This window comes from Okeania sp. SIO2C2 (assembly GCF_010692625.1).
Lineage (GTDB): Bacteria > Cyanobacteriota > Cyanobacteriia > Cyanobacteriales > Microcoleaceae > Okeania > Okeania hirsuta.
On the sequence record NZ_JAAHGM010000056.1, the window covers coordinates 1 to 48,561 of the forward strand.

At 34.6% G+C, this 48,561-nt stretch carries 38 protein-coding genes and 4 pseudogenes; 21 read left to right on the top strand and 21 right to left on the bottom strand.

Annotated elements, in window-relative coordinates:
* From F6K18_RS28565 to F6K18_RS28605, 9 genes are all read left to right on the top strand, one after another.
* Nucleotides 1-3,182, top strand: a 3,182-nt coding sequence (locus F6K18_RS28565; protein WP_287525845.1) for an OmpA family protein, incomplete at its 5' end; no start/stop codon positions are given.
* Between the two features lie 8 nt (nt 3,183-3,190).
* Nucleotides 3,191-3,721, top strand: coding sequence for a Rab family GTPase (locus F6K18_RS28570; protein WP_287525847.1), 531 nt, complete (start codon nt 3,191-3,193; stop codon nt 3,719-3,721).
* A 526-nt stretch (nt 3,722-4,247) separates the two neighbouring features.
* Nucleotides 4,248-5,795 carry a PAS domain-containing sensor histidine kinase gene (locus tag F6K18_RS28575; protein WP_287525850.1) on the top strand — a complete coding sequence of 516 codons (1,548 nt, stop codon included), beginning with the start codon at nt 4,248-4,250 and terminating at the stop codon, nt 5,793-5,795.
* Nucleotides 5,767-5,910, top strand: coding sequence for a hypothetical protein (locus F6K18_RS28580; protein WP_287525852.1), 144 nt, complete (start codon nt 5,767-5,769; stop codon nt 5,908-5,910). The genes F6K18_RS28575 and F6K18_RS28580 overlap by 29 nt, the downstream gene beginning before the upstream one ends.
* A 369-nt stretch (nt 5,911-6,279) precedes the next feature.
* Nucleotides 6,280-6,861 (top strand): thioredoxin family protein, encoded by a 582-nt coding sequence (locus F6K18_RS28585; protein ID WP_287525855.1) that lies wholly within the window; start codon nt 6,280-6,282, stop codon nt 6,859-6,861.
* 684 nt (nt 6,862-7,545) lie between these two features.
* Nucleotides 7,546-7,698: a hypothetical protein gene (locus F6K18_RS28590; protein WP_287525858.1), complete on the top strand. Its 153-nt coding sequence runs from the start codon at nt 7,546-7,548 to the stop codon at nt 7,696-7,698.
* 434 nt (nt 7,699-8,132) lie between these two features.
* Nucleotides 8,133-9,599 carry a DUF697 domain-containing protein gene (locus tag F6K18_RS28595; protein WP_287525860.1) on the top strand — a complete coding sequence of 489 codons (1,467 nt, stop codon included), beginning with the start codon at nt 8,133-8,135 and terminating at the stop codon, nt 9,597-9,599.
* Between the two features lie 634 nt (nt 9,600-10,233).
* The gene (locus F6K18_RS28600) at nt 10,234-11,634 is read left to right on the top strand and encodes a GTP-binding protein (protein WP_287525917.1); all 1,401 of its coding nucleotides are present in this window, start codon (nt 10,234-10,236) and stop codon (nt 11,632-11,634) included.
* Nucleotides 11,594-11,719, top strand: coding sequence for a hypothetical protein (locus F6K18_RS28605; protein ID WP_287525862.1), 126 nt, complete (start codon nt 11,594-11,596; stop codon nt 11,717-11,719). The genes F6K18_RS28600 and F6K18_RS28605 overlap by 41 nt, the downstream gene beginning before the upstream one ends.
* 225 nt (nt 11,720-11,944) lie before the next feature.
* On the opposite strand, the gene F6K18_RS28610 is transcribed toward F6K18_RS28605, so the two are convergent.
* The 3 genes from F6K18_RS28610 to F6K18_RS28620 are packed head-to-tail and all read right to left on the bottom strand — an operon-like array spanning nt 11,945 to nt 13,698.
* Nucleotides 11,945-12,826 (bottom strand): ATP-binding protein, encoded by an 882-nt coding sequence (locus F6K18_RS28610; RefSeq protein ID WP_287525865.1) that lies wholly within the window; start codon nt 12,824-12,826, stop codon nt 11,945-11,947.
* Nucleotides 12,745-13,143, bottom strand: a complete 399-nt coding sequence (locus F6K18_RS28615) for a hypothetical protein (RefSeq protein ID WP_287525868.1) — start codon at nt 13,141-13,143, stop codon at nt 12,745-12,747. Before F6K18_RS28615 ends, F6K18_RS28610 begins: the two co-directional genes overlap by 82 nt.
* A gap of 6 nt (nt 13,144-13,149) precedes the next feature.
* The gene (locus F6K18_RS28620; protein WP_287525870.1) at nt 13,150-13,698 is read right to left on the bottom strand and encodes a hypothetical protein; all 549 of its coding nucleotides are present in this window, start codon (nt 13,696-13,698) and stop codon (nt 13,150-13,152) included.
* A 199-nt stretch (nt 13,699-13,897) separates the two neighbouring features.
* On the opposite strand from F6K18_RS28620, the gene F6K18_RS28625 reads away from it, so the two are divergent.
* Nucleotides 13,898-15,262 (top strand): NB-ARC domain-containing protein, encoded by a 1,365-nt coding sequence (locus F6K18_RS28625; protein WP_287525872.1) that lies wholly within the window; start codon nt 13,898-13,900, stop codon nt 15,260-15,262.
* A 995-nt stretch (nt 15,263-16,257) separates the two neighbouring features.
* On the opposite strand, the gene F6K18_RS28630 is transcribed toward F6K18_RS28625, so the two are convergent.
* From F6K18_RS28630 to apcB, 6 genes and pseudogenes are all read right to left on the bottom strand, one after another.
* Complete coding sequence (locus tag F6K18_RS28630; RefSeq protein ID WP_287525875.1) at nt 16,258-16,944, bottom strand: hypothetical protein; 687 nt, start codon at nt 16,942-16,944, stop codon at nt 16,258-16,260.
* A 45-nt stretch (nt 16,945-16,989) separates the two neighbouring features.
* Complete coding sequence (locus F6K18_RS28635; RefSeq protein ID WP_287525877.1) at nt 16,990-17,136, bottom strand: hypothetical protein; 147 nt, start codon at nt 17,134-17,136, stop codon at nt 16,990-16,992.
* A gap of 972 nt (nt 17,137-18,108) precedes the next feature.
* Complete coding sequence (locus tag F6K18_RS28640) at nt 18,109-19,005, bottom strand: TauD/TfdA family dioxygenase (protein WP_287525880.1); 897 nt, start codon at nt 19,003-19,005, stop codon at nt 18,109-18,111.
* Nucleotides 19,006-19,182: 177 nt separating this feature from the next.
* Complete coding sequence (locus tag F6K18_RS28645) at nt 19,183-20,034, bottom strand: TlyA family RNA methyltransferase (RefSeq protein WP_287525881.1); 852 nt, start codon at nt 20,032-20,034, stop codon at nt 19,183-19,185.
* A 363-nt stretch (nt 20,035-20,397) separates the two neighbouring features.
* A pseudogene (locus tag F6K18_RS36940) lies at nt 20,398-20,538 on the bottom strand (helix-turn-helix domain-containing protein); the annotation flags it as partial.
* A gap of 717 nt (nt 20,539-21,255) precedes the next feature.
* Entirely contained in the window at nt 21,256-21,765 is a 510-nt protein-coding gene (gene apcB / locus F6K18_RS28650; protein WP_287525883.1) for an allophycocyanin subunit beta, read from the bottom strand.
* Nucleotides 21,766-22,256: 491 nt separating this feature from the next.
* On the opposite strand from apcB, the gene glnA reads away from it, so the two are divergent.
* Together glnA and F6K18_RS28660 are read left to right on the top strand one after the other, a co-directional pair.
* Nucleotides 22,257-23,678 carry a type I glutamate--ammonia ligase gene (gene glnA / locus F6K18_RS28655; protein ID WP_287525885.1) on the top strand — a complete coding sequence of 474 codons (1,422 nt, stop codon included), beginning with the start codon at nt 22,257-22,259 and terminating at the stop codon, nt 23,676-23,678.
* 1,278 nt (nt 23,679-24,956) lie between these two features.
* On the top strand, nt 24,957-26,054 hold the full coding sequence (locus tag F6K18_RS28660) for a class I SAM-dependent methyltransferase (protein WP_287525888.1): 1,098 nt from the start codon (nt 24,957-24,959) through the stop codon (nt 26,052-26,054).
* Between the two features lie 1,057 nt (nt 26,055-27,111).
* On the opposite strand, the gene F6K18_RS28665 is transcribed toward F6K18_RS28660, so the two are convergent.
* Complete coding sequence (locus F6K18_RS28665; protein ID WP_124143677.1) at nt 27,112-27,942, bottom strand: class I SAM-dependent methyltransferase; 831 nt, start codon at nt 27,940-27,942, stop codon at nt 27,112-27,114.
* A 103-nt stretch (nt 27,943-28,045) separates the two neighbouring features.
* On the opposite strand from F6K18_RS28665, the gene F6K18_RS28670 reads away from it, so the two are divergent.
* Complete coding sequence (locus tag F6K18_RS28670; RefSeq protein ID WP_124143676.1) at nt 28,046-28,537, top strand: YbjN domain-containing protein; 492 nt, start codon at nt 28,046-28,048, stop codon at nt 28,535-28,537.
* A 464-nt stretch (nt 28,538-29,001) separates the two neighbouring features.
* Here the strand turns inward: F6K18_RS28670 and F6K18_RS28675 are convergent, their stop codons facing one another.
* Nucleotides 29,002-29,937 (bottom strand): hypothetical protein, encoded by a 936-nt coding sequence (locus tag F6K18_RS28675; protein WP_287525893.1) that lies wholly within the window; start codon nt 29,935-29,937, stop codon nt 29,002-29,004.
* A gap of 579 nt (nt 29,938-30,516) precedes the next feature.
* Between F6K18_RS28675 and F6K18_RS28680 the strand changes: the two genes are divergently transcribed.
* The 3 genes and pseudogenes from F6K18_RS28680 to F6K18_RS28690 form a co-directional block, all read left to right on the top strand.
* Complete coding sequence (locus F6K18_RS28680) at nt 30,517-30,783, top strand: hypothetical protein (RefSeq protein WP_287525895.1); 267 nt, start codon at nt 30,517-30,519, stop codon at nt 30,781-30,783.
* A gap of 69 nt (nt 30,784-30,852) precedes the next feature.
* On the top strand, nt 30,853-31,602 hold the full coding sequence (locus tag F6K18_RS28685; protein WP_287525897.1) for an FkbM family methyltransferase: 750 nt from the start codon (nt 30,853-30,855) through the stop codon (nt 31,600-31,602).
* Between the two features lie 383 nt (nt 31,603-31,985).
* Nucleotides 31,986-32,443: pseudogene (locus F6K18_RS28690) on the top strand (IS1 family transposase); the annotation flags it as partial.
* Here the strand turns inward: F6K18_RS28690 and F6K18_RS28695 are convergent.
* On the bottom strand, nt 32,425-32,562 hold the full coding sequence (locus F6K18_RS28695) for a hypothetical protein (protein ID WP_192901054.1): 138 nt from the start codon (nt 32,560-32,562) through the stop codon (nt 32,425-32,427). The pseudogene F6K18_RS28690 and the gene F6K18_RS28695 sit on opposite strands and share 19 nt — an antisense overlap.
* Nucleotides 32,563-32,647: 85 nt before the next feature.
* Nucleotides 32,648-32,998 (bottom strand): ATP-dependent Clp protease adapter ClpS, encoded by a 351-nt coding sequence (gene clpS, locus F6K18_RS28700; RefSeq protein ID WP_287525919.1) that lies wholly within the window; start codon nt 32,996-32,998, stop codon nt 32,648-32,650.
* Nucleotides 32,999-33,120: 122 nt separating this feature from the next.
* Between clpS and F6K18_RS28705 the strand changes: the two genes are divergently transcribed.
* Entirely contained in the window at nt 33,121-33,438 is a 318-nt protein-coding gene (locus tag F6K18_RS28705; protein WP_287525899.1) for a hypothetical protein, read from the top strand.
* A 77-nt stretch (nt 33,439-33,515) separates the two neighbouring features.
* Here the strand turns inward: F6K18_RS28705 and glpK are convergent, their stop codons facing one another.
* The 4 genes from glpK to F6K18_RS28725 form a co-directional block, all read right to left on the bottom strand.
* Nucleotides 33,516-35,030 carry a glycerol kinase GlpK gene (gene glpK, locus F6K18_RS28710; protein ID WP_287525901.1) on the bottom strand — a complete coding sequence of 505 codons (1,515 nt, stop codon included), beginning with the start codon at nt 35,028-35,030 and terminating at the stop codon, nt 33,516-33,518.
* Nucleotides 35,031-35,314: 284 nt separating this feature from the next.
* Entirely contained in the window at nt 35,315-36,769 is a 1,455-nt protein-coding gene (locus F6K18_RS28715) for a transposase (RefSeq protein WP_287525903.1), read from the bottom strand.
* A 158-nt stretch (nt 36,770-36,927) separates the two neighbouring features.
* Complete coding sequence (locus F6K18_RS28720; protein WP_287525905.1) at nt 36,928-38,592, bottom strand: glycosyltransferase family 39 protein; 1,665 nt, start codon at nt 38,590-38,592, stop codon at nt 36,928-36,930.
* Between the two features lie 1,269 nt (nt 38,593-39,861).
* On the bottom strand, nt 39,862-40,077 hold the full coding sequence (locus tag F6K18_RS28725) for a hypothetical protein (RefSeq protein ID WP_287525907.1): 216 nt from the start codon (nt 40,075-40,077) through the stop codon (nt 39,862-39,864).
* 213 nt (nt 40,078-40,290) lie between these two features.
* Here F6K18_RS28725 and ureA point away from each other — a divergent pair, with 213 nt between their 5' ends.
* The gene (gene ureA / locus F6K18_RS28730) at nt 40,291-40,593 is read left to right on the top strand and encodes an urease subunit gamma (protein WP_124142719.1); all 303 of its coding nucleotides are present in this window, start codon (nt 40,291-40,293) and stop codon (nt 40,591-40,593) included.
* A 48-nt stretch (nt 40,594-40,641) separates the two neighbouring features.
* A complete protein-coding gene (locus F6K18_RS28735; RefSeq protein WP_287525910.1) occupies nt 40,642-40,953 on the top strand; it encodes an urease subunit beta in 312 nt (103 codons plus the stop codon).
* A gap of 33 nt (nt 40,954-40,986) precedes the next feature.
* On the opposite strand, the gene F6K18_RS28740 is transcribed toward F6K18_RS28735, so the two are convergent.
* The 4 genes and pseudogenes from F6K18_RS28740 to F6K18_RS28755 form a co-directional block, all read right to left on the bottom strand.
* Nucleotides 40,987-41,577: a pseudouridine synthase gene (locus F6K18_RS28740; protein ID WP_287525912.1), complete on the bottom strand. Its 591-nt coding sequence runs from the start codon at nt 41,575-41,577 to the stop codon at nt 40,987-40,989.
* 172 nt (nt 41,578-41,749) lie between these two features.
* Nucleotides 41,750-42,577 (bottom strand): annotated as a pseudogene (locus F6K18_RS28745) (GAF domain-containing protein).
* Nucleotides 42,578-42,640: 63 nt separating this feature from the next.
* On the bottom strand, nt 42,641-42,895 hold the full coding sequence (locus tag F6K18_RS28750) for a PleD family two-component system response regulator (RefSeq protein WP_287525913.1): 255 nt from the start codon (nt 42,893-42,895) through the stop codon (nt 42,641-42,643).
* A 159-nt stretch (nt 42,896-43,054) separates the two neighbouring features.
* Complete coding sequence (locus tag F6K18_RS28755; RefSeq protein WP_287525915.1) at nt 43,055-46,288, bottom strand: ATP-binding protein; 3,234 nt, start codon at nt 46,286-46,288, stop codon at nt 43,055-43,057.
* Nucleotides 46,289-46,533: 245 nt separating this feature from the next.
* Here F6K18_RS28755 and wecB point away from each other — a divergent pair, with 245 nt between their 5' ends.
* Both wecB and F6K18_RS28765 read left to right on the top strand, forming a co-directional pair.
* Nucleotides 46,534-47,646, top strand: coding sequence for a non-hydrolyzing UDP-N-acetylglucosamine 2-epimerase (gene wecB, locus F6K18_RS28760; protein WP_124142713.1), 1,113 nt, complete (start codon nt 46,534-46,536; stop codon nt 47,644-47,646).
* A gap of 654 nt (nt 47,647-48,300) precedes the next feature.
* A pseudogene (locus tag F6K18_RS28765) lies at nt 48,301-48,561 on the top strand (helix-turn-helix domain-containing protein); the annotation flags it as partial.

Sequence of the window (48,561 nt, forward strand, 5' to 3'; positions counted from 1 at the left end):
TCCATCAGAGTATCACTGGTTTTTCGGAAGATTTAACAGGAGAATCAATTAACTCTCAAGAAGATATAGATTTTCAAGAAACAGCAGTAAATCAAACAGAAAATCATCAAAATTCAATCCATCAGAGCATCACAAAACACCCGGAACAAAATCAGCAGAACATTAATGATTTTTCGGAAGATTTAACAGCAGAATCAATTAACTATCAAGAAGATATAGATTTTCAAGAAACAGCAGTAAATCAAACAGAAAATCATCAAAATTCAATCCATCAGAACATCACAAAACACCAGGAACAAAATCAGCAGAGCATCACTGGTTTTTCGGAAGATTTAACAGCAGAATCAACGGACTCTCAAGAAGATATAGATTTTCAAGAAACAGCAGTAAATCAAACAGAAAATCATCAAAATTCAATCCATCAGAGTATCACTGGTTTTTCGGAAGATTTAACAGGAGAATCAATTAACTCTCAAGAAGATATAGATTTTCAAGAAACAGCAGTAAATCAAACAGAAAATCATCAAAATTCAATCCATCAGAGTATCACTGGTTTTTCGGAAGATTTAACAGCAGAATCAACGGACTATCAAGAAGATATAGATTTTCAAGAAACAGCAGTAAATCAAACAGAAAATCATCAAAATTCAATCCATCATAACATCACAAAACAGCCAGAAGAAGACCGGGATAATATTACCGATTTTCCAGAAGATTTAACAGTAGAATCAATTAACTCTCAAGAAGATATAGATTTTCAAGAAACTACAGTAAATCAAACAGAAAATCATCAAAATTCAATCCATCAGAGCATCACAAAACAGCCAGAACAAGACCGGGATAATATTATTAATTTTATTAATGTTGAGGGTAAATCTACTAATAATCAAGCAGAAGAACCAGGTATAGAAAAACCATTACTTGTCCCACAAAAATCACCAGAATTATCAGAATATCGGCAACAATATGATGCAGAATTAGAAGCATTTGAAGACTTACAAAATATTTTATTTGGCTCTCAATTAGCTAGGTTAATTCGGAAACTAAATACTAGCCAGGGAGTAAAAAAATTTAATTATAATCAAGATGAATTAAATAATGTACTAACTCCTTTATTCTCAGAAAACTTAAAATTAGGCCAAACAGAAGCAGAAGTCATAGAGACAATTTCCCCAGTTATTGAGCAAGCTATACAAAAAAGATTTAGACAAGACCGACAGGCAATAACTTCATCATTAGCACCATTATTAGCACCTTCAATAGAAGCACAAATCAAACAAGAACCTCAAGCAATGGCAGAAGCAATAGCACCAATCATAGACATCATTATTACTAAAAAAACAGAGCAAGACCAACAGGCGATAACTTCATCATTAGCACCATTATTAGCACCTTCAATAGAAGCACAAATCAAACAAGAACCTCAAGCAATGGCAGAAGCAATAGCACCAATCATAGACATCATTATTACTAAAAAAACAGAGCAAGACCAACAGTCAGTTAGTGAAGTATTAGCACCATTATTGCCAGTAGCAATTTCTTCTGCCATACAGAATTATCCCCAAGAAATTGCCAAAGCATTAGCACCAGAAATGGGAGCAGCAATTAGAGAACAAATTAGAATAGATCCGCGACAAATTTCTCAAGCATTAGCACCAGAAATGGGTAGAGCAATTAAAGATCAAATTACTTTAGAGCCAAATTCTATAGTAGATGCTTTATATCCTGTCATGGGCAGCACCATTTCTAAATATATGACACAAGAAATTCGAGAAATTAACGATAAGATTTCAGAAACGTTTAGCTTCAAAGGAATAAGACGCAAAATTCAAGCAATTTTCCAAGGAGTTTCAGAAGCAGAATTAATCATATCAGAAGTAATGATTTTTACTGTCCAAGCTGTGTTTCTCATCCACAAAGAATCTGGCTTAGTAATTTCTGAAGTTCAACATTCCCGACAATATAGATTGGAGTCAGAAATGCTAGCAGGAATGTTAACAGCTATTCGGAGTTTTGTGAATGATTGTATTGCTCAGTCTGGAGATTTTTCTGAACTAAATGAAATTGAATATGGGAATTCAAAAATTATCTTAGAAGTTGCGGGATATTGTTATTTGGCTGTAGTAATAAGAGGGCAAACAAACAAATCGTTTATCAAAGAATTACGAAAAATACTGAGCAAAATTGTTATTGATTATGGTAAATATATTAAAAGTTTTGCAGGAGACCCTGATACTATTCCTGCCTCAATTCAGTTGTTATTAAAATCATTAATGGATATAGAAAATGTACAAGAAAATCAGAAATTACAAATTTCTAAACCTCCCACTGCCTTGTTAATAGTTTGTGGATTAATTTTGAGTTTAATATTCATACCTTGGGGTATCTATCAGTATTACAGTAGACTTTATCGTGGTATTGAAGCAAGAACTAGGGAAGCTTGGTCTAATATTCCAGAGTTAGCTATTTATAGAATAGGTGCAAAAGTAAAGCGAGGTTCCTTAATTCTAACTGGACAACTGCCAAATCAAAATCTACGAAATAGAGCAGCAAAAATAGCTAAAAAACAAGCTAGTCCCTACAATTTAGAAGTACATAATCAAATAACAGCTGTTAGAAGACCACAGGACGCTTCAGAAATAAGCGATGAGGTAGATAGACTTACAAGAGTATTAAATCAAATGGAAGGTGTGTCCATCAGCACTGAATATGGAGAAGGTAGAGTTACAGTCAAAGGAACAGTGATGGATATGGCAGATTCTCAGATAATTATTCGTAAAATTGAGCAAGTTCCTGGAGTAAAATCAGTAATCAGCACAACTAAACTCAGCCCACTTAAACTGAAAACTCGCATCTACTTCGATCTGGGTTCAGCCAAACTTCACCCTGTCTATATAGACACAATGGCCCAGATTCAAGAATTTCTTACCCAATATCCTCAAAAACATCTTAGGATAATAGGTCATACAGATCGTACTGGCAATCCCAATATCAACGAGCAGTTGGCCCTTGAACGGTCATATACAGTCAGGGATGCTTTGGTAAAACAGGGAGTGGATGCCAGACGATTAGAAGTAACTGGACAAATAAACTCGCCTCAAGGTGTGGAGTACAATCAACCACTATTATTGAGTAGGTGTGTAACATTTGATTTGTTTGAACCAAGTGAAAAAGACAACTAGCTAGAAATATGATATCGAAAAAAATTTGTCTTGTTGGTGATTTTGGTGTGGGAAAAACTAGCCTTATTCGTAAGTTTGTTGATCGACAATTTAGTGACCAATATCTTTCTACGGTAGGGGTAAAAATTTCTCGTAAAAAAGTTGATTTACCCAAAACAGATGTAGAAAAAAATAATGTTTTGCAGTTATTAATTTGGGATTTAGAAGGTCATACTAAATTTAAGGCGATCGCTCCTAGTTATTTACAAGGAGCTAGTGGGGGGATAGTTGTTGCAGATGTCACTCGTCAAGAAACTATCGAAAATCTTCCGGAAAGATTAGATTTATTTTTATCAGTAAATCCTAAAAGTGTAGCTATATTGGCTTTAAATAAATCTGATTTAGTTGATGCAGAAATAATCAATCAACTATTATCAAAATTCGAGCATCAGGAAGATGAAAGAGTGATAGCGACATATTCTACATCGGCTAAAACTGGGGAGAATGTAGATGAAATATTCGAGAAATTATCATATAGAATGCTAGAAAAAATAGGATGATTAATGAAGTCATAATTTATAATTCTGAAGTTATTTTTGTAACAGAGATTTGAGCAAACCTCAAAAAAAATTGGCCTTAAAAGGCGAGGTTGCGCGACCCAATTATTTTGATAAAATTATCTATCTCTATGCAGAAATAAATGATAAAAATTACCGATAAATTGTGGTCTAAAGCCTCCCTTTTCAACTATGCTTTATCAACATTTTTTTTAAGATAAAACTTGACAAAATAGACAAGTTATGTGCATGTCTTGGAGCGACTTTTTTAGAAGAGAAGTATATTGAAAAATACATTTTTTTGAGAACTTTAGACAAGATTTTTGCCCCCCATACTCCCCACACTCCCCACAAGGTTTTCAGGAGTTCCTTATCAGGGATAGCTTTTTAAGGGGATCAAAAAATAAATAGAATATTCCTGATTTCAAGCCTCCTTATTGCATAAGCTTCCTTATTGCATAGGTACTATTAGTGTGGTTCCTCCTGAGGAGGCTAACTGATAACTGATCACTGATAACTGAAATAACCCATGATTAACCTATTAAAAAAACTTTTAGCATATCGTCAAACTGAGTATTTGATAATTAATTCCGAGTTAAAAATTTTAGAGGTATCTTATGGGTTAAACAAATTTGCCACTCCTCCAAAATTAGCAGTTTTAGGTGAAGATATTCGTCATAGTTTTCCAGAATTAGCAGGACTTGAAGAACTTCTGGAGGAAGTGATTAATGGGCAAAAAGAAAGTTTTGAATATGAAGGAGTAGCTAGGTCTTTGGACAAGAATTCTCCTCTGTATATAAATATATCTATAATTGCAAATTCTCATGAAAATTTTCAAGAAAAAAACTTAATAGTATTAGTCGAAGATGTAACGGAAAAAATGGTAATGCAGCAGCAGTTAATTCAAAATTCAAATGAATCTAATCTTTTATTAAGTTCTTTAGCTGCTTCTGAGGATTATATCAATAAAATTATTACTTCTATGGCAGATGCTTTATTAGTAACAACAAGTGCGGGGATAATTAAAACTGTTAACCGTGCAGCGGAAATTTTGTTTGATTATACAAAGGAAGAATTGGTAGGTCAAAAGATTTCTATGGTTATTCCCAAAGAAGAATTACTACATAGGGCACGCCAAAAATATATATTTTTAAAAGAACAAATTTCTCAAGATATAGAATTAATTTGTCAGAATAAAATAGGAGATAAAATTATTGTTCAACTTTCTTGTTCAGTAATTCAAACCAATGTAGAAGGAATATATAATTTTGTTTATATAGGCAGAGATATTACAGAGCGCAAAAAAGAGGAAGAAGAAATACGTCAAGCTTTAGAACAAGAACGAGATTTAAGAGAACTAAGGGGTCGTTTTTTTTCAATGGTGACTCACGAATTTGGTAATCCTCTAAATACAGTATTATTATCTACTCAATTACTCAGATCCTATGACTCGGAAATTACTGAAACTGAAAAAGACCAATATTTAGTATATATTGAAGAGTCTACACAAGAAATGCTTGAATTGTTAAATGATGTCCGATTTATTGGTAAAGCAGATGCTGGAAAATTGAAATATAAACCAGCACCTGTTGATTTGATTAAAGTTTGTTCTCATATTACTGAATCTATCAAAATTACTGCTAGCGATAAACATATAATAAATTTCAAAATTAACAAAAAATTTCAACATAAATCTCAAGCTAAGTCGAAAAAGAATGATGTGATGTTCTTCTTAATAGATGAGAAATTAATTAGGCATATCTTAAATAATTTATTATCAAATGCTATTAAGTATTCACCTACAGGAGGGAAGGTGAATTTTCAGTTAACTTTAAATGATCGAGAAGCTATTTTTCTGATTAAGGACGAAGGAATAGGTATTCCAGTTGAAAATCAAAAAAAATTGTTTGACTCTTTTTACAGAGCAAGTAATGTAGGTAAAATAGCAGGAACAGGATTAGGATTATCAATTGTGAAACAGTGTGTAGACCTTCATAATGGAACAATAGATTTTGCAAGTGAAGTAGGCAAAGGAACTACTTTCAGAGTTGAAATTCCATTGCAAAGAGTATCTTGAAGAAGGAGTCAGGAGACAGGAGACAGGAGTCAGGAGGAAGAGGGAAGGAGGAAGGATGAAGAGGGAAGAGGGAAGGAGGAAGGAGGAAGGAGGAAGGAATAGCTTAGTACCTTAATTATCTCAAATATTTTTCGAGTAATAAGCAGTAAGAAATAAAGTGAGGAAATCTATAAATAAATTACAGATAGAAAATATGATGGATACTGGTTTTTATCAAAATAAATCTCTCGTAGATTTTTTGTGGAATTTATGGGGCAATAATTGGTATTAGAGATTTGTTGTAGTGAAAAAAATTTCAGTAGTTCTCAAGATAAAAATTGTCTAGTTTTGATTAAGTTGGTAAAAATATGGTATGGCAAGGAACCAGTTGGTGTTTGACTTATATTGATGATGAACTTTAGACAAAGAAATGCTTTTCCCACTGTTGCCTGTTGCCTGTTGCCTGCTATAGTTTTTTTAGAAAGAAAAATATACAGGAATAACTATGGTTTTAACCGCTTCTACAATGCTGACATTAGCAACTCCAGCTCCAAATTTTCAGTTACAAGATGTAGTTTCCGAGCAAATCATTTCCCTATCAACATTTGAGGGAAAAAAAGCACTCTTAATTATGTTTATTTGCCGTCATTGTCCTTTTGTGAAACACGTTCAATCAGAACTTGCTAAAATTGGAGAAGATTACGTTCCAAAAAATTTAGGAATTGTAGCTATTAGTTCCAATGATACTGAAACTAATCCTGATGATTCTCCAGATAAACTAAAGGAAATGGCATTAGAACTAGGGTTTAATTTTCCCTATTGTTTTGATGCAACTCAGGAAGTTGCAAAATCTTACACTGCTGCTTGTACTCCAGATTTTTTCCTATTTGATGCTGATTTTAAATTAGTATATAGAGGACAATTAGATGATAGTCGTCCTAGTAATAATCAACCAGTTACAGGAAGTGATTTAAGAGCAGCTTTAGATGCAGTTTTAGCAGAAAAATCTGTAGGTGAAGAACAAAAGCCAAGTATTGGTTGTAATATTAAGTGGAAACCAGGTAATGAGCCATCTTATTTTGGTTAGAATTAAAAGGGATATTTGCAGATAGTTGAGTAGGTTGTTCTGTAGATGTTATTGACGTAAGCATTTCCTGCGGACTGCTGCGCAAACAACTATTAGCGCTTCAGCGGTCAGCAATAAAAATAAAATAAGCTATTATTGTAAGTATTCAGCTCTTAGCTTTTTAATCAATGAAGCAAGCATTTGTTTAACTTTTATTACATTTTAATCAAAGAATGAACCACAATAACGATGAGTTTGAGTTAAATTCATACAATTCTATGGCGGGAAATGTAGATGTTTCTCAAGAGCTGATAGCTGACTGCTGAATGCAGAATGCTTACTTATTTACTAATAAGTATCGTGCCAAATAAATTTCCTAGTTAAGAGAGGGAACAGGGAACAATAAGTAAATAGGATGTGTAATTAATTTTGCTTATGAACTTACTAAATATTAACATTCTTGCTACATCTTATTGAGAGTAGGGTTATTAGGAATAATACCAAATTGAAATGAAGCTACATAGAATAATATTTCAAGCATAATTTACCGCAGGTAAGTGTAGATAGATATAGATCGATTGAATGAATTTCAAATTCTATGCAACCTCATATAAAACTGGTATAAGATGTCTTCGCTCTTGACAAACTAATCCTTAAAAACATTGCTACTCCTGACTTATTTCTTAATAACTGAAGTCTTGAAGAATGTCTTGCATTATTTTGGAAATTGGTATATTGAAGAAGGAGACAGGAGACAGGAGACAGGAGACAGGAGGAAAATTACATGGGGATTCGCTCCCCCAAGTAATTTTGAACACGACCGTTGACGGTGGGGTATTAAACCCACAAAGAAAATGATAACAACCCTAAAAATACTTGATATATATCCCATTCACTATTAGACCAAGTTTGGTAAATGTTTGCTACAAATAGTTAGGGTATTTCTTAGGAGTCAGGAGTCAGAATTCCCTTCTACCTTCTGCCTCCTGCCCTCTGCCTTTCCTGATATAGAACTGCTGTTCAAGATTGATGTGGGCCTAGTTTCTAGGTATTGTGACACAAACATTGCACACACATTGAAAAAATAGTAGTTATTTCCATCCAACTTCATCTCACATTTCCCGCATTTATTATATATGAATTTAAGGCTCAATCAATCTAGGAAAATTACAATACAGCTAAATAACTTAATCATAGATTGATTATAAAAATAACTTAGAAGAAGAGTTAAGATAGTAATAAGCTGAACATGATAAAATGAATAACTAAAGAAGTTTCTGAGGATAATAAAAATGGCTATAAAATTACAAAGACCAATATTAGTAGGAGGCATCGGATTATCTCTACTATTATGGTTATTAGATAGTGTCCAACATTCCGTGGCAGAATTTGGCGGAGTTACTATGTTAGGAATTATGGCAGCAGGTCTAGGAGTTTTGTTGTTAAAAAAACCACGGTCTAAAGCACTCCAGAAAGCTACTATAATTGCACCACCAACAAAAGAAATAGCAGAGGAAGCGATCGCTTTATCAACTATTACTATAGATAAGGTTTCCCAGGAAATAAATAGCACTAACAAATCTGAAGAAATTAGCCAACTACGTCAACAAGTAACGACATTAACTAAGGAACTAGAAAGAAAAGAATTAAGTATAGTAGTGAGCGGTTATCGAGGAGTAGGTAAAACTTGTTTAACGGAAATATTGAATTCTCAATGGCTATCCACTAATTCTCAAAAGTTAGAAATTAGCGATTTAATATGGCAGGAAGAATGGATAACAACAGATGAAAATACTCAACTTAATCCTCTTTCACCTTACGACCTAATATTATTTGTTACTACAGGTGACTTAACAAATTCAGAATATCAAGCATTATCAAAATTAACATCTCTCGGTCAAAGTTTTATCCTAGTTTGGAATAAACAAGACCAATGTTTGCCAGACGAAAAATCCCAGATATTACAGAAACTCAAAGAGACTTTATCTACCATTAACTCAGAAGAAAATTTAGTAGGAATTTCTGCTAAACCTAATTCTGTTAAAGTACGAAAACATCAGCAAGATGGGAGTATTAAAGAATCTACAGAACAACCATTACCAGAAATATCTGGATTGATAGAAAAATTGAATCAAACATTAGAAAAAGAAACAGAAAAATTAGTCTGGGCAACTACTAAAAGAAAAGCACAAATAATTACACTTGAAGCTAAAAGTATCTTAAATCAAGTCAGACGAGAACGTGCTATTCCGATAATTGAAAAGTATCAATGGATAGCTGCAGCAACAGCATTTGCTAATCCAGTTCCAGCTTTAGATTTATTAGCAACAGCAGCTATAAATGCTCAATTAATAGTAGATTTAAGTGCTATATATGAGCAAAAATTTTCCCTCGAACAAGGCAAGCAAGTAGCAGGAACTATAGCAGAGCTAATGCTAAAATTAGGCTTAGTAGAAATTTCGACAAAAACATTAACTACTATCCTGAAAAGTAATACTGTAACTTTTGTAGCAGGTGGTGCAGTTCAAGCTGTAAGTGCTGCTTATCTAACAAGAGTCGCAGGTATTAGTTTAGTAGAATATTTTCAAACTCAGACAAATAGTAATTCTCTGAATATAGAGAAATTAAGCAAAATTCTACAAAGTGTATTTAGCCAAACTCAACAAAATAATTTCTTAAAATCTTTTGTTCCTCAAGTAATAAATCATATTTTGCCACAGCGGAAAAAAGTGGAACTTCTGCAAACTCAGGCAGAATAAAAAGAAGAAGGAAGAAGGAAGAAGGAAGAAGGAAGAAGAAAGGAAGAAAAAGGAAAAAATTGATGGAGAGTCAAACCACAACTAATTGAAAACACCATGTAGACGGTGGGGTATTAAACCGGGGTATTAAACCCAAAAGAAAAAGATAATCTAGCTTTCATAAATTTAGTAGTTTTCTTGACTGTAAAATTATCTCTTGTAAATTAAAAAAGCATAAAAAAAGTTAAGTATAGTAATTCTAAATGCTTTGTCAAAAAAATGAAACTCTCTGCCCTCGTTCCCTTTTAGATAATTCCAAAATATTTTTTTCACAACTCAAATGGAATTGCTATACATAGCAGTCGCCATTAATGTATTTGACATATCAAAAGCTCAAAACTTAGACAAAGCTAGATTTTTCCTTCTCTCCTAGAGAACTAAAGCCTTCTTATTTCTTGCCTTTTGTTTCTTCCTTCTTCCTTCTGCTATATAATAAAAATAAAAATTACTCAAAAACCTGATTCCTTCCTGCCTTCTTCCCTCTTCCTTCTGCTATATAAGTTACTCAAAAACCTGATTCCTTTCTTACTTATTCCTTCTTCCTTCTTCCCTATTAAATATAGCCTTGACTAACTCAGATATTTACTCAGAAATAGTGACAGAATATTATCAATCCCCAGAAAATCACCAGAAACAAGGTCAACAACACTGGAAACGTGCTAGGGCAAGTTTACGAAAAGCTCTAAATAGATATTCTGCTTTGCAAAATACGGCACAAAAAACAATAACTTCTGAATTTTTATCCTCCTTAAAAACTCAATTAGATTTATTAAAATCCAACATCGATAAGCTAGACCAAGGAGTAATCCAAATAGCAGTTTTTGGTCTTGTAAGTCGTGGAAAATCAGCAGTTTTAAATGCTTTATTAAGTGAAAAAATATTAGAAACAGGTCCTCTAAATGGTGTGACTCAATGGCCTCGTGCGATTAGATGGACACCTAATATTTTTATTAATTCTCATCAACAAGAGACAGCAAAAATAGATTTAATAGATACTCCTGGATTAGATGAAGTAGCAGGTCAAGTTCGTGGAGAAATGGCTAAGGAAGTTACTCGCAAAGCAGATTTAATTCTATTTGTTGTTTCTGGTGATCTTACCCGCACTGAATATGATGCTTTGTGTGAATTAAGGAAGGCTAAAAAACCGCTAATTTTAGTGTTTAATAAAATTGATTTATATACAGAAGCTGAACGAGAAGATATTTATAAAAATTTGCAAAATATTGTTGCCGATAAATCAGAAGAATTAGAAAATATTTATTCTCCGACAGAAGTAGTAATGGTCTCAGCAGAACCAGCTCCTATACCTGTAAAAATTGAATGGCCTGATGGTAATGTAACTCATGAGTGGGAAACTCCATCGCCTCAAATAGATCCTTTGAAACAAAAAATAATTACTATTTTAGAGCGGGAAGGGCGATCGCTTTTAGCATTAAATGCGTTAGTACAAGCAAGAGAAGCTGAGGTAACTATTGCTCATAAAACTGTTAAGATTAAACAAGATGAAGCTGATGATTTAATCTGGGATTTTGCTAAGTATAAAGCTTTAGCTGTTGCTATTAATCCTGTTGCTATTATTGATGTGATGGGAACTACTGTAATAGATTTAGCTTTAATTCGCTCTTTGTCTCGTCTCTATAATTTGCCCATGACTAGCTATGAAGCAGGTAAACTTTGGAAAATAATTATATTTAGTGAAGGTGGTATGTTATTAGGGGAGTTGGGAAGTAGTTTATTATTAGGTTTAGGAAAGGTTGGTGTTACTTCTTATGCAGGAGTTGCTATTACTCAAGCTTCTATTGCAGCTTATGGAATTTATGCTATTGGTAGAGCTACTAAGGTTTATTTGGAAAAGGGTTGTACTTGGGGACCTTTGGGACAAGATATAGTTATTCAGGATATTTTAAATCAGGTTGAACCAGATACAATTATTTATCGTTTACAACAGGAATTATTTGAAGGAAGAAGCAAGAAGCAAGAAGGAAGAAGTTATTGAAGAAGGAAGAAGCAAGAAGTTATTGAAGAAGGAAGAAGCAAGAAGCAAGAAGCAAGAAGTTAATAAATTTTATGGAATTATTTAATCAAGAAGGGATAAGGAAGAAGGAAAAATCTTATGTTGTTTTAGTTTTAAGCTTTTGATTTGTCCTAACCTTTCCTTCGACTGCTATACTTTTCCCGAACTTCTCCACTCCCCTACTCCTTTTACCGAAAAATTCAGGTATAAAACCTCTCCATTAATTGAGAAAAAAGAAAAAAAATCCTTTGATCCAATCCTCTTAATTTATAAGAAAAGGTAATTCTAAATTCTAAATTCTTGAATCAGATTTATCTATTTCTGAAATAGCTTTATCGTAGCGATCGCGAAGTTCTGGAGATAAATCATTTCGTTCCATTTCTGTCTCTTTAATTTTGGCTTTTTGTGGATTAGTTTGATAGTGAGGAGAGCCAATTTTTGTCTTTGCTTCTCGAACAAATTTGATTTCTTCAGCTAAGTCAAAAGGGGAAACTTTTTGAGCTTCTCCTTCTCTCATCACTGCTCGACTTGCTGCTGCAATTACAACATTTAAAATATCACCTCCAGCAAGTTCTTCTGATTCATTTGCTAACCATTCTGGATTAACATCTTCTGTAGTTGGTACTTCTTTTGGCAGTAAATATTGCCATAGTTTAATGCGAAATTCTTTGTCTGGTAATTCAAATTCAATATGTGCCAAAATTCGGCGCACAAATGCACCGTCATAATTTTTTGCGAGGTTCGTGGCAAAAATTACAACTCCATCAAATTTATCTAGTTGAAGTAACATTACAGAACGACTAACATTAACTCCATGGTCGGAACTTTGAGTGACATTAGTTAATCTTTTTCCCAGGATAGAGTCAGCTTCATCAAAGAATAAAACTGAGTCTGTTTCTTTCGCTTTGTTAAAAGCTGCCGTAATATTTTTTGGCGTTTCACCTACATATTTAGACTCAATTTCTGCATAGTTAACTTTGATAATTTTCTTGCCTAAAAAGTGAGCGATCGCTTCTGCACAAAAGGTTTTACCTGTACCTGGTAGTCCAAATAAGTTAATTGCGGTACGCTTACCACGGGGGTCAATACTTTTTAAGTTCCATTGGTCATATAAAATATCGTGATATTTAATTCTATTATTTTGATTGCCGAATATGTGATTTGCTTTATCCATCCACCTGATGATTTTCTTTCTAGTTCTATTACTTGCTTTAGCAAATATTGACGCAACTTTTTATCCTTTAGCAAATATTGACGCAACTTTTTCCACGCTTGACGAATAAGATTACGCATAGGAGAAACAACGTTATCTGCAGCAGTAAATGCTTCTCTTACTTCACTTTCAATTGATGGAATATTTTTTTGAATCCAGGGAAAAATACTATCATATGCCCACATTATAATTTGTCCCCAAAATATTACTAATACTGCTGCTGCAACTACTCCTAATCCTAATGCTACTGCTATACCTATTAAAAATGGTTCTGGCATAATTTTCTACTCTATTGGATAAAGTTTAAAAGTTGATATTTTTTTCTCTTCATTTAGATACCCTGAACGCACATCACTAGGTGCTCTATCCCAATCTAATTTCTCTTCTACTTTGGTTAGTGCTGGTTGATTTTTTTTCTTATAAAAAATTTCAGTTCTCCGATTATATTTGAGACCTTTTGACCTTTTTAATAGCTCGTAATGCACTTTAATAGTCAAAATTAATTCTTTGGCATCCTCAGCAATTTTTTCTGCATCTTCAGTTCTTTCTTTTAATAACCTTGGGTCATCTTCCCCGCAAATAATATGGGTAGCATCCAGACATAAAGGTAGTTCTTCATTTAAGTTTTTGTGGAGAAATTCGGCAATTATTTGATAAACTTCCCGTTTGTTAATAAGTTGACTATCTGTTTCAATATCACTTAAAAAATCGGGTATACTTTCAACGACCTTTTTCAGTTCGGGAGGTAACTCATCATATTGTTGCTGTAAATATCTCAGAATCTCATGAAAATTATCTCTGATTAATTGAACTAGGTCTGGTTCTTCAGTCATAAATCAATCTAGTGACTTAATGTTTGCTATTCTTCAATTCCATCACAAATTTTTTTTATTGTCAGTAGGGAATAATCTGTAAAAGTAGGGAGTTTAATGATTGAAAAATCTCTCTTTCGTCATTAAATTTGATTAAAAAATTTATGGTGTAGGGTAATGTCGGACTATAATATATAAAATTCCTCTACTTACCTCATCTATGGATATCCAAGAAATCTTAAATCTAGCAGACCATCTCATCTTTAATCAAACAGGAAAACATTTAGATGACCTCCAACAAGTAATATTACGAGGTACTTTTCAAGGTAAAAAATATTCGGAAATTGCTCAAGAATTTCAATGCACTAACGGTCATGTTAGAGATGTCGCTTCAGAATTATGGAAAACTTTTTCAGAGACTTTCGGAGAACAAGTAAATAAATCTAATCTACGCACTGCATTTGATAGATGGCAGTTATCCATAGTTTCATCACCAAATGATTTTATAGGAATTAACAATATAAATTTTTGCCCTGAAACTTTCTCCTCCTCAGAAACTATAAACCCTGAAAATTTGACTCAACCAAATATCAACAAACACCAGACTATTCCTAAACCAAAAATAGAACTCTCAGATGCACCAGACTATAAAAAATTCTACGGTAGAACTCAGGAAATAAAAACCCTCAAAAAATGGATTCTCCAAGAACAAAAAAAAATAGTAGTGCTTCACGGAATGAATGGCATTGGCAAAACAACATTAGCTCTTCAACTCATCAAAAATATTCAAAATAAATTCGACTATATAATTTGGCAAAGTCTCCGAGACTCCCCACCACTCAAAACAATTAAAAACCGACTCATTCAATTTATCTCCAACCAAAATTCCATTCTCGAAACCTCAGAAAATTCTCATCTTTTAGAAAATTTGAGAAAGCATCGCTGCCTCATAATATTAGATGATATCCAAACAATATTTAGTAGTGGCAAACTAGCAAGTCATTACACTCCAGAACATAAAAACTACAGCCAATTTTTCCAACTTATCGCCCAACTCTCCCATCAAAGTTGTTGCCTAATAATTAGTAGAGAAAAACTCAGAGAAATTATTAAAGGTAAAAATACATCCATTCGTTCATTACACCTCAAAGGTTTAGATGAGCAAGCAGCTACAAAAATTCTCAAAGACCAAGACTTACAAATAGACGAACAATGGCAAAAATTGATTTACTTTTATCAAGGCAACCCGACTTGGTTAAATATAATTGCCACAACCATTAATGACTTATTCAGTGGAAATATCTCAGAATTATTTCAATACGACCCTCTATTTTTAGACGCAGACATCAAAGAATTATTACATCAGCAACTTTCCCGTTTATCAGAAGTAGAAAAACAAGTAATCTCTCACCTAGCAACCACAACCGAACCAGTAACAATTTCAACCTTATTAGATAATTTACAAATACCACCTTCAGAATTATTGAATATCATTAAATCTTTGCAGCGACGCTCCCTAATAGAAAAACAAGAAAACAACTTTACCCTTTTATATGTGCTGAAACAGTATGTTACATCAATTTGATAAATATTTGCTACAAATAACTAGGTTATTTATTAGGAGTAAGGAGTCAGAATGAATGGCTTTGATACTATTTATTAGCTAGGAATTAATCTTTTTAGTCCAATTAACATTTCCTATAAAGTATTTTAATTTATCTTATTATTCGTAAAATTCTTTTTCCAAATTGGTATTATATCCAATCAATTAAATTAGAGTTTTGACAGAAACAGGTAGTAAACAATAGAGAAGAGATAGAGCAAAAAAAAGTATGAAAAAAAGATTTAAAGTATATTCTATAGCGCTACGCAAATACCTTAGAAAATTTCTCTATTCCCTGTTCCCTTACAACCCAAATTTCTTGTCTTAACCAAAAGACATAGCGCTATAGATAAAAAAATAATATTCCGTATTTATTGCCTCCCTATTGCAGGATGTACTAATAACTAATAACTGGCAACTGACAACTGATAACTGAAATGGCACTCGCTGTTGTTAAAAATTCAATAATTAGCTAAATTCTCTGCTGTATAATACAATTTCTCAAAAAGAATGCGATACTTATGCAAGACTTCAATGAATTAAGTAATTAGTAGGATTCAATAACGTGAAAAGGGATTATTAGCCACCTAATGTGTTATATCATGTTCCCCCTCCGGGGGAGCTACGCTAACGGATAATCAGTTATAAATAAAATTTAAGGACTGACAGTACCGACGGTACCAAAGAAATAATGAAATTATCTTTACTTTTCTCCAATATTTCCTCTTTTTGCCCTTTTTTTTTCCTCCTGACTCCTGACTCCTGACTCCTGAAAACTCACAACATTTATTTATAAGTATTCAACTGAACATGATATTAACTATTCTTATGTTTACTACTCCCCATCTCCCCATCTCCCCATCTCCCCATCTCCCCATCTCCCCATCTCCCCATCTCCCCATCTCCCTCACTCAAGAAAACATAGAAAAGTTTTTGAGATTTGCTATAACTCCCAGAGCAAAATTTAATCTACAAGATTAACATTTTACGATCCTTAAACCTTCTCTGAAGTGAGCAACAGTCGTGACTACTGCTACTACAAAATAAAAAATTCTAATCGCCCAAAAACACAAACTAATTGCCCAAGAAATAACCCCTGGTGGAACTCCTATCAGACTCACAAATTTTGAATTAACATTCTTTTCCAATCTATCTAAATTATTCATCTGTACTTTTTTATCAGGGAGAATAGGAAACTGAGCAGTATATAAATAGAAGCCATAAATACCATCATTACCTACCCTTTGATTTAAAAATGAATTAGTTAGTAATTCCGCTCCATCAAGAGATAAATTTTCGTTATTTGCTACCTGTTCTACCCAAATATCATATCTCACCATTTGAGTCGTGAGAAAAATTATTGGCACTAAAATTATTAATAGAATTGCACTCACATAACGACCTAAATACTTAGGTAAAAAAATACTTGCTAAACCAAAACCCATTCCCACAACAGCAAAAGCAACAATATTAAAAAGTTCAACTATTTCTATTCCTCTTAAAAAATCGCCAAAGAGAATTAAACTATATAAAAATCGATCCGCTAATTTGACAGATATAATTTTGGCAGAAATTATTGTGCTAAAAATAAATGAAGTACAAAATATATAAATAGATAATTTAATCAGGAAAAGAAAAAATATACTAATTTTTCGGATGAACATGGCAATTTAATAGTTACAGCAAAAAAAATTATCTATATCCTCAGATTATTGTGGAAGAATACTTTCAGGAGTAAGTAACTGTGGAAGTTCAATATTTGAAGATTTAAGGTTAGGCGATCGCCACCGATAACCTATATATTTGAAAATTTCTATGAAAATGCTCTTGTTTTCCTGTGAATTTTCCCAAACCATTCTGCTCCCCTCCCTCTAATTTTATGTATACCAGATATTTAGCTTACCGCCTACCAAAACCCTAAAATATTATACCAAATATCAAAAATTTTTCTATATTTTCTTGAGGGGTTTTAGGAAAATTGTATGTAACGTCCGTAGGTCGAAGAGAGTAGTAAAAATATGAATAATATATAGTAAGTGTTTGATAATCGTATTTAATTTTACTTAACTGTACTAATTACTTAATCATTGAAGTGTTGCATATGTAGAGGATTATTCTTGGGAATTGGTATTACTTTTAAATATAAGAATAAACTCATATTAACCAACCACTATTTAGCAGTTTATTGAGAAAATTAATAGTAAAAATAACTTATATTATTTATATAATAATCTAAAAATATTACAGCATTTTTTAGGATGGTGAAGTACAGTTTAATAGTAAGCATTTCCTACGGAATGCTGCGCAAACAGCTATTAGCTGTCAGCTCTCAGCAAAAGAAGGGAAAGAAGGGGGTTTTAATTAATATAGACTGTTTCAGCCAGCTAGAGAGCGTAAGCATAAATTATGACTCAATTAGTAAAGCTTTTATCTAAAATTAAAAGCAATAGCTGATGGCTGATAGCTGACGGCTGAATGCTGACGTTTAATACTAATTTCTATTCCCTATTCACTAAACTCCAAAACTGCTTTTATTAATTGATAATTGATCATGGATAATTGATAATTACCTCTGGTTAAAACCCTTACGGAATTGAATATAAGGAAATATTATTTCTTTTCTTAGTCGATTGAATATGGCGAGGTCTCCTCGCCATCTCTCGACCTCTTTTTCCCCCTTAAAAGGGTCGGCTTCAAGGCGCGAATTATTTAATTATTAATTATTAATTATTCGGTAATACTTTAACTCTTTAAGATAAAAATAGAGCAAATATATGAGGATAAATTAATGAGTTATCAAAATGAAAGATATGTAATTTTTTGTCAATTTAGCAGTTATAATCATCACGGTTATTCACTACTCCAATACGCAAAGCAATGCGTTTATATTTAGTAGAATCGTAAGCTTTTCCAGTGTGCATAACTTGGGAGTTATCCCAAAATACAATATCTCCAGCTTGCCAAACATGATGATAAATAGGCGTAGAATTAAGAGCTTTCTCAAATAACTCTATCCAATATCGCTTTGCCAAATCAGGTTTATCCTCAAGTCCCTGTAGAATAGAACTGTCTGAACCCAAATATAAACCTTTACGTCCAGTTATTGGGTGAGTTGATACTAAAGGATGCAGTTTCCTGGGGACCTCCTCCCCTGGTTGTGGAGGTATAGGAGAAAGATGATACATCCAAAGCTGTTCTAATTGCTGCTGATATTCAGACTCAAAGTTATTATAGGCTTGTATCATATCTAGAAAATCAGTAGTATGGGGCTGTCCATCAATGCCTTCTGAGGGGATAGTCACACCATATAGCATGACCACATAAGGAGCATTCATCTCTAACCCAGCAGTTGTTGGGAGAAGGTCTTTGTCGTGATGCCATTGCCAGGCAATCTTACCTCGTACACTATCAGATAATCCTTTAGGATTCCCCAAAGTAGAAGACCCTGGACTTTGTAAGTATGCAGGAATTTCAGGGTCTAGGGATTGTGGGCGACGATGGCCAAGGGTTGAATCTCTAAAGGTCTGTCTGGCAAATGCTGTTAACTGAGATGCCGTCAGATTTTGGTTGCGGATGAAAATAACACCATTTTCCCAGAGATTTTGCTTTAATTCTTCTGCCTGTTTTGGACTTAAATTCACAAGATTACAGCCTGGAAAAATTTCTTTACCAAGCCGATAATTTTGATATTTTTCAATACTTATATTTTGCCTAATAGCATTCATAATTCATACAAATCACTTTTTTTCTTTCACTGTAGCACTTATTTGAATTAAATACTATCTCTAGGATATTTAACTCTAGATATGAATTTTGTCTGAACCAGACTAAACAATAATTAACTGTTTATTTTTAATATTAGATAGTTAAGAAGTGTGGTGATTTTCAAAGTCAAATTTTAATTATGAACTATGATGAAATTCTTCTTGAGCTAATTTTGTTATCTGAGCGATCGCTCTCAAATCTAATGAAAGTTTACTTTCTATATTTAACCATAATAAATATTCTATATTACCAGCCGGACCTTGTATAGGAGACCAGGTCAAACCAGAATATCCCCATCCTAAATTCTGAGCACTACTCCATACTTGAAAAATTGCTTCAGCTTGGTCAGTAGAAGAACGTACCACACCTTTTTTACCTACTCGTTTTTTCCCTACTTCAAACTGAGGTTTTACCAACAATATTGTTTCACGAGGTAGAATAAGTAATTGCCATAAAGCAGGTAAAACTTTAGTCAAAGAAATAAAAGAAACATCAACTACCGCTAAATTAGGATATATTTCTGAATTTTCCTGTGCTGGAGAATTTAATATTAGCTCCTCGCCATATAATTCTATAGGAGTTAAATAACGTAGGTTAGTTCTCTCCTTCAAAACAACTCTTTGGTCATTACGCAAACCCCAGTCAACTTGCCCATATCCCACATCAATACCGTAAACTAATTTAGCCCCTGCTTGTAACAAACAGTCAGTAAACCCACCTGTTGAAATGCCTCCATCAAGACATATTCTGCCAGAAATAGGAATAGAAAAATATTCTAATGCTTTGGCAAGTTTATAACCTCCCCTAGAAACATACAAAGATTTTTGCTTAACTTTGATATTTGCCTCAGACTCTACTTCAGTTCCTGGTTTATCAATTATTTGCTGATTTACCATTACTTCTCCTGCTCTAATCAAAACTTGAGCTTTTTGTCGAGAAGTACATAAATTTTGTTCTACTAATAAAATATCTAATCTTTGTTTAACCACAAATATTTACTTATCGTAGGGAATAGGAAACAGAAATTTAATTTAATTAGAACTTACCCATTAAAACATAGTTTTCGTCCTAGTTGAGGTAACTTGATTCTACTGCAACCTAAACAATTTCTAAGGATGACAGGAAAAACAAAGCTTCTCATCCTTTTCTTAAATCTAGGGAAGCCTTTACTTAAACTTTTCATCTCAGAAAATGCTCTGTCTAATTGTTTTCAAGTTTGTTGTAAAACTTGAGCATTAACTTACTTGAACTTAGGATTAGTTTTCTTAGCTATTGTTAGGTTTTTTGCTTGACAATTGTAATTATGACCAGTGGTATCGGCAGGGATAATATATTCAGAAATAATTGTACAACTATTGATTAGTGACTTTACTTGTTTCATGTAGGCGATCGCCGAAACTTAACCAGTCTTTACCCTCCTTTAAAGGGTAGTTGTACACTGTTTTACAAACATCAATAATTTGATTTATTTCTGCCTCTTGATGTTGAGTTGGCTTGAGCTTGTACTAGTAAGTTAAAGTCATCACTATTACTGTTGAATTCTTTGGGTGCATCTCATATTTGCAAAAATACTTTTTTCCTGTATATTCCCTATTCTCTATTCCCTGTTGCCTGTTGCCTGTTGCCTGTTGCCTAAAAGCGATAAATTTTTGGCTTTATTCAAAATTGAGATGCACCCAATTATTTCAGGGTTTGATACGATTAAAACACCAAAAAATGCCCCTGCGTATTGCTCAATTATTTTACTGGTTGAAATTTATTTCACCCTTAAATAAGAGCGATTATAACGGAAGTCCTCTTTCAAGATTTCTGACTGACAGATAGGGCACAGACATAGACTGATAATAATCTTTAGACAGGGAAATGTTTTTCCTGCTGTTTCTTGTTCTCTGCTATATATAATTTTAAAATTAATAAAATTCCCACCTCAACACTACTATATTAACCTGGAAAAAATCATCAAAAATATAAAATCCGCCGAGCAAAACTAATCAAAACTAACTTAACCAAAAATTTTACCAAAACTAATTTTTTTTATAGACTAGCTACTACAGGTTAAGCAAATATTTTAACCATTAACTATTCAGAAAAATTAATTTTATAGCTATAGAAAAATTATTGACATCCACAGAGAGAGGCGGGTTTTATTCATCTTTTTGTTCAACCCCCCTCTACGGCCATGAACTTAGTCAAGCCAAGAAATACTGTTACTAAATATCCTTTTCAGCTAATTCACTAATTAAATGGTCGAAGGGTGCTTCTAAAAAAGCACCAGTTTCAATACCCGCCGCTGCCGCCTCAGATTTAACAAGTTCTTTAAGAATACCAATTCCAACCAAAGTAGGTCCAATAGGTACTTCTAGAGAATTATAGGTTTCTCGAAGACCTTGTAAGACCCTTTCATCTAAAACATCCGTGTTACCTGCGACCAAAGCATAAGTAGCATAACGTAAATAATAATCCATATCCCGTAGACAAGCAGCATAACGGCGAGTCGTATAAGCATTACCACCAGGACGAATTAATTCCGGCTGTTGTGCGAACAACGTAATCCCAGCTTGCTTAACCAAACTAGCAGCCATAGAATTGATTAATGTAGCAGCTTGTACTCGCGCAGTACCAGTTTCAAAATAAGATTTTAATTGATCGACAGCATCCCGATCCAAATAACGACCTTTAGCATCGTAATTATCTATTAAGCTAGTTATAGTGTCCCGCATATAATTATTCTCCCAACAATTTCTTAAACTTTCTATCTTACCCTACTATAAATTGACACCTAGCAGAATTATTTGAGTAAGGCCAGGAAATATTGTAATATTAGATACAAAAACTCAACGATTTTCATTCTTATGATTGGCTGGATGTATTCTTATTAGCTGATACGAACTTATTGTTGCCCACATTGCGGTGTTTTCATAGACCGCGACTTGTTTGCGTTTGCGCAGCATCTTGTAGGGAAGCATGAACTAGGAAATGCAGCGATAAATATAAAAAATAGGGCGGTAGGGCATTCCGTCCTTAAAGCTCGTGGAGCCCGACGGGATACCGGGGCTGCGAAACGAGAAGCCGACACTATAGCGCCAGCTTAGTGTGGGAGTATGTCACAGCTATTCTTCTTGTTAAGAAAGCCAAAATTTTAAACGGATGTATTCTTATTAGGGCTATTCTTCTTGATAAGAAAGCCCAAATTTAAAACTTAGGAGCTAATATGGCACAAACAGCCCAAGATGTATTGAACTGGATTAATAATGATGATATTCAAGTTATTGATTTGAAATTCATTGACCTACCTGGTATTTGGCAACATTTAACTGTTCACAGAAGTCAAATTGATGAAAGTTCCTTTACAGATGGAGTTGCCTTCGACGGTTCCAGTATTCGTGGTTGGAAAAATATTAACGAGTCAGACATGATGATGGTACTAGATCCAACTACTGCTTGGATTGACCCTTTTATGGCTGAACCAACATTAAGTATAACTTGTAGTATCAAAGAGCCTCGAACTGGAGAATGGTATAGCCGTTGCCCCAGAGTAATATCTCAGAAAGCAGTTGACTATTTAAGATCTACAGGTATTGGGGATACTGCCTTCTTTGGTCCTGAAGCAGAATTCTTTGTATTTGAAGATGCTCGGTTTGACCAAACAGAAAATAAAGCCTATTACTATGTAGATAGTATAGAAGGTCGCTGGAATTCTGGTAGTGAAGAACCAGGTGGTAACAAAGCTTATAAACCTCGCTACAAAGAAGGTTACTTCCCTGTATCTCCCACAGATACAATGCAAGACTTGCGGACAGAAATGCTGTTAACAATGGCCAAGTGTGGAGTTCCCATTGAAAAGCATCACCACGAAGTTGCTACAGGTGGTCAGAATGAATTAGGCTTTAAGTTTGGCACATTGGTAGAAGCTGCAGACAACTTGATGATTTATAAGTATGTCATCAAGAATGTGGGCAAAAAGCATGGTAAAACAATTACTTTCATGCCTAAGCCTATATTTAACGATAATGGTTCGGGGATGCACTGTCACCAGTCAATCTGGAAAGATGGACAACCTCTATTCTGGGGTGATGGTTATGCCAATTTGAGTAAGACAGCACTTAATTACATTGGTGGTATCCTCAAGCACGCTCCGGCAATCTTGGCGTTCTCTAATCCTTCTACTAATTCTTATAAGCGATTAGTTCCTGGATTTGAAGCTCCAGTAAACTTAGCTTATTCTCAAGGTAACCGCTCTGCTTCTGTTCGGATTCCTTTAAGTGGTACAAATCCCAAGGCCAAGCGACTAGAGTTCCGTTGTCCTGATGCTAGTTGTAATCCTTATCTGGCTTTTGCTGCGATGCTTTGTGCTGGTATTGATGGGATTAAGAATGAAATTGACCCTGGTGCATCTTTGGATGTGGATATTTATGACCTCAGTCCTGAAGAGTTAAGCAAGATTCCTTCTACTCCTGGGTCTTTAGAAGGTGCTTTGGAAGCTTTGGAAAAAGACCATGAGTTTTTGACTACTGGTGGGGTATTTACAGAGGATTTAATTCAAACTTGGATTGAGTACAAGTTGGATAATGAGGTTAACCCTCTGCGTTTACGGCCTCATCCTTATGAATTTTCTCTCTACTACGATTGCTAAATCAATAAATTAAGTAGGGTTTACTGAATAAGTCTTTTGGTAGAAATCAGGAGTCAGTCCTCAGGAGTCAGTCCTCAGGAGGAATGGGGAATTTAGAAGAGGTAGTCAGATATTTTATCCCTTGATTTTTCTACAATTATTCTGCCTTTTATCCTAACTTTTTAGTTACTCAAGCTTAAAAAGTTGTATTTTTTTTTGCTGTAAAAAAGCTAAAATCTTTACCTGTTAATGCTTTTAGATTTGATTGGTAAGCCCTAAGTATAACTAAGAAGTTAGTAGGAAAGAAGTTTTTTTCAAAGCTTGAGGAATGAGTATTTTATTACTTAAATAATTTAGACAGAGTAATGTTGTATCTATTTAAGCTTTGCTACTTCATAAAACAATAGCGACTTAGTTCTTATAGCCTCCTTTACTGGGGGCTATTTTTGTTTGAAGCAACAATATATATATGGGGTAGGAGACAGGAGACAGGAGACAGGAGACAGGAGACAGGAGACAGGAGGAACGGGCAATGAGTGAGGAGGTAGCAGTAACAATTGTCAGAATGATTTTTCTGCCCAACTATAAGCCTAAAATGCTAATTTTTTGAGCGTTTTAGACGTGATACCAGGCACTTTTTTCGACCCCAAAAAGGCACTTGTCTTTATATGTCAATGCTTTTAGATTTAATCAGCAAGCCCTATACTATATAGGTATAGCACTACGCATTAAGGTGTTTGACATTCCTCTTTTGCCTGTTGCCTTTTCCTACCAGAATGCTGCGCAAATAACTCATAAAACGCCAAAAGACTATAGCGTTTTTATCTGGGATGTGGAAACCAAGTACTATTAAAAAGCCAATAGAGAATAGAGAATAGTCAAGGAGAAAAAACAGCACTAAATAGTAGCAAAGACCAGGAGATCAGGTACTCTATCGGCGCGCTTTTTTTATAAGAAAAAACCTCAATCTAGATTTACATCTCAAATCAAAACACTATCCTAAATTATTTGTGATAATTTTATTGCTTCGGTGTTTCTCCCATACCTGTTTCCAGCTCCAGCATTCCCTATTCCCTAAAATCTACAATATCTCACAACTCAAATAAGATTGCTATATAGTCTTTTATTCAAAGTTATAGCAACTGCCATTACTACTCTTTACTTATGGAATATCTAAAACAACAGAATATCAACTTTCTTCCTTCTTCCTTCCTCCTTCTTCTTTCTGCTATATGATAATTGCGTTACAATCCTGAAATAAAACTACAAAACTCGCAAAATCTATTTAGACTTATCATCGTGTCAAATACTATTACAAAATTAACTCATCAAACATTTCAACAAGGTAAAATTTACTTTGCTTTAGCTCACAAACAAATTTCTACTAAACTGAGAAATTTTGTTTATCCAACTCTTGAGTTTAAAACTCAACCTTTGTCTCCTGCAATTATCCAAAAAATGCAGAAACGCATTGATGACATTATGGAAAGAGATGTGGCAGATGGAGAAAATGGTATTTATCCAGTTAATATTATATTTGATAATCCGTGGTCTGATTTTTTCAGTTATTATCCTCATCTTTGGCTGGATATGCCTACAATTTGGAATAGAATTAAACAAAAGAAATATCAAGAATTTTCTCAACAAATAGATACTCAAAATTATCCTAGTTATTATTTACAAAATTTTCATTATCAAACAGATGGCTACTTAAGCGATACATCAGCTAATCTCTACGATTTACAGGTAGAACTTTTATTTAATGGTACTGCTGATGCCATGCGAAGACGAATTTTAGCTCCGTTAAAAATAGGATTAGAAAAGTTATTTTCTGGGCAAAAATTAGAGGCGGTCGCTCCCCAAAAGTTACGAGTTTTAGATATTGCTTGTGGTACTGGTAGAACTTTAAAATTTATTCGCGCTACTTTACCAAAGGCTACTCTTTATGGTGTTGATTTATCGTCGGCTTATTTAAAAAAAGCTCATCAATTATTATCTGAAGATTTGGGAGAGTTGCCTCAACTTTTACAAGGAAATGCAGAAGATTTACCTTTGAGAGATAATTTTTTTCAGGCAACAACTTGTGTTTTTATGTTCCATGAATTACCTCCGATAGTACGTCAAAAAGTAATAGAAGAAGCTTTTCGAGTGACTCAACCTGGGGGTGTTTTTGTGATTTGTGATTCGATTCAAGTTTCTGATGAACCTGATTTTGCGCCAATGTTAAAAAATTTTCCAGCAATGTTCCATGAACCTTATTATCAAAGTTACATTACAGATAGTTTAGAGGAACGTTTGGAGAAAGTAGGTTTTATTAATATCGCGACTGAAGTTCATTTCGTTAGTAAGTATTGGGTGGGTTATAAACCTGTTGAAGAAGTAGTCAGTAATCGGTAGAACTGAGAATGCGCTATGGGTTTAATATACCCTATCACTCGCGGATTTTATGGGGTTGGTAGGGTACCCCATAAGGGAAAAGATCATCAATTTTTACAATCAATTTTGTTGCATAATTAAGGTTTAAAGCCTCTCTTTATAAAGGAGAAAGAAGAATTTTTTTTCTTTTTAGTCAATCCTCTTCTTTTTCAGGATAGGTAATTATTAATTATTAATTGTTGAAAATAAATTAAGGATAAAGTCAAGATTACTTGATCGCAAGGCTTTTGAATTCTCGGTTGAGATTTTGAGTTTTTAGTCTATTCTCCGGAATATTTATTTTTTTAAGCACCTTATCTATGTGTGTGATAGGAAAAATATCTACTTCCCCTCTCTGTTGCGAATGTCGCAATAGTCATTTCATTTCCTTAAGCATCTGTGTGGTGGAGAAAATATCTACTTACCCTCTCTATTACGGATGTCGCAACAGTCATTTCATTTTGTGAAGCACTAAAATTTGAGGTGTGTGGAGGAAAAATATCTACTTCCCCTCTCTGTTGCGAATGTCGCAATAGCTAATTCATTTTCTCAAGCACCAAAATTTGAGGTGTATGGAGGAAAAAATATTTACTTCTCCTCTCTGTTGCGAATGTCGCAATAGCTAATTCATTTTCTCAAGCACCAAAATTTGAGGTGTATGGAGGAAAAAGTATCAAATTATTAGACCATCTCAATTAGGCGATCGCTATCTATCTATCTATCTATGTTTGTCCTTTATATCCTAAGCGCCTTGGCAACTGTTATAACTACTTCCCCTCTTTGTTGCGAATGTCGCAATAGCTAATTCATTTTCTCAAGCACCAAAATTTGAGGTTGTGATGGGAAAAATATTTACTTCTCCTCTCTGTTGCGAATGTCGCAATAGTCAATTCATTTTCTTAAGCACATATATGTGGAGTGCAAAGAATGAGTTGGTTAAGACTTATGCTGATAATAAACCTGTAGACCGGGAAATATTTTTCCCACTGTTGCCTGTTGCCTGTTGCCTCCTATAAGACCTCAATTGAAAATGGGAAAATTATTCTATACTCGCTGACAAAATTAAATAACGTAGTAGTCCCAACCGTGTCACCCATTCAAAAATATTATTTGTTTTCTGATTAGCTGGAGAATCTGAAAAAACAGGAAACTCCTTTAGGATTTTATAAGTAGGTAAAGTATTAAAAGTAATATCTTCTATTAGAAAACTGTTCAAACCTATTTTTATTGCTAAATCTTGATAGTTAGCAATAGTAAAAAAATTAACATTGCCATAAGTTTCAGCACCCAAATCTTTGATAAATAATCTAACTACAGGTTCAAAAAAATTGATTGTTGCAGTAGGAACAAAATCAGACAAAGCAATTTTACCACCAGGTTTTAAAACCCTTTTTGCTTCTTGGAAAAAAGCAGAGCGACTAGGAAAATGAAAAATGCACTCTACCGCCAAAACCACATCAAAAAAATTATCAGGAAAAGGCATTTTAGTAGCATCTCCCTGCACAAATTCAATAGAATTATCACCACAAGCTTGAACTTGTTTTCTAGCTACATTTAATTGCCGTTCATCTATATTTAATCCCGTGATTTTTACCTCCGAATAATTATTATTAATACTGGCAGCTGTACCGCCAAAACCGCAACCCACATCTAAAATAGAAATACCATCCTTAATATCAGCAGCTTGATAAACCTTTTGTGATAGCTTTTCCGTCGCGATCGCAAAATCTTCAGCAGTATTTTTTGCCCAATTAGGATTTTCCCAATAACCCCAGTGAACGTGGTTTCCAAAGATAGTTTTAGTTGCTTCATCTTCTAAATTGGCCAAGATTTTGTCAAAATAAGGAAAATTAATTTCTGCTTTGGACATAGCTATAGATTACTAATTGTGGATAGCATTATAGCTTTGTTTGTAATTAGGATAGGTTCAGGACTTAAACTGGTAATAGATAATTTTTCTATAGGTATAAATTATGACTACTAACAACCCTGACAGTACTTCTGTGGATAATCCTTCTACCGAAGAAGATAATATAGAAATAACTGAAAATGATACCAGTCTCAGCTACATAGAAGAGATTGAAACAATTATTGCCAATATGGCAGAAGATCAAAAAGTGATGGTGGCCAATAATGAAGCAGGCCATTTATGGAAATTTCAATATGGTAGTGTGGAAGTATATGTCAGACTGACTGGAGAAACAGATGATGATACTTTTGATGTCTGGTCTTATGTTCTGAAGTTACCAGCAAAAAATGAACCCGAGTTAATGCGTAGATTATTGGAAATGAATTGGTTATCGACCATGGAATCTCATTTTGCTATTGTGGATAATCAAATTGTAATTCTGGCAACTCGTACTGTAGCAGAATTATCTCCAGGAGAAATTTCTCGGGCAATTACTATTGTTGCGACTCTCGCTGATGATAATGATGATGTTTTGGCTGCGGAATTTGGGCAATAAATGATATTAAATCCGCCTAATTGCACATAGATACAATAAGGTAATAATCAGGGTTTTAAGCTATTGATTGTGAGGGTATTTAACCTGATTTGATATGAAGGGGAAAATTAGGGGGTATCTTAAGGTATGGCAGTCGAAGGAAAGGTTAGGACAGATCAAAAGCTTAAAACTCAAACAAAGCCAGATTTTTCGGTTCTTCGATCTTTCTTTCCTAGATAACAAAACCCTTCTTATATAGAATCCAAGTCGTATAGCGTGGAAAGAAGCAATCTCAGGAGTTGCGCGAGATTGCTTCCTATTGTCGTAATGACCACTTTTCAACCGGGTTTTATATTACCGTTGGTTGGTATAGCTTGTGTCAACCTAAGCGTGAATATCTAGAAGAAATTTAAGTTTTTTTTCAGACTTTTAAGCCTTTCTCCCTTTTCCCTCTTGAAAAACAAAGAAAGGGGGTAATTAAAACCTTATTTATTACTTATTGTCGATTGAATTATAGGTTGGAGTTGTTCAACTAATTCTTTTGAACGTATAACTTTTGCTTCTGGTTTAAGATGGTAGTGAGTATCAGCAAACAAGTTAACGTCAGTCCATAAATTTAACTTTTCGTCAGTAATTAGAGGAGCAATTTTACCTAACTCTTCAGCAGTTTTCTCCACATTTTTCACAGTTCTTTCATCTGTACTGGCATAAATAATAGGTAATGATATGACTAAACTTGCTTCTTTAGCTTCTAACTCTTCTCTAAATTGCTTAATTCGTGCAATTGAATGAGGAGTAACGGGTTTGTTAACTGTCAATTTCCACCATTTACTTTTGCGTTCCCATGTTTTAGTCGGGTCTCCCCAGTCTGTAATAGGATCGGCATAATAACCTGGAACTTCTACTTGCTTAACTATATCTATAGTAGATTTTGTCAATTGTCTAAGACTAGGTACGCCCAAACCAAAAGTATCTTGAGCAAACTGCTTAGGTGGTACCCCTCCTAACCCTGGTTTTCCAATAGCTACTCCAAAGTAAGTAGAGCGATCGCCTAATCCATCTTCATCTAATAGCATTAAGTATTCAGGAATTATCAGCACAACATCTCCTGGACGAACTTGCTCCAAAATAGTAGGAAAAATTACATTCAGACCCAAATTTCCATCCAAGCCAAAATTAAATACAGGAATACCAAGTTCTTCTCCCATTAACTGAGAATTGACAGTATAGTGTACTCCCGAACCACCAACAATTATCAGTCTTTTTGACCCTTCCACCTCCGCTGCTAATGCCACCTTATTGTAGTACATTCCTCGTAACCGACCAATTAAACCACCATAATAAACATTGTAAAAGAAACCAAGAGACCAAGCGAAGCCAGCCATAACTAACCAAGGGATAATTTTTATTAGGTTCTTCATAAAAATAAAAAATCAATCAATTTATCAAGTATATTCTAAAGCCATTTCCCTAATTATTTATCCAGTATAGCTAAATATATTACTTCTGTGGTAAGCATTTCCTGCGGAATGCTGCGCAAACAGCCGTCAGCTATTAGCTAGCCTCCTGCGGAGGAACTACGTTAACAGCCATTAATTTTGTGGAAGGTCAAAGCAATTGAAAAATTGAGAAAGAATAAAAAGTTACTGCTAAAGTCCCCTTCTCAAAACTGATAAGTAATTATTCATTACTAATTGCTGTTTGTGTAGCATCTCGCAGGGCAGCGCTGACTGCTAATAGCTGAATGCTTACCCTCTGTGCCATCCCTAATATTTCATAAAGTTAAGAATTTTCACCAATTATAAAATCTTTGAGAAAATTATCAGTAGTTTTAGATAAATGAAGAGAATTATTATGCTATGATGGCTATAATTATACTGTTTTTTTTCTTCATCTAGGTGTTATATCAATGGCTAGGTACGGAGAGAAAGTAGTAACAACAATGTGATCTTTCCTTCAAATAAATTATTCAGTTTGTTTACTTAAGAGGAATACGAATAATGTTAAAAGAACCATTGTTAAAGACTAAGAATTTTTTGAGAAATGTGAGGAATTACCAGAAGATACCTAATTGGTATTGGGTAGATAAAATTCCTAAGTTAAATATGAGTTTTAATGATGTAGAAGTTGAGCGTGGTTCAGATAAATTATTTCTCAAACCACTGGATATATATGTTGAAAAGGAAAAACATGATTTTCTACTCCTTGAAGAAGGAGACAGGAGACAGGAGACAGGAGACAGGAGGAAAATTACATGGGGATTCTAACCCCAAGTAATTTTGAACACCGTGTAGACGGTGGGGTATTAAACCCACAAAGAAAATGATAAAAAAGCATTGAATCAAGCAAAATTTCTCAAGAAAAAGTTAAATGCCAAGTTTACTATAGAGAAAAATGATGAATTGATTGTAGAAATAGAAGGCATAAAAGTAAATGTTCAAACAGCAGGAGAACTTTCTATTCTTTGGGAAATTTTTTGGTTAGGAATTTATACTTTTATTTATGACCGCCCCGTAGTTATGCTAGATATTGGCATGAATGTAGGGTTAGCTAGTCTATATTTTGCTAGTCAGGAAAATGTGAAGTCAATCTGGAGTTACGAACTATTCAACGTTACCTATAAACAAGCACTACATAATTTTGATTTAAACCCAGATATTTCTCTCAAAATTAAGCCATTTAGTTATGGAATTGCTGATGCAGAAAAAAAAGTAACAGTCGAATTTGATTATGAATTAAGAGCAAGTATTGGAGTTTCAGAAGACCGAACAAATAATAAGCAAAATAAATCTCTCCCGACAGAAGAGTTGACTTTAAAACCTATTAGCGAAGAGTTAAATTCAATAATTTCTCAACACCCAGATATGGATATTGTTGCCAAGATTGACTGTGAAGGATCTGAGTATGAAATCTTTGATTCTTTGGCGGCAAAAGGGCAATTAAATCAGATAAAAATAATTATGATGGAATGGCATAGTAAAGGGCCAGAGCAATTAGCTGAATATTTGCGTCAAGAAGGCTTTGCAATTTTTTCTCGTCTACCTCGTAGTAGTAATATGGGAGCAATATACGCTGTTAGAGCTTAATTTAGTCTTGTAGAAAAACTATCTGTTATCTTGGGTAGGATAGGCTCACTTTTAACCATCCTACCCAGTTGATAAAAATGTAAAAGGTACTCAAGACAAGGACAAATGATTCATCATGCTCATGTACCCGCAGATCGAAACCTCACAAATCAATGGAGATGAATTTTGGTATGAATGTCCAAAAAAACAGGCATCACTGCCAGTCGAATGAACTGAGGGCAGGTGATTGTTGGATTGGGATGACTCAAGCATCCTCAAGTGAATTGATTCTCGGCGTTGGTAAATTACAGGATGAAATTTGTAGGGGCAATCCCCCAATGATTAACCGGGGTAGGTTACAGAGCGCTACCCCGAAATATAAATCATCCCATCAATTACCAACGCCTGATTCTCACAGGGAGAGTTGGTAAACATACTGACCAATAAGCTTGAAGAACTGATAGTTAACACAGAAGGTAAAACTAACTGTAAACAACGGCATACGGATGATTGGGGAGGATATGAACGATCCAGTACCCCCTGAAATTAAGCATATGATCGGAAAAGACCAGATACAGCAATTGGAGCGAAGGAATAGAATTGTCAGACAACAGAATGGCCGATGACATTGCCGACAGAATAAATTTGCTAAGGTTTGGGAGCAGACATTAATAATAGTGAGATTAGCGTTAGCGGAGCAAGTGCGGTAGCTACATCCCCTATTTCAATTGGATTTGGCTTCATACTCGCATTTGAGAATACAGCAGCACAAAGGGCTGGTTTAGCGTTGGCGGAGGGTTGCGTCAGCATTATCGCTCCCTGGAACTGGGGTGACTTAATTACCTATCCCACACTTTGCTGATGCACAACCGAATTATCTTGTTTGTTACCGATTAAGTTAGATACGGTAAATCGTCGATGACCACCTTCGGTACGGATTGACTTGATCCGTCCTTCAGTTTCCCATAATAAGTTAGACATAAACTTAGCATACTACAATAAATATCTAGTTATATCTAACTTTGTTTAATTATTTTAATACTGTTGATTACCCTACTGAAATTATTTATGCTTTTTCCAAGGGTGCCATTGTTAACCCGGCCCGACTCAACTGCTGATGATACAATTCTGCCTGTTCTAGAGGGCCAACCCAAACTATGGCTTGACCTTCATTGTGAACCTGGTGAGTTAGCTCCCAAGCAAGATCACTTGTCATACCTGGAATATATTTTTGCAAACATTCAGCGACGTGCTTAAATGTATTGACATCATCATTTAAAACAATAACCTTGTAGTTGGGATATGGTTTGTTAACAACTTGACTAGACTGTCTAGGAGCAACAGTTGTAGAGGAGCTACCCCCTACTCCCACTATTATATTGTCTGCAATTGCGATGATGGAAATTCCAAGATCCATGCTACTATTTTCCTGTATATCCATACAATTATATTGGGATGATTTATACATAATTGTAACTGCTTGAGGAATTATCATAACTATATTAAAGACCTATTTAGATTTTATCTTTTCTTCACCCTATGTTGGTTAATTTAGATATGGCGAGAAATTTTGCTATTTTTACTGCTTGTGTCTTTGTCATACGGGGGGTAATTCAGTTAGGGGAGATGGGGAGATGGGGAGATGGGGAGTGGAAAAAAACTGTGAGTAGGAAAGAAACCGAAATACATCCTCTCTCTTGGTCGATTGGATCTGGCGAGGAGACCCGAAGAGTGACAGAGGAGCTGCCTCTTACAGAGGAGCTTTCCTATGGTCATGCTGCGCAAACGCTAACGCTAACGCCATCCCACCCTACGGGAAGCTCCGAAGATCGACCGCTTTCTTCTAATTGGAGCTGAGGTAATAACAGCTAACATCATTAGGTAATTTGCCTCAAGTTCAATCAATACCATTACCGTTGCAGGACTGCCAAAAATTATTCAATCCAATTTTTGGCTCTACTAACAGCTTTTTGCCAAACCATAAAACTTTTTTGCACTTTTGCAGCATTTTCACCGGGTTCAAACATTTGCCCAACTCTACTATTATTCACCAATTTTTGATAGTCATCCCATAGACCTACTGTCAAACCAGCAGCAAAAGCAGCTCCTTGAGCAGTAGCATCAATAAACGCAGGTCGTTCAACAGGAATACCCAACAAATCTGCCTGAAATTGCATTAAAAAATTATTTTGCGAACCTCCACCATCAACTTTTAGATTCGTCATTAGAGTTCCGCTATCTTTATTCAGAACCTCTACAACCTCTTTAACTTGAAAAGCAATTGATTCTAAAACAGCTCTCACTATATGTTCCCGCTTCACACCTCCAGTAATTCCGAGAAAAGCACCGCGAGCATTCATATCCCAATGAGGTGCACCAAGACCACTTAAAGCAGGTACAAAATAAACACCATTAGTATCTTCCACTTGCATTGCCAGATGTTCAGTTTCTGCTGCGGAGTCTATGAGTTTCAACCCATCTCGTAACCACTGAATACAAGCTCCTGTGGTAAACATTGCCCCTTCTAGAGCGTAAACTGTTTTCAAATTACCATTGATTTGTTGAGTCCATCCAATAGTTGATAATAGTTGATTTTGAGATTTAGTCAGACTATCTCCAGTATTAGCAATCAAAAAACTACCTGTACCGTAAGTGCATTTTAACATTCCGGGGCGATCGCAACCATGAGCAAATAAGGCGGCCTGTTGGTCTCCTAAAATTGTAGCTATGGGAATTGATACTCCTAATAAGTCTGCTTTTGTTTTGCCGAATATGCTGAAACTTGGTTTGATTTCCGGCATTATTTCTCTAGGTATTTGAAACAAATCTAATAATTCTCTATCCCAATTTAGGGATTCAATATTCATTAACATTGTGCGACTGGCGTTACTATGGTCGGTGGCGTGAATTTGTCCACCAGTTAGTTTCCACAAAATCCAAGTATCGATAGTACCTGCCAACACATTACTGAGGTTAATATTGGGTTGTTCTCGCTTTACCCACTCCAGCATCCAGGATAGTTTTGTCGCTGAGAAGTAAGCATCTAAAACTAATCCGGTACAGTTTTGAATTTTTTCTGCTTCTCCTTTTGCTGCTAACTCTCGAATCATGGGTGCGGTGCGACGGTCTTGCCAAACTATTGCTTTGTGGAGGGGTTTACCTGTGGTTTTATCCCAGAGGAGACAGGTTTCTCGTTGTACTGTTAAACCAATAGCTTCTACATTTGAGGGGGAAGTATTAGTATTTCGGAACACTTTCTCCATCATGGCATAAGTGTCTTCCCATATTTCTTCTGGGTCGTGTTCTAACCAACCGGGTTGAGGGTAATATTGGGTAAGTTCTTTGTAAGCTTGACCGATACTAGCGCCTTGAGAATTGAATAATATTGCTCGGTTGCCTGTTGTACCGAGGTCGAGAGCTAAGATGTATTTTTCGGTTTCTGTAGTCATAAAAAATGATTTGGCGTTGGTGAATTAGTGTATAATATTAATCTTAATTATTTAGGAGTCAACCCACCCCTAACCCCTCCCAGGAGGGAGAGTAGGGGCAAATCGCGATTCGCCCGTACAGGAGAAAAGAAAGAAGAAGAAAGAGTAGTAGAAGGAGAGAGTTTTTTGTTCGCGCTCTTATCCGGACAGGATCTCATACCTCTTTTTACCAACACCAATAATTTTTTTTACCGCAATAGTCAGTTCGGGATTTCTTTTGTTTACCACGATTACTGCTATTTTGACTAGAGATTTTGACATACTCCCGACGTTGCGCTTACAAAGGCATCGCGGGATTCTTCAGTCTGGTTCGCCCTGACCGCAGTTTTTACAGAAGTGATGTCCTCCTCCTGTGTTGATAGCAATCCTATTTTTTGTATTAGGAGTGCTGAGTTATAATCACGGTCTAATTCTTGACCACAATTACGACAAGAATGCCAGCGCTCAGATAAGCTTTTAGAAACTTTTCTCAAGCACTCCCAACAATATTGAGACGTACCTTTTGGGTCTACTTTGATAACTCGTTTACCCAGTTTCCAAGCCACATACTCTAAAATTTGGATGAATTGACCAAAAGCTGCATCTTGTAAAGACTTATTCAGTCCTGACTTTGCAGATTGGCCGTTTGGTAAGAACTGACCATTATCTCCTAATTTGGCTTTACAACGTCGGACTAAATTTGATATCTGCAAATCTTCTAAGAAAATCACACTAATATCTGAAAACAGATGGTAAGCCAGTTTGAATTGCCAGTCCAGTCGTTGTCTAGCTATTAATTGATGAAGTTTTGCTACTTTACGTTTGAGAATTTTCCAAGATTTTGAATGTTTCTGTTTCTTAGCCAATCTCACCTGTAGTTTAGACAAGCGATGCTCACAGAGCCTGAAAAATTTAGGAACTTCTATAAATTCTCCATCAGATGTAACAGCATAGTGCAACAATCCTAGGTCGATACCTTTGGAGTTTTCTAAGGTGGGTTGAATTTCTACGACCTCCACAGGTACAGTCTTATCTTCTATACTTAAGCTGATATAGTATCCATCAACTTCACGGATTACTGTTCCTGTCTTAACCTTGAATCCTTCTGGTATTGGGCGATTGTATACAAAAGGGACTAAACCTATCTTTGGCAGATTTAGACAAAAACGACCGTTAGCATTTTTGGCAATGTTTGCATTTGATAGTTGAGGATAACTAAAAGAATTATAGTAATGCCTGCCTTTTAATTTAGGTCTACCACTGGTTTTACCGTTTTTGTCAGGCTTGGTAAAGTTATCCATTGTTGTTTGTACACGTTGGATAACATCTTGCAGCACTTGAGAGTGCATAGACTTGTATCCAGGAAATAGTTTTTTAGTTTGTGCTAAATCTGCTAGTTGAACAGTCTCCCAAACAACATATCCATTGACTATATTGGGATGCTTATCGCCTTTCCTTGTTACTGGATTGCCGTTACTATCTTTCTTTCTGCCGTCTCGTGTTTGTATCCTGAACTCTGGGATATTTTGATAAATTCTTTCTACTGGTACTACTGAAACATTCAAAGGACAAGAATTTACTGGTGTGCGCGTCGCTTCAAACCAATTCAACCGTTCAGCTAAACGGTAATTGTATTGCTTCCTAGCCATTTCTAACCAATTAGCAATAATAACCGCTTGACTTTTATGAGGTTTTAGCTTGTACTTGTATTTCAATAGCATAGAGAATCGACCTTATTTCTATACATTTGTTATTATAATGACTGTATATATAATTGTCAACTTTGCAGAAATACTTTTGTTCCTATATATTCCCTATTCCCTATTCCCTATCCCCTATTCCCTGTTCCCTGTTCCCTAAAAGCAATAATTTTTTGGCTTTATTCAAAATTGAGATCCACCCTTCGATATAATCTAACATTTTGAATTGTAGTTTCTAGAAAGTATTTTTTTTCTAAATATTGATTGAGATGATTTCTATATTCTGGACTAATATTATCTTTTTTTGCTAGTAAAATATAACTGGGATTTTTTGCCATGATTTTATCTAATTCTTGCAGAGCATCTGTAGGCAAAATCTGAGACATGGCTGTTAAATGACTAGGAAAAGCATATTTTGTCGGAATTTTTGTGGGAACTAGGTAATAAATTATTGGTTCATAATTGACGACATATATATAATCTGTTGATTTAATTCTCTGCTGTAGATATTTAGCAATTAAAGCTTCTCTGTCATCCCATGTATCTATTTTTTTTATATATCGATAATGGATAAATTCTAGATTTTTACTTAATTTGTTATAACCTGCTTGAGTAAAAGGATATATTAATATTAGAAATAGAAGTATATTTGGCAAGGCAGAAGGGAAGTCAATATAAAATTTTCGGGAATTTATCGTAACAGTTTTTTTCGTTTTTTTTGCTTCTTCATATACATTCCGAATTCGATATTTGTGCTGAGGTAAATGACCAGATTTAATAATTACATAGCTACTAATTAGACATAAAGGAGGTAATAATTGTAAAAAGTAATGATTATAAAATCTCTTTGATAATAAAACTGCTAAAAAAGCACAACTCAACCACACGAATAAATAGATAAATTTCCGTTCTTGCTTGAATTTATGTCTGGCAAAGACAAATAGATAAATAGGAGTCCAAAATAAACATAGCCACAATAAAATATTTCCTAATACCTGTTTTCTGAGTCTATTGAAAAGGTCTGACCAGGAAAAATTAGTCATTGCTACATATTTACTATTCGCAGTGAGAGTTGCATAAATATATTCATCAAAATAACCTGAAAATTGATAAATAACTGCGATGATAACGGCAGGTAAAATTAAGCCTGTACCTAAAATAATATAAAACTTAAATAGGGAAAAGGAAAGATTTTTGAATATATCTATAGTCTGAAAGTTATTTTGAAGGTTTCTTTTTTCCTTCCTACTTTCTGCTTCTTCCTCCTTCTTAAATAAACTTCCCAATAAAGTTAATCCCAAAACATCCATAACTACCAAATATTTGATTTGCATTCCTATCCCTAAAATTAGACCGCTCAAAAATACTTTAATATTTGACGGTTTCCTATTCTGAAATAATAATAAAAATGCTCCAGTCACTAAAGGAGCAAACAAAATTTCTGCATTCGCAGCAGCACCATCATTATGTAGGGAAAAAATAGCGTATAAAGCACCTGCTAATAATCCAATTTTCTCTCCTTGTTTTTTGTCAATTACTGCACCAATGCTATATAAAAAATAACTGGTAAAAGTTGTGGCGATAATAGATAAGATTCTGATGGATACTATCGATTTTCCTAAGATTAGCATTGTTAGGGAAAATAAGATAAAAATACCTGGAGGTTTGTTATCCCAAATTTCTATATAAGGGAGGTTGCCGTTTAATAGACTATCTGCTCCTAATATATAGATGCTTTCGTCTTTGTCTAATACAGATACAAATAAAGTCCAAAATCTGAGGAAGAATGATAATAGTAGAAATGCTAGAAAAATTATTAGTTTTTGATTGATGTTTTTGGTCATGTGCAGAAGGAAGAAGGAAGAAGGAAGAAGGGAGAAGAAAAATATTGCGTTGTCTGAGTTTTAAGCTTTTGATCTTTTTTAACCTTTCCTTCAACTGGTATAATATAGCTCAATCGAGCTACTCCCTAGCTAAGTCAAAGATTATCACAATTTTTTTCTAAATCTCTTGCTTGAGTTTTGGCGGAGTCTAGCAGTAGCTACATCACTTCTATAGTATTTATATATCTCAGTAGCGAAATACTATTTTTTTTGTTGAATAAATAATCATAAGCAGGGCAGACTAGCTGCAAATAGTTACATACTATCAAGATGATTTTCCATCTAGTTTGGATTTCCAACTCTACCCCATCATTACAGGATTGATTCAGGTCGTTAGTAGCAATATATTCTGTTCTTTTTGTGAAAATAGTAACCCAGAATAATTTGACTGTCTTGAGTGCGTATTACATTCTGAGCAGACCTCGCTAATTAGCAATCGCTTTTTTTTTATCTCTAGGAAAACCTTTAATTTTCATGATTTTTCCTGATACTAATTCTCACTCATTCCATCCTAATTATTCCAGTTTTTGATATTTTTTTATACATCCGGTATCGTCTACCTGCGCGATTCCTTTTTAATCGTGGCTAACTTCTTCCAGATGGTCAGGAAGATTTATCAGAGTATAATTTTTCTGGCTACTTAATTAAATACTGAAATTATTTTAAATAATTAAAATTCATCTTAAATATGTTGACAAATAATTGTTTTTATACTCAAAAAGTATACCAAATAATATCAAGTAACTTGAGTTAAGCTTTGAAATTTTTGATATAGCAATCCTAAATAGGTTGCGGGTAATCAAAAAGTAGATAAAAAAACCGAAACTCTTACCTGTTCCCTGTTCCCTGTTCCCTGTTCCCTGTTCCCTAAAAGCGGTAAGATTTTCATACACAAATAAAATAGGATTGCTATATTTTGTTTTTCAAGCGATCGCCAAATAGATCAACCTTTATGGGTAAACACTATATTATAGTGTCTTTGCGTAAGTCCTGAGTATGTTTACCAACTCTCCCTGTGAGAATCAATCCACTTGAGAATGCTTGATTCATCTCAATCCAACAATCACCTGCCCTCAGTTCATTAGACTGGCAGTGATGCCTGTTTTTTTGGACATTCATACCAAAATTCATCTCCACTAATTTGTGAGGTTTCGATATGCGCGTACATGAGCATGATGAATCATTTGTCCTTGTCTTGAGTGCCTCTTACATTCTGGGGAGACCCCAGAATTAGCCACTCGCTTTTTGAGAGGCAGCTCTCACCAAACTCACTACCGTATTATAGGACAGATTTACTGTACGGCTAATTCCTCTTAAACTACTACCCTCAATATGACCTTGCAGAACCATAGGTATTGTTTCTGGTTCAATTTGCCGACGATACTGTAGGGTATAGAAAGTAGAGCGTGTTTGCGCAGCATCCCATAGGATAAAGTTTGTAGACATTCGGGACAATAGTACCGTTGGCTTACTTTACTGGTTTTTTCCGTGCTTATGGGCAATGCCCATGACCACACAAAGCACATTCCATAATGGTTTGAACTATTTAGGGACTATGTTCATATTACCATTCCCACACTTTCTTGATGCACTACCAATTCAAGTATTAAATTGATAAACATGATAAAATTTTCCCTGAGATAACTATATAAAAATACTATGCAGTTAACACCCCAAGAAAAAGATAAACTTTTAATTTTTACTGCTGCTTTATTAGCAGAACGTCGTAAAGAAAAAGGCTTAAAATTGAATTATCCTGAAGCAGTTGCCTATATTTCCGCGGCAATTTTAGAAGGTGCTAGAGAAGGTCAAACGGTGTCTGAATTAATGAGTTTTGGTACAACTTTATTAACAAGAAATGATGTAATGGAAGGTATCCCAGAAATGGTACAAGAAGTTCAGGTAGAAGGGACTTTTCCTGATGGGACAAAATTGGTAACTGTGCATAATCCCATTCGTTAGAAATTAGAATTGTTGAAAGACAGAAGAAATAGGAAAAAGATAACTATTATGATTCCAGGTGAACTGATTATTCAAGAGGGAGAAATCGAATTAAACCCAGGTCGCCCGACAGTAAAATTATTAATAGCAAATACAGGCGATCGCCCAATTCAAGTTGGTTCCCATTACCACTTTTATGAAGCAAATAATGCTTTGAGTTTTGACCGTGAACTCGCCAAAGGAATGCGTCTAGATATTCCGGCAGGTACTGCTATTAGATTTGAACCGGGAGATGAACGGGAAGTAATTTTAGTACCATTTGTTGGAAGACGAGAAGTTTATGGTTTTAATGGCATCATTAATGGTAAATTAGACAAATAGTAGGTTGATTTATCCTTCTAGCAACTTCCTCAATTAAAAAACCATCTGCTTGAGAGATTCAATTTCAGTTTGATTGAGGTCTCGCCACTCACCAGGTTGAAGTTCATTCATGTACAGGTCTGCGACCGCTACTCTAACTAACCGTAGTGTGGGAAAACCAACTGCTGCTGTCATTCTTCGAACTTGACGATTTCGACCTTCTGTGAGAATGATTTCTAACCATGCGGTGGGTACAGTTTTACGAAATCGAATTGGTGGATAGCGGGGTGGAAAATTGGGTTCTACAGATAACAATCTTACTTTTGCAGGTCGAGTCTGATAATTTTTGATCGTTACACCTTGTTTTAGTTGTCTTAATGCTGCCTCATCTGGCATTCGTTCTACTTGAACCCAATAAGTACGAGGATGAGCAAATTTAGGGTCAGTTAGTCGGTGTTGGAGTTGTCCATGATTTGTTAGTAGTAAAACTCCTTCACTATCTCGGTCTAATCTACCCACAGGATAAACTGAAGACACGGGAATGTAATCTTTAAGGTTTTGCCGTCTGTTAGACTCATCAGTATTGTCAGTGAATTGACTTAAAACATTGTAGGGTTTATTAAATAAAATGTACCTGTAACTCATGAGTAAAATTATATCAAGTTCGGTTAATTAATCTAAGTAAGGAAGAAGTAAGAAGGAAGAAAAAAAGTAATAATAATGAATAATTGACATATTTTTTCGTTCAATTAGATCGATAATTTTTGACAAAAAGAGATAAATTGTATAGCAATTTTTTCTAGATTATCATTTCCGCTTAATTATTGAAGTAAGGTTTTTCAATTGCCATACGTCGCCACTCCCTATGGATATATTCGTCAAATAGACAATGGTTAGCAATCTTAGTTAAACCATCTAGAGTAGCAAATTGAAGTAACTTTTCATTTGCAGTTTCTAATTGTTGATATAATTCTGACTGTTGTAAGGCAATCGCTAATTGTCTAGCTAAATGTTCAATAGATTCAATTTCTGAAGATTGCCATTTTCTTAGTTTTGAACAGTGGTGGGCAATTAATAATCCCCATAATTATTCTCTAGTATAGTCAAAATCTTGCTCAGAAAATTGTTCTTTATTTATCTTTGATATTGGTACTACTAAGTTAGATTTTACTTTAAACCGAGTCATAAATTCAATATGATATAGAATTAAATCAGCAATAGCTATATTTTTAGTAAGATTTGTTTGCTGTAGATTATCGTTGTTATAATATGAATTTATACTCATATTTTCTATAACGGATTGTAGATCAGAAGCAATAGATTCCATCAAGACTTCACTAGTTCCATCTGGATTAAATTTATATATCAATACCCTGTCACTTTTAAGAAATTTTCTGACTTCATCTACTGTATTTTTGAGAATATCATTAAGGTTTAGTGACTGACGTATTCGTTCTTGAATGAGGGTCATTAATCTCGATCTTTCTGTTTGCTTTCTTAACTCTTTAACAAGTTGATTAATTTGCAAAATTCGACGGACTCGCTGACGTAAAACTGCGAATTGAACAGGTTTAGTAATATAATCTAGGACACCAACAGCGAAGGCAAGATCGATAGATTCTTGATCTTCAAGAGTAGTAATCATTAACACTGAAGTCCCATAGAGTAAAGGGTTGCTATCTAGTTTTTGATCTAGAGACAAATTATTTTATAAATCCTTACTAAAAAGTTCTTGTAATTTGATATAGTAATTAAAGCCATTCATTTCTGGCATCATTGTATCTAGTAGAATTAGGTCTGGTATTTGAATACTAAACATTTCTAGGCATTGCTTACCATTTTTTGCTTCTATTATTTGATATCCTTCTTTTTGTAATACTTGATGAAGTAAATAACGGGTCGATTTTTCATCACCGACTATCATAATTACAGTAGCATTATTCTGTGACTGCATTGAATTCATACAAATCTTATTAAAAAATACTAAGAGCTGATTTGTAAACTTAGCTAAAACCCTGATTTCATCTAACTCTCAGGGATTTAGGCATTATTGAACTATAACTCCCAAAACCCTTGTATTGCCAGAAATTCAGCCTCTTAATATTTACTTTATAAATCAGTTCTAAGAGTTAATTGTAATTTGACTAAATATTTTCTGCAATATATTTTGCAGTTGTGATTGCTTAATGGGTTTATTTAATAAAGCTGCTAAATTTAGTTTTTGGAGCTGATTTTTTTCTGGAGATTTACCAATAGGAGTTAACATAACTAATGGTAGAGATTGATATTTAGGTAGCTCCCTAATAGCAGTAGCAGTTGCCACTCCATTCATTTCTGGCATTTGCATATCAATAATTATTAGGTCAAAAACTTGATTTTGGTTAACATTTTCATGTTGAAGGAGATCTATTGCTTCGACACCTGATGCGACACCATGAGCTAAAATCCCCCACTGACGTAACTGCTTAGTTAAAATTTGTAAGCAAGAAGGATTATCATCTACAATTAATAATCGTTTTTTACCTAATTTCGGTATAGAATTAAGTTGACTTTTCACATTCTCATCAACTTTTACAATTAGGGTAAAATAGAAGGTAGATCCTATTCCTTCTTGACTTTCAAACCACATTTTACCACCCATCATCTCGCAGAGACGTTTACTAATGACTAATCCTAATCCTGTTCCTCCATATTCCCTAGTTGTGGAACTATCTACTTGACTAAATGGTTGAAATAATTTGTGCATTTTGTCTCGGGGAACCCCAATTCCAGTATCTTTAACAAATATTTTTATTTGATACAAATCATTCTCTATATTTTGTTGATTATTGCTTTTTTTTGAATCTATTATTTTGTGAGCTGAAACATTAACTAAGACCTCTCCCTTTTGTGTAAATTTAATTGCATTAGAGATAAGATTAACTAATATTTGGCGTACTCTTATTTCATCTCCTGAAATTATACTTGGAGTATCATCTTCAACTAAATAAGCTAATTCAATATTTTTGTTAACTGCCTTAATAGCTAGTAAATCAATACACTTTTCCACACATAATCCTAAATTAAAAGGTCTTTGCTCCAAATCTATTTTATTAGACTCAATTTTGGAAAAGTCAAGAATATCATTAATAATTCCGAGTAAAGCTATACTACAGTCATGGACATCATTCAAATATTCTTGCTGTTCTAAATTTAAGTCACTATCAAACAACAAAGAAGTCATCCCAATTATCCCATTCATTGGAGTCCGAATTTCATGGCTGATAGTAGCCAAAAATTCACTTTTAGCTTTATTAGCCACTTCTGCTGCTTGTCTTGCTTGTTGAAGAGCAATATTTTGTTCAACAAGTTGTTGACTTTGGCTAGTTTCTTGCTCCAATAAATGAGCATGGGCCAGGGCAATTCCCACTTGTTGGGCAACATCTTCTAGTAGTTCAATTTCATCTTTTGTCCAAGTACGGTAACGATCGCATTGATGCAAGCAAATAATCCCATTGGGTTCATCCTGATAAGAGGTGCGAACTATTAACATAGATTTTAATCCTATGGAAATACATATTGATATAGAAATATTTGTTTGTAACACGGGTTCTGTATAAACATTGCTATAAGCGATCGCTCTATCTTGCTCTAAAAGCTTTTCTATGTAAGGATTGTCTACTACCGGAATTTCTAAATCCATGATCGATTGATATCCTTCTTCCAAATACTCGGCTACAAATGGTACTTTTGGTACTGTTCCTACCTGATAGGAATGAATAACGCAACGGTTGACGAGAAAAGCTTGACCTATTTGTTTTGCAGTAGTATCAAATATTCTCTGTGCATCTAAACTTTGGCGAATATCTTGAGTAATTTGTCCTAAGAGAAGACTACGTTGTAATTGTTGTTGTAGCGCTAAGTGAATCAAATTTTGTTCAATTGCACTAGCGAGAACATTTGTCACTGACTGTAAAAAGTGAATATCATCAAGAGTAAAAGTATATTTTTTAGTGGCATAAACTGCTAATATTCCCGCTGGTTGATAATTTCCCGGAATTATTAAACTCATACCACTGACAATGCCTTGGTTTAACAATTGTTTTAAGTCTGGATACTCTGAAATTCTAGCACTGAGGTCTTCAATAATGAGTGGTTTTTGAGCAGCTAAAGTGTGAGCAATAATAGAATCAAAAGCCTTAGTAACCAATGGTTGAGTGATTAAAGCTTTTGCTTTACTGACACTAGCTTTAATTTGCCAAGTTTGAGTATCTGATGGGTATTCCCAAATTTGACAATAGTCTAGTTGTAGGGTCTGACAAACTAGGTACACTGCTTCTGACATTAACTGAAATAAAGAAATATTTTGTAAAGCACGTTGACCTAATTTTGCTACTGCTGCTGCTGCTGAAGCTTGAATGGCTAATTTTTGTTCTGCTTGTTTGCGTTCGTAAAGCGCAGCTTGCTGTTCGCTAATATCGCGCAAAATTATCGTAAATACAGTTTCATCTTTTAATTTTAATTGTGAAATTGATGCCTCTGCTGGAAATTCTGTACGATCTTTTCGCCTAGCAATAACTACAGCTAGTCTATGTTTTGCTTGATGATTTTTTACTTCTAGAGAGTTGTTGAATTTTGACTCTTGCCAAACAATTAATTTACCAAGTGATTGCCCCACAGCTTCCTGATTTGTATAACCAAATATTTTTTCTGCTCCTTGGTTAAACATTTGAATAATTCTATTTCTATCTACTGAAATAATTGCATCTTCCGCCATATCTAAAATACCTGCTAAACGAGCCTCAGATTTTTTTAAAGCTTCAGAAAATGCTATACGTTCATTGATTTCATTTTCTAGCTTTTGATTTAAAAGATTTAAATCTGCTGTTCGCTTGTGTACTCTAGCCTCCAAATTGGCATTCAGGAGGCATATTTTTTCTTCAGCTAAAATACGTTCTCTGATTTGTTTTTCTAGTTCCTCATTAGTTGCTTCTAGTTGTATGAAATCAGGTCTTTTTAAAAGTTTTCGAGCTAAACGAATTAAAAATATTATTGTGACAATAGCAACTATTACTGTAGTACCTTTAACTAACCCTAATAGACCATGATGAGGAGACTGTAGATTCCAAATTTTTTGACTGTAAGAAATACCACTAAAAATCATCAAAATTGCCAACATCCAAAAAGTTAAATTGAATGGCATATTTGGTCGTTTAATCAAACAGTAGGTAAGTATTAGTGCGATCAAATAATAGGCCAGTGCCATCAATAAATCTGGTGTTAAATTAAATAACATTAACCTTGGTTGTAGTAGGTAATAAATTACATTCATCAGCAAGATACTCGAACTAATAGTTGTGAGAAATAACCATGACATATAATACCCCTCCTGATATACTAGATATTATTATTTAATCAAATCCTAAGCTGTAGTTGCAATTATAACTTTCTAAGTCATGCTGCGTACGGCGACAGCCGAAACGCAAATAGCCATCAGCAAACAGCTTTTTTATCTCCCTGATTTAAGTCTTTCTTTTAAGGCTAATTACTGTACTTCAGTCAACCAAGAAACACTATATAATTTTGATGACTGTCTAGAAAAAAATCTAAAATTAAGCCAAAATGCTTAGTACTCCAATCCAAATAGCAATTACTTTAGGAACTCGCCCCGAAGCTATAAAATTAGCACCAGTTATCCAACTTTTTCAAAGTTCTCCAGATTTTAAAACCCAGGTAATTTTAACTGGACAACATCGAGAAATGGTAAAACAGGTAATGAAATTATTTGAAATTAGTCCAGATCGGGATTTAGCAATTATGCAAACTCGGCAAACATTGACAGATATTATGTGTCGAAGTTTGCAAGGATTAGAAGCGTTATTTCTGCAGTTACAGCCTCAATTAGTATTAGTCCAGGGAGATACTAGCACCGCTTTTGCGGCTACCCTAGCTGCATTTTATCAAAAAATTCCTGTTGGTCACATAGAAGCAGGTTTACGAACCAATGATTTATTGAACCCCTATCCTGAAGAAGCAAACCGCCGTTTAATTTCTCAGATAGCTCAATTACATTTTGCCCCTACCAATTTAGCTGTAGAAAACTTGCACAAATCTGGAGTAGTAGGGGAAATTCATCAAACAGGAAATACGGTCATTGATGCTTTGTTAAAAGTAGCGAAAACTCAGCCTCAATGTTATATTTATGGTTTAGATTGGCACAAATACCGAGTAATATTAGCAACTGTTCATCGACGCGAAAATTGGGGAGAACCTTTGACAGAAATTGCTCAAGGATTTATCAAAATTTTAGACAAGTTTCCTGATACAGCTTTAGTTTTACCTCTTCATAAAAACCCTACAGTTAGAGAACCTTTAAAAGCTATTTTAGAAAGTCATCCCAGAGTTTTTTTAGAAGAACCTTTTGATTATAATCAATTAGTAGGAGCAATTCATAACTGTTATTTAGTATTAACTGATTCTGGTGGTTTACAAGAAGAAGCTCCGAGCTTAGGAAAGCCTGTTTTAGTATTACGAGAAACTACAGAAAGGCCGGAAGCAATCATGGCAGGAACTGCTAAACTTGTAGGTACTGATTCAACTAATATTATGGCTGCTACTGCGGAATTATTGAGTGATGCTGCTAAGTATGAAAAAATGGCAATGGCAATTAATCCTTTCGGTGACGGTCATGCCTCAGAAAGAATTATGAAGATTGTGAAAAGTTATTTTGGTTAAGCTATTTTTGCTCGGTTATATGTCTCTATCGCATTCTTTATTTGGCGTTGCGGAATAAATTTATGAGTTCACAGGAGTTAGGAGTTAGTAAATAGAAAGGAGTTTTTCGGTAACTAAATAGGAAGAAATAGGTATGATATCATTCAGGATAAGAGGGCGAGCAAAAAACTTTCTCCTTCTACTCGGAGTTTCTTATTCTTTCTTCCCTCCTGACTCAGTCCTCCTGACTTCCCCTCCTAGAAGAGGCGCGCGGGTGGGTTGACTCCTAAGTAATTAGAATTAATATCATACACGCGCTTCAGCAACGCCTAATATTGTAATATTTTTCTTAATGATGCTTAACTATAACTCCATTCTCAGCAAAGCATTTGCATCCTTAGTTTTATTGTAGTTAGCGATCGCCTGTTGAAGTTCTCTTTAGTTATAACAGTAGTAAGTCTAACTTTCTCAGTGTGGATGAACTTTATATCTTTGCTTCGACTGCTATACAGACTTTTCCCCCTAGAAAGTTAGAAGGTTAGGTCTTTTTTACTAATCATTTTAGCTCAGAGACTCTAGTAGAGCATTGACTTAATCAACGAATAACGATATAATACGTATTTAAGCATACTATTTAGACTGGCTGCCAATACCCATACATGAAATCCATGATTAACAAAGCTCAAACTTAATAATAAACAGAAAACTTTGATGGCTCAACACGCGGGCTACTCTCGATGGTGCTATAACTGGGGTTTAAGTCTGTGGAATGCTGCATACATTGATGGTGACAAACCAAATGTTTCCTTCGGAATGCTGCGCAAACGTAAGTTGAGAGAGGTTTTTACTAATCACACAAAACCTCTTTATCCCTGGATGAAAAGCTTGTCGTCTAGAGTTGATCAATATGCTTTTCCTACGGAATGCTGCGCAAAC

Coding starts and splice junctions, on each gene's coding strand:
- F6K18_RS28570 (WP_287525847.1), top strand. CDS start 3,191: ATGATATCGAAAAAAATTTGTCTTGTTGGTGATTTTGGTGTGGGAAAA.
- F6K18_RS28575 (WP_287525850.1), top strand. CDS start 4,248: ATGATTAACCTATTAAAAAAACTTTTAGCATATCGTCAAACTGAGTAT.
- F6K18_RS28585 (WP_287525855.1), top strand. CDS start 6,280: ATGGTTTTAACCGCTTCTACAATGCTGACATTAGCAACTCCAGCTCCA.
- F6K18_RS28590 (WP_287525858.1), top strand. CDS start 7,546: ATGTCTTGCATTATTTTGGAAATTGGTATATTGAAGAAGGAGACAGGA.
- F6K18_RS28595 (WP_287525860.1), top strand. CDS start 8,133: ATGGCTATAAAATTACAAAGACCAATATTAGTAGGAGGCATCGGATTA.
- F6K18_RS28610 (WP_287525865.1), bottom strand. CDS start 12,826: ATGGATAAAGCAAATCACATATTCGGCAATCAAAATAATAGAATTAAA.
- F6K18_RS28615 (WP_287525868.1), bottom strand. CDS start 13,143: ATGCCAGAACCATTTTTAATAGGTATAGCAGTAGCATTAGGATTAGGA.
- F6K18_RS28620 (WP_287525870.1), bottom strand. CDS start 13,698: ATGACTGAAGAACCAGACCTAGTTCAATTAATCAGAGATAATTTTCAT.
- F6K18_RS28625 (WP_287525872.1), top strand. CDS start 13,898: ATGGATATCCAAGAAATCTTAAATCTAGCAGACCATCTCATCTTTAAT.
- F6K18_RS28630 (WP_287525875.1), bottom strand. CDS start 16,944: ATGTTCATCCGAAAAATTAGTATATTTTTTCTTTTCCTGATTAAATTA.
- F6K18_RS28635 (WP_287525877.1), bottom strand. CDS start 17,136: ATGGTTTGGGAAAATTCACAGGAAAACAAGAGCATTTTCATAGAAATT.
- F6K18_RS28640 (WP_287525880.1), bottom strand. CDS start 19,005: ATGAATGCTATTAGGCAAAATATAAGTATTGAAAAATATCAAAATTAT.
- apcB (WP_287525883.1), bottom strand. CDS start 21,765: ATGCGGGACACTATAACTAGCTTAATAGATAATTACGATGCTAAAGGT.
- glnA (WP_287525885.1), top strand. CDS start 22,257: ATGGCACAAACAGCCCAAGATGTATTGAACTGGATTAATAATGATGAT.
- F6K18_RS28665 (WP_124143677.1), bottom strand. CDS start 27,942: ATGTCCAAAGCAGAAATTAATTTTCCTTATTTTGACAAAATCTTGGCC.
- F6K18_RS28670 (WP_124143676.1), top strand. CDS start 28,046: ATGACTACTAACAACCCTGACAGTACTTCTGTGGATAATCCTTCTACC.
- F6K18_RS28675 (WP_287525893.1), bottom strand. CDS start 29,937: ATGAAGAACCTAATAAAAATTATCCCTTGGTTAGTTATGGCTGGCTTC.
- F6K18_RS28680 (WP_287525895.1), top strand. CDS start 30,517: ATGTTAAAAGAACCATTGTTAAAGACTAAGAATTTTTTGAGAAATGTG.
- F6K18_RS28695 (WP_192901054.1), bottom strand. CDS start 32,562: ATGTCTAACTTATTATGGGAAACTGAAGGACGGATCAAGTCAATCCGT.
- clpS (WP_287525919.1), bottom strand. CDS start 32,998: ATGGATCTTGGAATTTCCATCATCGCAATTGCAGACAATATAATAGTG.
- F6K18_RS28705 (WP_287525899.1), top strand. CDS start 33,121: ATGTTGGTTAATTTAGATATGGCGAGAAATTTTGCTATTTTTACTGCT.
- glpK (WP_287525901.1), bottom strand. CDS start 35,030: ATGACTACAGAAACCGAAAAATACATCTTAGCTCTCGACCTCGGTACA.
- F6K18_RS28715 (WP_287525903.1), bottom strand. CDS start 36,769: ATGCTATTGAAATACAAGTACAAGCTAAAACCTCATAAAAGTCAAGCG.
- F6K18_RS28720 (WP_287525905.1), bottom strand. CDS start 38,592: ATGACCAAAAACATCAATCAAAAACTAATAATTTTTCTAGCATTTCTA.
- F6K18_RS28725 (WP_287525907.1), bottom strand. CDS start 40,077: ATGTCTACAAACTTTATCCTATGGGATGCTGCGCAAACACGCTCTACT.
- ureA (WP_124142719.1), top strand. CDS start 40,291: ATGCAGTTAACACCCCAAGAAAAAGATAAACTTTTAATTTTTACTGCT.
- F6K18_RS28735 (WP_287525910.1), top strand. CDS start 40,642: ATGATTCCAGGTGAACTGATTATTCAAGAGGGAGAAATCGAATTAAAC.
- F6K18_RS28740 (WP_287525912.1), bottom strand. CDS start 41,577: ATGAGTTACAGGTACATTTTATTTAATAAACCCTACAATGTTTTAAGT.
- F6K18_RS28750 (WP_287525913.1), bottom strand. CDS start 42,895: ATGAATTCAATGCAGTCACAGAATAATGCTACTGTAATTATGATAGTC.
- F6K18_RS28755 (WP_287525915.1), bottom strand. CDS start 46,288: ATGTCATGGTTATTTCTCACAACTATTAGTTCGAGTATCTTGCTGATG.
- wecB (WP_124142713.1), top strand. CDS start 46,534: ATGCTTAGTACTCCAATCCAAATAGCAATTACTTTAGGAACTCGCCCC.